General features: G+C 43.1%; 33 protein-coding genes and 1 pseudogene. 12 read left to right on the top strand and 22 right to left on the bottom strand.

Features of this window, described 5'->3' with window-relative positions; translation table 11 throughout:
- Window positions 1-117 precede the first annotated feature (117 nt).
- From AC4II3_RS08080 to uvrB, 10 genes and pseudogenes are all read right to left on the bottom strand, one after another.
- The gene (locus AC4II3_RS08080; RefSeq protein WP_488010516.1) at window positions 118-1608 is read right to left on the bottom strand and encodes a hybrid sensor histidine kinase/response regulator; all 1491 of its coding nucleotides are present in this window, start codon (window positions 1606-1608) and stop codon (window positions 118-120) included.
- A 312-nt stretch (window positions 1609-1920) separates the two neighbouring features.
- Window positions 1921-5292 carry a PAS domain S-box protein gene (locus tag AC4II3_RS08075; protein WP_488010517.1) on the bottom strand — a complete coding sequence of 1124 codons (3372 nt, stop codon included), beginning with the start codon at window positions 5290-5292 and terminating at the stop codon, window positions 1921-1923.
- A gap of 404 nt (window positions 5293-5696) precedes the next feature.
- A complete protein-coding gene (locus AC4II3_RS08070; RefSeq protein ID WP_488029147.1) occupies window positions 5697-8261 on the bottom strand; it encodes a response regulator in 2565 nt (854 codons plus the stop codon).
- Window positions 8262-8268: 7 nt separating this feature from the next.
- Window positions 8269-9132 carry a substrate-binding domain-containing protein gene (locus tag AC4II3_RS08065; RefSeq protein WP_488029146.1) on the bottom strand — a complete coding sequence of 288 codons (864 nt, stop codon included), beginning with the start codon at window positions 9130-9132 and terminating at the stop codon, window positions 8269-8271.
- 544 nt (window positions 9133-9676) lie between these two features.
- Window positions 9677-12019 (bottom strand): hybrid sensor histidine kinase/response regulator, encoded by a 2343-nt coding sequence (locus AC4II3_RS08060; RefSeq protein ID WP_488029145.1) that lies wholly within the window; start codon window positions 12017-12019, stop codon window positions 9677-9679.
- A 263-nt stretch (window positions 12020-12282) separates the two neighbouring features.
- Entirely contained in the window at window positions 12283-14511 is a 2229-nt protein-coding gene (locus AC4II3_RS08055) for a sensor histidine kinase (protein ID WP_488010525.1), read from the bottom strand.
- Between the two features lie 120 nt (window positions 14512-14631).
- Window positions 14632-17448 carry an ATP-binding protein gene (locus AC4II3_RS08050; RefSeq protein ID WP_488010527.1) on the bottom strand — a complete coding sequence of 939 codons (2817 nt, stop codon included), beginning with the start codon at window positions 17446-17448 and terminating at the stop codon, window positions 14632-14634.
- Window positions 17417-17611, bottom strand: a complete 195-nt coding sequence (locus tag AC4II3_RS08045; RefSeq protein WP_488010529.1) for a hypothetical protein — start codon at window positions 17609-17611, stop codon at window positions 17417-17419. Before AC4II3_RS08045 ends, AC4II3_RS08050 begins: the two co-directional genes overlap by 32 nt.
- A 488-nt stretch (window positions 17612-18099) precedes the next feature.
- Window positions 18100-18234, bottom strand: a pseudogene (locus AC4II3_RS08040) (MEKHLA domain-containing protein); the annotation flags it as partial.
- An 18-nt stretch (window positions 18235-18252) separates the two neighbouring features.
- Window positions 18253-20271 carry an excinuclease ABC subunit UvrB gene (gene uvrB, locus AC4II3_RS08035; protein WP_488010531.1) on the bottom strand — a complete coding sequence of 673 codons (2019 nt, stop codon included), beginning with the start codon at window positions 20269-20271 and terminating at the stop codon, window positions 18253-18255.
- A gap of 801 nt (window positions 20272-21072) precedes the next feature.
- On the opposite strand from uvrB, the gene AC4II3_RS08030 reads away from it, so the two are divergent.
- Window positions 21073-21522, top strand: coding sequence for a response regulator (locus tag AC4II3_RS08030; RefSeq protein ID WP_488010599.1), 450 nt, complete (start codon window positions 21073-21075; stop codon window positions 21520-21522).
- A gap of 175 nt (window positions 21523-21697) precedes the next feature.
- On the opposite strand, the gene AC4II3_RS08025 is transcribed toward AC4II3_RS08030, so the two are convergent.
- Complete coding sequence (locus tag AC4II3_RS08025) at window positions 21698-23920, bottom strand: APC family permease (protein ID WP_488010601.1); 2223 nt, start codon at window positions 23918-23920, stop codon at window positions 21698-21700.
- A 276-nt stretch (window positions 23921-24196) separates the two neighbouring features.
- On the opposite strand from AC4II3_RS08025, the gene AC4II3_RS08020 reads away from it, so the two are divergent.
- Window positions 24197-24346 carry a hypothetical protein gene (locus AC4II3_RS08020; RefSeq protein ID WP_158069476.1) on the top strand — a complete coding sequence of 50 codons (150 nt, stop codon included), beginning with the start codon at window positions 24197-24199 and terminating at the stop codon, window positions 24344-24346.
- Window positions 24347-24671: 325 nt separating this feature from the next.
- Window positions 24672-25040 carry a DUF6464 family protein gene (locus tag AC4II3_RS08015; RefSeq protein ID WP_488010623.1) on the top strand — a complete coding sequence of 123 codons (369 nt, stop codon included), beginning with the start codon at window positions 24672-24674 and terminating at the stop codon, window positions 25038-25040.
- On the opposite strand, the gene fmt is transcribed toward AC4II3_RS08015, so the two are convergent.
- Window positions 25041-26042: a methionyl-tRNA formyltransferase gene (gene fmt / locus AC4II3_RS08010; protein ID WP_488010603.1), complete on the bottom strand. Its 1002-nt coding sequence runs from the start codon at window positions 26040-26042 to the stop codon at window positions 25041-25043.
- 45 nt (window positions 26043-26087) lie between these two features.
- On the bottom strand, window positions 26088-26837 hold the full coding sequence (locus tag AC4II3_RS08005) for an OmpA family protein (protein WP_488010605.1): 750 nt from the start codon (window positions 26835-26837) through the stop codon (window positions 26088-26090).
- Window positions 26838-27500: 663 nt separating this feature from the next.
- On the opposite strand from AC4II3_RS08005, the gene AC4II3_RS08000 reads away from it, so the two are divergent.
- Entirely contained in the window at window positions 27501-28301 is an 801-nt protein-coding gene (locus tag AC4II3_RS08000) for a hypothetical protein (protein WP_488010607.1), read from the top strand.
- Between the two features lie 86 nt (window positions 28302-28387).
- On the opposite strand, the gene AC4II3_RS07995 is transcribed toward AC4II3_RS08000, so the two are convergent.
- The 3 genes from AC4II3_RS07995 to AC4II3_RS07985 form a co-directional block, all read right to left on the bottom strand.
- Entirely contained in the window at window positions 28388-28621 is a 234-nt protein-coding gene (locus AC4II3_RS07995) for a hypothetical protein (RefSeq protein WP_008182312.1), read from the bottom strand.
- A gap of 71 nt (window positions 28622-28692) precedes the next feature.
- Window positions 28693-29301, bottom strand: coding sequence for a hypothetical protein (locus tag AC4II3_RS07990; protein WP_293111874.1), 609 nt, complete (start codon window positions 29299-29301; stop codon window positions 28693-28695).
- A 161-nt stretch (window positions 29302-29462) separates the two neighbouring features.
- Window positions 29463-29993, bottom strand: coding sequence for a thylakoid membrane photosystem I accumulation factor (locus AC4II3_RS07985; protein ID WP_488010610.1), 531 nt, complete (start codon window positions 29991-29993; stop codon window positions 29463-29465).
- 694 nt (window positions 29994-30687) lie between these two features.
- On the opposite strand from AC4II3_RS07985, the gene rpmG reads away from it, so the two are divergent.
- From rpmG to AC4II3_RS07965, 4 genes are all read left to right on the top strand, one after another.
- Window positions 30688-30882 carry a 50S ribosomal protein L33 gene (gene rpmG, locus AC4II3_RS07980; protein ID WP_293020919.1) on the top strand — a complete coding sequence of 65 codons (195 nt, stop codon included), beginning with the start codon at window positions 30688-30690 and terminating at the stop codon, window positions 30880-30882.
- Between the two features lie 149 nt (window positions 30883-31031).
- Complete coding sequence (gene rpsR / locus AC4II3_RS07975) at window positions 31032-31247, top strand: 30S ribosomal protein S18 (RefSeq protein ID WP_008191262.1); 216 nt, start codon at window positions 31032-31034, stop codon at window positions 31245-31247.
- A gap of 384 nt (window positions 31248-31631) precedes the next feature.
- The gene (locus tag AC4II3_RS07970) at window positions 31632-33689 is read left to right on the top strand and encodes a ribonuclease catalytic domain-containing protein (protein ID WP_488010613.1); all 2058 of its coding nucleotides are present in this window, start codon (window positions 31632-31634) and stop codon (window positions 33687-33689) included.
- A 161-nt stretch (window positions 33690-33850) separates the two neighbouring features.
- Window positions 33851-35425, top strand: coding sequence for an ammonium transporter (locus tag AC4II3_RS07965; RefSeq protein WP_488010615.1), 1575 nt, complete (start codon window positions 33851-33853; stop codon window positions 35423-35425).
- Between the two features lie 211 nt (window positions 35426-35636).
- Here AC4II3_RS07965 and AC4II3_RS07960 read toward each other — a convergent pair whose 3' ends face one another.
- Together AC4II3_RS07960 and AC4II3_RS07955 are read right to left on the bottom strand one after the other, a co-directional pair.
- On the bottom strand, window positions 35637-36830 hold the full coding sequence (locus AC4II3_RS07960; RefSeq protein WP_488010617.1) for a hypothetical protein: 1194 nt from the start codon (window positions 36828-36830) through the stop codon (window positions 35637-35639).
- Between the two features lie 164 nt (window positions 36831-36994).
- Window positions 36995-37339: a hypothetical protein gene (locus AC4II3_RS07955; protein ID WP_075895743.1), complete on the bottom strand. Its 345-nt coding sequence runs from the start codon at window positions 37337-37339 to the stop codon at window positions 36995-36997.
- Window positions 37340-37524: 185 nt separating this feature from the next.
- Here AC4II3_RS07955 and AC4II3_RS07950 point away from each other — a divergent pair, with 185 nt between their 5' ends.
- Window positions 37525-37923 carry a hypothetical protein gene (locus AC4II3_RS07950; RefSeq protein WP_488010619.1) on the top strand — a complete coding sequence of 133 codons (399 nt, stop codon included), beginning with the start codon at window positions 37525-37527 and terminating at the stop codon, window positions 37921-37923.
- A gap of 228 nt (window positions 37924-38151) precedes the next feature.
- On the opposite strand, the gene AC4II3_RS07945 is transcribed toward AC4II3_RS07950, so the two are convergent.
- Window positions 38152-38346 (bottom strand): hypothetical protein, encoded by a 195-nt coding sequence (locus AC4II3_RS07945; protein WP_488010621.1) that lies wholly within the window; start codon window positions 38344-38346, stop codon window positions 38152-38154.
- A 652-nt stretch (window positions 38347-38998) separates the two neighbouring features.
- Between AC4II3_RS07945 and AC4II3_RS07940 the strand changes: the two genes are divergently transcribed.
- Window positions 38999-39331, top strand: coding sequence for an STAS domain-containing protein (locus AC4II3_RS07940; protein WP_075895737.1), 333 nt, complete (start codon window positions 38999-39001; stop codon window positions 39329-39331).
- A gap of 733 nt (window positions 39332-40064) precedes the next feature.
- On the opposite strand, the gene AC4II3_RS07935 is transcribed toward AC4II3_RS07940, so the two are convergent.
- Complete coding sequence (locus AC4II3_RS07935) at window positions 40065-41456, bottom strand: RNA-guided endonuclease InsQ/TnpB family protein (RefSeq protein ID WP_488017277.1); 1392 nt, start codon at window positions 41454-41456, stop codon at window positions 40065-40067.
- A gap of 58 nt (window positions 41457-41514) precedes the next feature.
- Between AC4II3_RS07935 and AC4II3_RS07930 the strand changes: the two genes are divergently transcribed.
- Complete coding sequence (locus tag AC4II3_RS07930) at window positions 41515-41712, top strand: hypothetical protein (protein ID WP_488017275.1); 198 nt, start codon at window positions 41515-41517, stop codon at window positions 41710-41712.
- A gap of 131 nt (window positions 41713-41843) precedes the next feature.
- Here AC4II3_RS07930 and AC4II3_RS07925 read toward each other — a convergent pair whose 3' ends face one another.
- Complete coding sequence (locus tag AC4II3_RS07925) at window positions 41844-42107, bottom strand: hypothetical protein (RefSeq protein WP_488029143.1); 264 nt, start codon at window positions 42105-42107, stop codon at window positions 41844-41846.
- Window positions 42108-42233: 126 nt separating this feature from the next.
- Here AC4II3_RS07925 and AC4II3_RS07920 point away from each other — a divergent pair, with 126 nt between their 5' ends.
- Window positions 42234-44969: a TIGR03960 family B12-binding radical SAM protein gene (locus AC4II3_RS07920; protein WP_488007616.1), complete on the top strand. Its 2736-nt coding sequence runs from the start codon at window positions 42234-42236 to the stop codon at window positions 44967-44969.
- A 73-nt stretch (window positions 44970-45042) separates the two neighbouring features.
- Here the strand turns inward: AC4II3_RS07920 and AC4II3_RS07915 are convergent, their stop codons facing one another.
- Window positions 45043-47745, bottom strand: coding sequence for an NHLP bacteriocin export ABC transporter permease/ATPase subunit (locus tag AC4II3_RS07915; RefSeq protein ID WP_488007614.1), 2703 nt, complete (start codon window positions 47743-47745; stop codon window positions 45043-45045).
- Between the last annotated feature and the right edge of the window lie 405 nt (window positions 47746-48150).

The following is a 48150-nucleotide window of genomic DNA, read 5'->3' as shown; positions in this document are numbered from 1 at the left end:
AGGGTAAGGGTTACAGAGATTGGCAGTAGGAAATTAATTCTGTGTAGGTGCTTAACTAGTTACACTTATAAAGTTCCCCAGCAATCCTGTCCAAATAACAGTTTCAGGTTGATTATCTCAATCTACCTCCTCAGCCATCGGCTGTGGCTGCTGAATCGGTAAGGAAACTGTAAAGGTAGTTTCACCAGGTACGGACTCCACCTCCATATGTCCGTGATGTTTCTCTACAATTTTCCTAACAATATCTAATCCCAAACCACTGCCTTCTCCAGCGGGTTTTGTGGTAAAGAACGGCTGAAAGATTTTCGGCTGAATTTCAGGAGGAATCCCCTTGCCAGTGTCAGTAATGCTGACCTTGATTTGGTCATCTTGCTGCCTCACATTAATGGTTAAAGTCCCCTTGTTCTCCATAGCTTGGAGAGCATTGTGAATCAGATTCGTCCAGACTTGATTGAGTTCATCAGCATAGCACCGGATAACTGGCAAAGAATCGTCATAGTTTCTGTAGACGTCTACGCCATGTTTGAGTTGGTTATGATAAAGAGTCAAGACCGTGTCAATGCCTTCAGTAATCTGTGCATCTATCTTTTCCCCACTAGAGTCATAACGAGCATAAGTTTTCAAGGCAAACACCACTTTTGTGGCTCGTTCCACGGCAGTGGTAATGTTGCGAGTACTCGTATAGAGGTTAGCTAACTGATAGGCAGTGGTTAAAATCGTTTCGTTGTCTGGGTCTTTCAGGAGAGGCAAAAACTCTTCAAAGTCCTCATAAACCCCAATTCCCGCCAATAAATTGGCTAGCTTCACTGCTTTCTCAATAGCGTAGGATTCCAGTTGGCTTCTCAACCTTCGTTTGAGTTGACGTTGCTCTCGGGTAGATAGAGGAGTAGTCTGTCGGCTGGAGTATTGGAGTAAGACCAACAAATCCGACTGACGTTCTGGTGAGAGTCCTTGAAAAAATGAGGGTAATTGGTGGAGGTGGTCGTTGAAGAAGTTAGACAGATTGCCCACACAGGAGCGAATTGCTCCCAGGGGAGTATTGATTTCGTGAGCGATTCCTGCAACTAGTTGTCCAAGAGCAGCGAGTTTTTCTTGGGCGATGATCTGGCTTTGGGCAGCTTCGAGCTGTTCTAGTGTGTTTTGCCACCTTGCTTCTGCTGACCTTCGCTGTTCAATTTCCTCTTTAAGAAGGGCATTTTGCTCCTTGAGGGCCTTTGCCTGACTTTGCAGTTGCAAATGGGTTCTAACTCTGGCTAATACTTCCTCTGACTGAATCGGTTTGGTCAGATAGTCCACTGCTCCGAGAGAAAAACCCTTGACCTTGTTCACGGTCTCACTCAGGGCTGTCATAAAAATCACAGGAATTTCACGGGTTAACGGATTTTCCTTCAGCCGATGGCACGTTTCAAATCCATCAATTCCTGGCATCATCACATCTAACACAATCAGATCCGGCGGTTTATAGTCAACCTGTTCAATCGCGCTTTCGCCATCAGTGGCAACTGCAACTTTGAAACCAGCACTGATCAATGTCGTGGATAGTACTTCTAAATTGGTGGCTATATCATCTACAATTAATATTAGTTGTTGATCCTGGCCATTGATCATTGTTACACCTTTTTCTAGAGTGGTTAAACCAAGTCAATAATTAATAAATCGTTGCTAAACGGTTCTAATAACTCCTAATATACCTAACCATAAAGCTATCAGCATTAAGTCGTAATAGTTAAGCCGTAAAACTAAGATTTTATTACTGTTAATTCCATTACCTCCTAAAACGTTGCTCTCATTATCAATGACTGTTTGCTTAGCCGAAAAGTAGGCTATTGGCTGATTCCTGGTAAGGGTAGCATGGGCTTATGGCGTTAACTGACGGCACCTCAAGTAGCACCATCTGTAGCGCATATCCTTACCTCTTAACTAATTACGTTCCAGGTATTGTTTGATGAAATCTTGGATTTTTTTAACCTGAAAGCCTTGAGCGAATTGGTGGATATGTTGGACAAAAATCGCAAATTTTTTATCGGATTTTTCCAGATTATCCACTTGTTCTAAAATTTCGCTGATTAAGCCTGTTCTGGCCAAATCATAGAGCTGAGCAAGTTTTTCAGCTGGGGGAGGGATAATCTCTGTAGTTTGACATGATATGTTTTCAGCCATCATCTTTTCTCCTTGTTCTTTTCCTTCATACACCCATTCCAGTCTCAGACGCATCCGTAATATCTCGAATAGTTTTTCTGAATCTACTGGCTTGGGCAGAAACTCGTCCGCCCCAGACTCAATACTCTTGTGTTGGTGAGTATCAAATACGCTGGCTGAGCAAGCAATCACCACTACTGACTGTAATTGGGGAGATTCTCGCACCTGTCGGATCAATTCCCAACCATTCATCCCTGGCATGAGCAAGTCGGTAATAATTAGGTCAGGCTGACACTGAGCTTTCTCCAAACCCTCTTGACCGTTGCTTGCCTCCACCAGTTCAAACCCAAGGGGGGCAAGCAGATTAACGAAAACCATGCGATTTTCCCATTTATCATCCACCACCAGGATTTTCCGCCCCTTGCCTTTGAAGCCAATGATCCCTGTTTGAGAAGCCATGGGGGCATGTAAGCTTTCTGTGGCTTCTGGCAACTCCAAATCAAACCAAAACACACTGCCAATCTCCGGCTGGCTCCTTACTTCTAAAGTAGAGTTCATCATACACAGGAGTTTCTGAGTAATGGCTAATCCCAATCCTGTCCCTTCTGCTTTGCGACAGGGATTTCCCACTTGCTCAAAGGGCAAAAAAATCTTTTGTAATTGCTCTGGGGTTATACCAATCCCAGTATCTTCTACTTGAAACCGGATTTTTGTCCTTTTTTCTTTGTTAAGCTCCCTTGTGAAGGAGGGTGATGGGGGGATATCCTTTTGCGTAGATTCAAGGACACTCACTTTCAAGGTTACTTCCCCAGAGTCAGTAAACTTGATGGCATTACTTAGGAGATTCATCAGTACTTGTCGTAGGCGTTTCTCATCCCCATAGATGCCATTGGGGAGTTGATTCTGGGGTTGGTAAGTAAATACAATGTCCTTCTGATGAGCGCGGATACGGCAGATGTCAACCAGGTTTTCCAGAAAGGAGGAAAAATGAAAATTTACAGGAACGAGTTCCATTTTCCTGGCTTCAATTTTGGATAGATCTAGAATGTCGTTAATCAGGGTTAACAGGTGTGAACCACACTGATGAATGATGTGGACGCCTTTGAGTTCCTCAGGAGCCATGGTTTTGGACTTTTTGAGGATTTGGGTGTAGCCGAGGATACCATTAAGGGGGGTTCTTAGTTCGTGGCTCATGTTAGCCAGGAATTCGCTTTTGGCACAATTGGCGACTTCCGCAGCCTCTTTAGCATCTTGCAGTGCGGCTTCCGCTTGGTTGCGAGCAGTGACATCAACCATAACCGCTAGAGACCGAACCACCTGACCTAACTCATCTTGTTCAGCAATAGTAGAAAGAAGCACGTCAATGATTTTTCCATTCTTGGAGATCACCTGATAGGGAACATCCAAACTAATTCCTGTCTGAAAATATTGAGGCAGAACCACCTGTTGGGCGTACTGGCGTGATTCTTCTGTTAAAAAATCAGTGGATGGTCTTCCAATAACTTCATTACGATCGTAGCCTAGCTTCTTTTGCCAGTAGTTACTGACACTGAGCAATTTACCATTGCTATCAATGGAATGCAGCATAACTGGTGTATTTTCATAGAGCGTGCGAAAGCGTTCTCTGCTCAGCCGCAGTTCCTCCTCGGCCTGTTTGCGATCGCTAATATCTTTATGGGTTCCTGCCATTCGTTTCGGGTTGCCGTTGAGATCATGAGCGACGACTTTACCGTAAATGGCAATCCATTTCCATTGACCGGATTTGGTTCTTACTCTATGGTCACAGCCCAAGAGAACCGAACTGTTCTTTAGACAAGCATTCAGCAACGACTTTACCAAGGGTTTATCCTCTGGATGTATCAGCTTTTCCCAACTGCTGAGGTATCCTGGTAGGTCATCCACATCATAGCCCAGCATTTCTAACCACCGGGGACTGTAATAAACCTCTCCAGTCGTGATGTTCCAGTCCCAGAGTCCATCACCGGATCCTTCTAAGGCTAGCTGCAAGCGTTCCTGACTCAGTCCCAGTTCCTCTTCTGCTTGCTGATGCTCTATCTTAGCCCGTGCTAGTATGCCAGAACCAATACCAATTAGCACCACTAAACTACCATAAAGCAGCCCTAGGGGCTTCCAGGAATCACGAGAGCGTTCTTTTATGAGTTTAGGGGAAATGTAGGTGACAATTTTCCAGGTATCGGAGTTAGCATCGATCCTAGTGGGATCAGAAAAACCCTTTTGTACAGCAGTTTTACCTGTTTGCATCTCGTAGAAAGGATGAACAGTGGTAAAGGTAAACTTACCGTTGGCAGTTTCAAACTGCCCGTGATCAGCCTTATCAATCCGTTGCCATGCTTTTGGAAAGGCTTTGGCAAAGGTACGGTCTGTGCGCTTAGGATACATGAATCCCCATTCATCCTCTGGCTTGGTTCCCTTCAACCAAAATCCCTCACCATTCAACAGCATCATTTCCCCTAATGACGTGTTATTTTCGGGTTCCAAACTATTGATGAAATGTTTAGGAAAATAGTTAATCATGACGATGCCCCGTTTCTTACCAGAACTGTCAAAAACAGGACTACCAACGCGAATCACTGGCTTCAGGGGGTGTTCAATTTTTCCATTTTCGACATTCAGGTCTAGAGGAGAGACAAACATTTCTCCCTTTGGCAAAGCTAAGGTTTTTTGAAACCAGTAACGATTTGCCTTGACTTGCAGTTGTTCCTCAGGCACAATAACAGGCTGACCCTGGTTAAAGTTGACTCTAACAATTTCTTTACCAGTTGTATCCAGAAAGCGAATTTGGTCATAAAGCCCTTTCTCTCGAACCAGGATCAGATATTCTTTAATAAGGGCCATGTGCCACCTTTCAGTTTCTTGGGGAGCATCACTGGTGCTATCTAACATTGCCCGTAACTCATTTTGATTGGCTAGGAATCTCAAATCTGATTCAATGACATGGAAATCACTAGCTGCTCGTTGAGCTGCCATCTCAACATTACGGATTTCATTAAGGTTGACTTCTGTTGTGTCAACCTTAACCTCGGTGCGATGCATGAGCACTAGAAAACTTCCTATCCCTATCGTTAAAGGGATAAAAATAGCTAGAAAGTAGTTTATTTCCGCTATAGGGCTAATTTTTTTGAGAGTTTTCATTGCTCAGATTAACTAATTAATTATTTTTCTACTTTTTAAAAAGTAGTCTGTTCACTGTTCCCCTTTAAGTGTTCCCTTTAATTTTAAAAAAACTGTAGTTTTTTAAAAAAAATACTATTAACTACTTCTTACACAACTATACACCTGTAGGATTAGTTATCAATCAATCCTATAGCAAAGGGAACAGGAAGCAGGGACTAGGGAGCAGGGACTAGGGAGCAGGGACTAGGGAATAGGTAACAAAATTTATCAAATTTTTTACACAAATTGCTATAGAAAATATAGAGTTTTATTTCTGGCTTTATTGGTTTATTTAATTAACAATTTTAACAATTAATTTATTTCTTTTATACCTGTTTATAGCCTAATTATTTCCACAGTATTTTTCCCCTTTGTTATAATAATTATGTCTCCCGATATTTCTGAATAAACTGTCGAATTTTCTTGAGTTTAAAGTCTTCGGCTAATTGACGGAGATGTTGACTGAATGGGATTAATTTATCATCAGATTTTTCCAGTATTTCCACTTGTTTTAAAATGTCGCTAATTAAGCCAGTCTTAGCCAGATCGTACAGGTGGTCTAGTGCTTCTTTTGAGGGCGGCACTATCGAGTGTTTAGTTTTGAGGGGGGATGGTGCTTTGGTCGTTACGTTTTTATCTTTATCTTCTTGTTCTTCATAAACCCATTCTAGTTTCAGATGTACCTGTAACTTCTCTAATAGCTTTTTTGACTCTACTGGCTTCGGCAAAAAATCATCTGCTCCAGCCTCACTACTTTGGTTCTGGTGATCATCAAACACACTGGCTGAACAAGCGATCACTGTCGCTGATGAGAATTGGGAGGATTCTCGCAACCGCCGAATCATCTCAAAACCATCCATCTGTGGCATCAACAAGTCAGTAATAATTAGATCCGGTTGGAAGTCTGTGGCTTTCTCTAAACCCTGTTCACCATTGCTCGCTTCTTCCATTTCAAAGCCAAGGGGAGCGAGCAGATTCACCAGTACCCAGCGATTTTCTGGTTTATCATCCACCACCAGAATTTTGCGGCCTTGGCCTGACAAACCAATGATTGTCTTGTCAGGAGCGATCGCATCAGTTACTTCTGTGGCTTCTGGCAACTCCAAATCGAACCAAAATACACTGCCCACACCGAGCTGGCTTTGCACTTCCAAAGTAGACCTCATCATCTCAAGTAGTTTCTGAGTAATGGCTAATCCCAATCCGGTGCCTTCGGCTCGACTTAAAGCATTCCCCACCTGCTCGAAGGGTAACACTATGCGTTCGATGTGTTCCGGACTCATACCAATACCGGTGTCTTCAATTTCAAACCGAATTGTTCTGATTAGTCGATGGTGGTTTGGCTTTGTGTCTTCCCCCTTTGTTAAGGGCTTTGACTCCAGAACATTTACCTTCAAGGTCACAAGTCCCGTGTCAGTAAACTTAATGGCATTACCCAGTAAGTTAATTAGTATTTGTCGCAGCCGTTTTTCATCACCATGAATGTGATTGGGCAGTTGAGTCTGGGGTTGGTAACTAAAGGAAATTTCCTTGTGATCAGCCCGGATACGGCAGATATCAACTAGATTTTCTAGAAAGGAGGGAAAATGAAAATTCTTTGGGTACAGTTCCATTTTCTTGGCCTCGATTTTAGAAATGTCTAAAATATCGTTAATCAGGGTCAGTAGGTGGTTGCCACATTGGTGGATGACACGGATGCCCTTGAGTTCTTCAGGGCTCATGATTTTAGAGCCTTGGAGGATTTGGGTATAACCGAGGATACCATTGAGGGGAGTGCGCAGTTCATGACTCATATTGGCCAGGAACTCACTTTTAGCACGGTTGGCAATTTCAGCGGTTTCTTTAGCTACTTGTAATTCTTGGCTGAGGAGCTGTTGACGTTCGACTTCTGCTTCTTTGGATGCCAAAAGATGCTTTACTTGTTTAATCAGATGATTCAGAGAAGTGCCTAAGACTCCTATTTCATCTTGGGATATGATCGGGGCTTGTAGAGTAAAATCATCATCTTTAGTGACGCGCTGGGCTACCTCTGTTACTTGTTTAATGTTACGGATAATCAACAACGTGACCCTGTTGGCAACTAGGGTGGTAATTGCGGACCCCAGCAAGAACAAAGCACTGATACTGAACCACAACTGTCCCTGCACCTGCTCAAGAGGTGCGGCGGAGTAAAGTAAAACCAGTTTGCCCGCCTTGCCATTGATCCCGGTGATCTTTACACTTTTGGCAATGTAGTTCTTCTCGGCAATAGTGACCCGCACTGGTAGGGATTGGACTGGCGGTGGCTCCCAAGGAGTGTTTTTAGCATCGGTTAAGGTAGAAGCAGTAACCTGAGAATCGTAGAAGGTAACCAGGTGATGGTGCCTATGGGGGCGTAATTGTTCAAGCCATTCATCGCTAATGGTAATGCCAACGATTATTCCCCCTAAGATTTCCTGGGCAGACTTGACCGAGGTTAGACCGACTAGAAGCGATGCTGCATTGTCTTCCGCTGGCACGAAATCGAACAAATCCATGCCAATGCTTGCCGCTTGCTTGACTCTCTCGTCGAGTAGCTGAACTTGGTTAAGGTCCGCCTGCCGCAGTTCCAGCAATACAGACCCGTTCTTGTCTACGAGTTTAAGGAGATCGAGCTGATAAGATAACTGTATCGGCAGTAAATACTGAAACAGCTTTTCCCGGTTCCCTGTGGCAACCAATGTGGAAACATCCTGTATCTCTGCTATCCACCTTGCTTTCAAAAATAGAGTTTCTTTTTCCTGTTCAAAGGCATGCAATTGTACGGATGAGAAGTTCTGGATCTTATTTTTCAGTTGCAGTTCTATACGCTTAGTGAAAAAATAGCCCAAACCAAAGGTTCCTACTATAGACATTCCCAGGAATACAGAGAGCATCGGCCATAGTATTTTTGCTCTGAGGGAAAGTTTCGAGTACATCTGTCGGAACATATCACTACTACTCCTGTTCCTGGCTAGATGGTATAAACCCTGATTCGAGCAGATGGTTGCCTCCTTCTTTGCTAAAGGCGAAGTCAATAAAGGTTTGGGCATTATCTGAGGGGGTCTGGGGGTAGACGATGCCAAGGCGACGCGCCATTGTATACTTACCTGACTGAATGTTTTCGGGGGTGGGTTCCACGCCATCGAGGCTGAGGCGGTTCACAGGTAGCTGATTAGCGATCGCATAGGCCAGGGAGAAAGCACCGATGCTGTAGGGTGTACTCTGAACCGCTGCAATTAAATCCGCTTCGTGGCGCAAAATCACTGCTTCTGGAGCATTCTTGAGGTCTGACCCAAGGTAATATTTCCGCAATAGTTTCTTGGCTGACTCATCCTCATGTCGATCCAGCACGATAATTGTTGCGTCTGGTCCCCCTAGCTTTTGCCAATTGGTCACCTTTCCGCTGTAGATGGCCTTGAGTTGTTCCGTTTGCAAATTGGTCACTCCTACGACACTAGGGTTAGTTGCTACTACTAAACCATCTTTAGCGATTTCCCGATATACTAAAGAGCCATCATCCTCCTCTGGTTTCAAGGTCCTGGTAACAGTACCAAGATCAACTAATTTGTCTTTAGCGCCAGCGATTCCACCAGGGGATTGACTTTTTGGCAAAAAGGTAATGACTGTGTTTTCTGTCTTGGCTTCATAGGCAGCAGCTAATACCTTCATGGCTGGATAGGGACTCCCTGCCCCAGTAATCTTAATTTCCTGCTGGGCTTGTTCGACATTGGTGGCTTTGTTGGTGGTGTTGGGAGTGCAGCTTACCAACATGGCTAGGCTCGTCCCTAGAGCGAGGGTAAACCAGGTATTTAACTTCATTAGACATCTCCAATAAACTATTAATTTTATCCTTGATAATCACGGGTTTTTGGTCACCCTTAGATATGCCTTGAGCAACTTAGGTTCTAGTGCCAGAGTCAATGGCATAAAGGTGCAAAACGACCCTTTCACCAACCAGACAAGGGAGCCTGTTAACGGTTGGGATGAGTTGGTTTAAACCGTCTTTGAGAATCACGATTCCGTGGTTAAGTCCGTTTTTAATTTAGTCGTAGAATATCCTCCTAAAGAGAGATGCATTAATTATCTTTTATTACTAAAACAATACTATTGTGAATAGTTTACAGTTGTGGGATTCTACAATAGCCATATTATAGAGTTCCCAGCTAATCTTACCCAAATAACAGTTTTAGGTTAATCTCTAGTTTATTTCATTGGTATGTGAAGCGTAAACATTTACTAATCAAAAATAGTCTTATGGATTAGTTATTAATAGTTAATTGTGATATAGCGTTTCTTATACTTATAAGCTACATTTAATTTGATTACCTATACTCCCGACTCCCTGCTCCCTTTGCTATAATAGTTAATTATCCCGATATTGCTGAATAAACTGTCGGATTTTCTTGAGTTTAAAGTCTTCGGCTAATTGACGGAGATGTTGGCTAAATGGGATTAACTTATCATCAGATTTTTCCAGGATTTCCACTTGTTTTAAAATCTCGCTAATTAAGCCAGTTTTAGCCAGATCGTACAGCTGGTCTAGTGCTTCTTTTGAGGGCGGCACTATCAAGTTGTCAGTTTTGAGGGAGGATGCTGCCTTGGTGGTTAGGTTTTTATCTTTATCTTTTGTATCTTTATCTTCTTGTTCTTCATAAACCCATTCTAGTTTCAGATATTTCCGTAACTTCTCTAATAGCTTTTTTGACTCTACTGGCTTGGGCAGAAAATCATCCGCTCCCGCCTCAATACTGTGATGCTGGTGATCATCAAACACACTGGCTGAACAAGCGATCAGTGGCACTGATGAGAATTGGGAGGATTCTCGCAACTGTCGGATCATCTCAAAACCATCCATCTGTGGCATCAACAAGTCCGTAATAATCAGATCCGGTTGGAACTGTTTAGCTTTCTCCAAACCTTCTTTACCATTGCTAGCTTCTTTTAGTTCAAAGCCCAGGGGAGCTAGCAGATTCACCAGTACCCAGCAATTTTCTTGTTTATCATCCACCACCAGAATTTTGCGGCCTTGGCCAAGGAAACCAATAATTGTCTGATCAGGAACAATCACATCAGTTACTTCTGTGGCTTCTGGCAACTCCAAATCGAACCAAAATACACTGCCCACACCGAGCTGGCTTTGCACTTCCAAAGTAGACCTCATCATCTCAAGTAGTTTCTGAGTAATGGCTAATCCCAATCCGGTGCCTTCGGCTCGACTTAAAGCATTCCCCACCTGCTCGAAGGGTAACACTATGCGTTCGATGTGTTCCGGACTCATACCAATACCGGTGTCTTCAATTTCAAACCGAATTGTTCTGATTAGTCGATGGTGGTTTGGCTTTGTGTCTTCCCCCTTTGTTAAGGGCTTTGACTCCAGAACATTTACCTTCAAGGTCACAAGTCCCGTGTCAGTAAACTTAATGGCATTACCCAGTAAGTTAATTAGTATTTGTCGCAGCCGTTTTTCATCACCATGAATGTGATTGGGCAGTTGAGTCTGGGGTTGGTAACTAAAGGAAATTTCCTTGTGATCAGCCCGGATACGGCAGATATCAACTAGATTTTCTAGAAAGGAGGGAAAATGAAAATTCTTTGGGTACAGTTCCATTTTCTTGGCCTCGATTTTAGAAATGTCTAAAATATCGTTAATCAGGGTCAGTAGGTGGTTGCCACATTGGTGGATGACACGGATGCCCTTGAGTTCTTCAGGGCTCATGATTTTAGAGCCTTGGAGGATTTGGGTATAACCGAGGATACCATTGAGGGGAGTGCGCAGTTCATGACTCATATTGGCCAGGAACTCACTTTTAGCACGGTTGGCAATTTCAGCGGTTTCTTTAGCTACTTGTAATTCTTGGCTGAGGAGTTGTTGACGTTGGATTTCTAAGTCTTGAGCTGCTAACAGTGTTTTACTTGTATAGAAGGCTAATAGGGCTGCGGTTGAAACTGATGCAATCATGCTAATCAAAATGATTCGAGTCCGAAGCCTTTCAGAAGCCTCTAGCACAGCTTTGGCATGTGGTCTTTCCTCCTCAACCTCCTCTATTAATTCCTCAAGATCATAGACGAAACTCCTGACGTTTAGCCCTAAAGAACTCTTGCTTAAGTCTAAAAACTTTTTTTGGGCTGCCTCGATGTCTTCTGGCTTCAAATTCGAGGGATCAATTTCCTGCAATAGTGCCTCTATCCGTTGGGTATATACTTGTATTATGCTGTCATAATTTTTGATAAGGTTATTGAAAAGTTCAACTTCCTCTTCTAGCTCATCCACATCTGGATTTTGGTAAGATTCTTTTAATGCCAACCAGTTTTTCTGGGCTAATCTGGCATGCTTTTGAAAACGAGAATACTCTTCCTGAAAAAGGTCTGGTTGCTGCAACAAAACAGCGAAGTATTGATGGTGTATTTGTACTTCCAGCAGGTAACGTTGCAAGTCTATGAGAAACTCACTTTCTTCTAAGGCATCTTCTCTTAAGTTCTTGGCATAGTTTTGGTAGTCATTGCCAATAAAGAGTCCAACGGTTGTTCCCAGGACAGCAATCCCAAGGGCAATACCATACCCATAGGCAATCTTTTGACTGATACTAAGGCGATTTAGCTGCTTTCTGAACCAGGCAAGGGGACCTATCAAAGGTTGGGATGAGTTGCTTAAAACCATATTTGACAATGAAGATTCGGTGGTTGGGTCTGTTTTTAACTTAGTCATATTATTTCTCCATATCCTCCTCAAGGGAGATGCAGGCATTGTTTTTTAGTACTATTGCAAAACTAGTGCGAGTTATTTAATAATAGTGGAGTTGTACATACAGGGGTTGTAAATACAGTTGTAAATAACGTGGTAAATACAATAGTTCTATTATAGAATTCCCAGCCAGTCCCACCCAAGTAACCGTTTCAGTATCTTATCAATTGCGCTTGCTTTCTTCCTTTGGCTTTTCTAGTGTTATCCACAAGGTTTATCTCATTACGTTACAGGTATTGTTTGATGAATTCTCGAATTTTTTTGATTTGAAATTTTTCGGATAATTGACGAATAGTTTGGGAAAATGGTATAAATATATCATCATTTTTTTCTAGTTCATTGAGTTCCTCTAAAAGGTCATTGATTAAGCCTGACATAGCGAGATCGTAAAGGTAGACTAGTTTTTCTTTTGGAGGACTAATAATTTCTGTTGGTTGAAGTGATCTGTTTTTATAAGTATGATTTTCTTTTTCTTTAAAATCAACGATTTTTGACTCATTTTTTTGGAATTTTATTTCATGGGATTCTGGATAAGTTTGTACGTCTAAATCTATAGTAAAAATACTACCTTTGCCTGGCTGACTATCGACATTAATCTCGCCACCCATGATCTGGAGAAGTTTCTTAGTAATTGCTAAACCGAGTCCAGTACCTTCCACATAAGCAGAGGGATTTTTGGGCTTTTCAAAAGGCAAAAATAGTTTAGATAATTGCTCACTATTCATCCCAATGCCGGTATCTGCAACTTCAAAGCGAATAGTGGTAATTTCTTCGAGTTTATTTGTTGTTTTATTTTTGGCATTTTTCCTTGATTCCAGCACACTAACCGTAAAGGCTACTCCTCCTATTTCAGTAAATTTAATGCCATTGTCGAGTAAGTTTATCAGCACTTGTTTCAAGCGTTTTTCGTCAACAGTAATTGCTGTAGGTAGTCGAGAAGTCGCTTGGTAACTATAGGAAATACCCTTTTGTTCTGCTTTCACCTGACAAATTTCTACGATGTCCTTCAAGAAGGTACCAAAATCAACGGTTTGGGAATGGAGTTCTAATTTATTAGCTTCAATTGTACAGAGGTCTAAAATTTCATTGATCAGGCTGAGCAGATCAGAGCCGCACTGCTCGATAATATCAATACCTTTCTTGTCGTTAGCAGTGAGACTAGTTGATTTTTTCAGGATTTGAGCGTAACCCAAAATACCGTTGAGGGGAGTACGGACTTCGTGGCTGATGTTGGCAAAAAATGTACTTTTAGCACGGTTAGCAGCTTCACTTTCCACTGCTGCCTGAACTGCGGCTTCTTTGGCTTTCTGGAGTTCCACTGTCCGTTGCTCAACTCGTTGTTCTAGCTGTCTTTCACTCTCCACCAGTGCTGCTACTGCTGAAATGCGATCGCTAATATAGATAGCCAGCAATATGGTCAGTAATAGTCCCCCTAAGGAAACAGTCCAGGGATACCAGCTTCTTCGACTCGCGATATATTCAGAATTGGGCTTAGACAAAATCAACCATTTCTGTCCTGAGACATCAAGAATTACAGTATGGTGTAACCCATTTCTAAGACTAGCAAAGTCTTTCTTATTCAAGTCCTTTGATGCTTTGGGTCTACTAGATGAATAGGTATAGAGCAATCGCTTCTCGGTTGGGGTAGATTCGTGAAACAGGTAAACCTCAATCCCCCTGGGTTGTCGATACTTTAAAGCCTTGTTTACGACATCTTCAATCAAAAAAGCACTTGAGGCAAAACCTTCCAGATTTTGGCGACGGGATATAATTGAATTAGTAGGTGTATTCTGTCGATAAATTGGCCATAAAATTAGGAATCCTAGTTTGTGCTGGGGGTTTTGACGCATTAATGTCATGGGTGCGGTGGCGATCGCTTTGCCACTATCTCGTGATAATTGCAAAGCTTCCAAACTGAGAGAATTCGAGGCTAGGTCAAATCCCAACACTGTCTCATTATCGTGGTATGGCTCAACAAAATAGACAGGAAAATAATCTGCTCTGGGTTTAGCCTTAATCAGCTTTCCCTGAGGATTCTGTTCTGTAATTTTAAAGTTAAGAAAACCCTCTTGTTTGGCAGCTTGTTCGTAAGCGGCTCGTTGGTCATGGGTTACCCAAGGAATCCACTGTAGGGCTTGGATATCTGAATGATTTGACAAGTAAGGATTTACAAAAGTCCGAAATTCCTGACGAGTAACTTTTGTGGAGGCAGCATAAACCCCAACAATCGATTCCAGTTGGTGTAGATTTTTTTCAAGGCTTCTTTGGAGCAAGGAAACAATATCGCTTGCATCTTGTTCAAACTCTTTTTCGATGTTTTTATTTTCCAAATTCCAAGTTCCCATGAACGTTAGTAGGGAAAACATAACCCCTGTAAAAATAGTCAGTGCTAGGGGCAGAGAATGGACTGGGTTTTTGAACGTTATTATAGGATTAATTAGTTTGGAATTGTTCATTAAATTACCTTGGTTTAGTCCCTGATATTAGAAAGTTTAATGGTTGTAATTAGTCAGTTATAAATATTAAAAATAGGCGACAAATAACTGATTTTTAAAGTAAACAGACATCTTCTGAATTCAATGAATATAGTCCTTAAGGAAAGAGCGTATTTTTGTTAACTGAAAATTTTGAGCTAATTCACGGATGTGTTGGGCAAAATCACTAGTGTTTGGCTCGGATTTTTCTAGGTTATCGATTTCTTTTAAAAGGTCATTGATTAAGCCTGCCCTAGCCAGATCGTAAAGTTGGGAAAGTTTCTCGACTGGAGGAGGCACCATCTCTATAATTTGAGATGAGATGTTTTTCTTTTTCCTACTTCCTCCTTTCTGCTTTGCTTGATAAATCCATTCCAGTTTCAGATGCACTTGTAACATCTCTAGTAGCTTTTCTGCCTCTACTGGTTTAGGCAGAAAATTATCGGCTCCAGCGTCACTACTCTTTTCCTTGTCGGTGTCAAATACACTAGCCGAAGACGCAATCACTACTTTTGAGTGCAATTGGGGGGATTGTCGCAACTGTCGGATCATCTCAAAGCCATCCATCTGTGGCATCAACAAGTCAGTGATAATCAGGTCTGGTGGAAATGCTGTGGCTTCCTCTAAAGCCTCTTGACCATTGCTAGCCTCCATCAGTTCAAATCCCAGGGGAGCTAGCAGATTCACAATCACCCAGCGATTTTCCTGTTTATCATCCACCACCAGAATTGTGGGTGGCTGACCTTTGAAGCCAATAATCCCTGTGTTAGGAGTCATGGGTTTGGATACAGCTGTGGTTTCTTTTAAGTGCAAATCGAACCAAAATACAGTGCCAATGCCCAACTGGCTGCTTACTTCTAACTTAGACCCCATCATCTGAACCAGTTTCTGAGTAATGGCTAATCCCAATCCCGTCCCTTGTGCTTTATTTAAGGGATTCCCCACCTGCTCAAAAGGCAAAAATATTCGTTCGATTTGTTCCGGACTCATGCCAATACCGGTGTCTTCAATTTGAAATCGAATTGTTGTTAACAGTTCTTGGTTATGGGTGATGTGTCCATTCTCATTCTCCGTGGGTTTAAGGACACTTACTGTAAACTTAACTTCTCCTGTGTCAGTAAACTTAATCCCATTACCCAGTAAGTTTATCAGCACTTGTCGCAGGCGTTTTTCATCAGCATGGATGCCGTTTGGAAGTGCAGAAAGGGGTTGGTAATTAAATAAAATGTCCTTATTTTGAACTCGGATTTTGCAAATGTCAATCAGGTTCTGAAGAAAAGACGGAAAATGAAAATATGTCCGGTAGAGTTCCATTTTACCAGCTTCAATTTTGGACAGGTCTAAAATGTCATTAATCAGGGTGAGCAGATGACTACCACATTGATGGATAATGTCAATCCCCTTGAGAGACTCAGGAGTTAAGCTTTTGCAGCGTTTCAGGATTTGGGTGTAACCGAGGATGCCATTGAGAGGGGTGCGCAGTTCATGGCTTATATTGGCGAGAAATTCGCTTTTGGCACGGTTGGCCACTGCGCTTTGGGCCGCAGCGCGAATGGCTGCTTCTTTTGCCTGTTTTAGGTCTTCCTCAGCTTGTTTGCGTCCGCTAATATCGGTTCTGATCGCCAAATACTGATAAGGTTTGTTCCTATCATCCAAGAAAGGTACGATGGTAGTATCGACCCAGTAATAGGTGCCATCTTTGGCTTGATTCTTAATTTCTCCCCGCCAAACTTGACCATTGACAATAATTGACCAGAGGTTTCGGAAGAATTCCTTGGGGTGATAATTGGAATTGATCAGTATATGGGTTTTTCCAATCAGTTCTTCCCTAGAATATTGAGAGAGCTGACAAAAGCGATTATTGACATCAGTAATTACCCCTTTTTTATCAGTAATAGCTAGGATTGATACTTGTTCTAAAGCATACTTATAATCTGATAATTCTTTGATTATTTTTTGCAGATTAACCTCTGATTGTTGTTGTTTGTCAATTTCTACTATCAAACGTTTATTGACCTGTTCTAGTCTAGAATAGGTACGCTGATAATCTAGTATTAATCCTACTAGGGGGATAAGGTAGGCAATAATTTTGAGGAAATGGGCGATCTGGAAATGACTGTCAAACAGTGCTTGTGAACCAAAAGCCATGTGGAGTTGGACTACTGTATCCGGAATAGTACTCACAATTAAGGAGTAAGATAACAGACTGGGATACCGTTGGTGAAAGCTTGGGTAAATAAAAATGCCAGCAGCAATAAACAGAAGCAATGGCAAGATATCCCATGGTCGGGTGATAATGGAGTTGGGAAATGTTGTTTCCGGCAGAATCTCGCTGGTTGCACAGATGTGAATTATGCCATAGGCAATCAACCCAAACCCCAAGCTGACAATAATGACAAAACCCAAGCTCCTGGTTTGGTTTTTTTCTACCCAGCTTCTCCTTGAGCAAAGGCTAGTTCCTACAATCAGGATTAGTGCATTGAAAAGCCGACAGAGTGCCCAGGTAAATGGAATTAAATTCTGATTATCGGCGACAACATCAATTAAGCGGTCAACAGCCAGAGTATGAAAGGCATCCATCACACCAGCAAAAAAAAGTGATACGCCCATGATAGGAACGATTGGGTCTTTGGTGATGCTGTATTTCGCGAAGGCTAAGCAAACCGTAAAAAACGCTGTACAGACAGCACTCCACTCCAGAAGTGTGTATACAAAACTTCCGGAAAGGACGGAGTAAATAGCATCATTAAGTTCATGGGGTTCCCATTCAGAGGCTGCTGAGAGGTCAAACAGTTCTTGATGGGTACTAAAATCAACTCCTAATTGATGCAGAAGATAGGGTAAAATGCAGATAGAAATCACTGTCCAAACCATTGGTTTGGGGAATCTAGTGTTGCCGACAAGCCTGGCGTTTATCATAGTTTTCATTCCCAATATGGCTTTCGGTTTGATGAGTGATCAAGATCAGGAAGGTCTTTAGGTAAGACTTGGCTAAATCATGGCAGCAATAAGCAATGCCCAGTAGGGTTCTAGTGCCAGAGTCGATTGAGTCAGTGATGGAATAGCCTGGAGCTGTAATCATTTAGGGTTAGACTCATTGAACAACATGGACTTCTGTGATGCCAGTTAGATATACCAGTTACATATAGAGTTCCCGACTAGTCCGACCCAAATAACGGCTTTGTACTTGTAGGGGGATGATTTATGGAGATCGGGAAGAAACGGGAAGTGGGGAAAGATACTGCAAGAAGGGGAAGTAACCTGTGAGGCATCTTATCTGAATTAGCACTATGAATTAGCACTATGAATTAGCACTATGAATTAGCACTATGAATGCTACAAATGATTTCTCTGCCTGCCCCTGAGGCTCCAAAGCTATTCTGCTGCTATCGGTAGCAAAGGTAAAACCATTTGATATAATAGACATCTGGGAAAAAGATTCACCGAACTCTAGTCAAGCTTAATCTGAAACCTAATTTCCATCAGATGTCTAATTGATCTATCTAATTGATATAATTTATAGATTGAATCGGCTTACTCAAAAATCGACAATTTAAGTGGGCGACATCGTCAATTAAGCGGTATCCACTGGGAAAACGTAGCCCCTTGACCACAATAGTTATTTTCCTCATCAATGAGATTCCAGACGATAAAATCTAAAATCTGGAACCGTTTACCAGTGCTAGAAATGCGGACACCTTTTCTTAGTTTAAAAAATCTTAGTTAACTTCGATTACCTAGCAGTTTATCCCGCAGCTGCTTAATGCGATCGCGTAACTTGGCTGCCGTTTCAAATTCCAACGTCTTCGCTGCTTCCTTCATCTGTTCTTCTAACTGATTAATCAACTCCGGAATCTTCTCCAAAGGTACATCATCCACCTGTTTAAACACCGATTCAAACTGTTGGGAATTCAAGCGTCGGGAGACATCCAAAAATGTCAAAATCGGATTATTTGCGGTTTTACGAATCGGCTGTGGTATAATATTATTTTGGATGTTATATTCACTTTGAATCTTACGACGGCGATTAGTCTCATCAATCGCTTTTCTCATGCTTTTTGTAAGGGTATCCGCATACATAATGGCTTGCCCTCGGACATGACGTGCTGCTCTGCCTATAGTTTGAATAAGCGATCGCTCTGCCCTAAGGAACCCTTCCTTATCTGCATCCAAAATTGCTACCAGAGAGACTTCCGGCAAATCCAACCCTTCTCGCAACAAGTTAACCCCAACCAAGACATCAAATTCACCCTGGCGCAACGCCTGCAAGATTTCAATCCGTTCAATAGAGTTAATATCCGAGTGTAAGTAGCTGATCCGAATATCCCGTTCTTGCAGATACTCTGTCAAATCCTCAGCCATGCGCTTGGTTAATGTTGTTACCAGCACCCTTTCCTGAAAATCCACCCGCTGCTTAATCTCAGCCAACAAATCATCGACTTGACCTACTGTAGGACGGACAAAGATTTCTGGGTCAAGCACTCCGGTAGGACGAATGATCTGTTCCACGACTCGCCCTTGAGATTCTTCCATCTCCCAATCCCCAGGAGTAGCAGAGACAAAAATACACTGATTCACCTTTGCCCAGAATTCCTCTGCCTTCAGGGGTCGATTATCTGCTGCACTGGGTAAGCGAAAGCCATGGTCAATCAACACTTGCTTTCGAGCGCGATCGCCATTGTACATTCCCCGAATTTGCGGCACCGTAACATGGGATTCATCCACTACCAAAAGCCAATCTTCGGGAAAATAATCAATCAAACACTCTGGTGGTTCCCCAAGCTGGCGTCCAGCCAAGTGACGAGAATAGTTTTCCACACCATTGCAGTAACCAATTTCGAGCAACATTTCCAAATCATAGCGGGTACGCTGTTCCAACCGTTGGGCTTCTAACAAGTTCCCAGCTTGCTCCAATTGAGCCAAACGTTCCTCAAGTTCTGCTTTTATAGCATTACAAGCTTCTTCCAACCGTTCATCCGGAGTAACAAAGTGACGAGCAGGGTAAATATTTACGCCCTCTACACTTTGGAAAATCCCACCGGTAACTGGGTCAACGTAGTGAATAGCATCAATTTCATCTCCGAAGAATTCTACCCGAATAATTCGGTCTTCATAAGCCGGGCCAATTTCTAATACATCCCCCTTGACCCGGAACCGTCCGCGTCCCAATTCTAAATCATTCCGGGAATACTGTACTGAGACTAAATCCCGTAAGAGTTGGCGTTGGTCAACTTCGGTATTCACCCGCAGAGGAATCGAGGCTTTTAAATATTCTGAGGGGATACCCAAGCCATAGATACAGCTAATGGAAGCCACCACTATTACATCCCGCCGTTCAAAAAGCGATCGCGTAGCTGAGTGCCTCAGCATATCAATTTCATCATTAATTGACGCGGTTTTCTCGATGTACGTGTCAGTGACCGGGATATAAGCTTCCGGCTGGTAGTAATCATAGTAGGAAATGAAATACTCCACCGCGTTATGGGGAAAAAACCCCCGTAATTCGTTACATAACTGGGCCGCCAAGGTTTTGTTGTGGGCAAGTACTAGGGTAGGTTTGCCGACTTTTTCAATTACCGATGCCACGGAGAAAGTCTTACCTGTTCCCGTAGCACCCAGTAGAGTTTGGATACGGTTGCCAGCCTTGAGGTAAGTGGTGAGTTGGGAAATCGCTTGGGGTTGGTCCCCTGTTGCTTGAAAAGGGGCTTCGAGGTTAAATAGTATCTTAGACGTTTCTGGCACAGTAAAAAAAAATCCGTAAAAATACTCTCTATAATTTCATCATAATTTTTATACATTTATAGGTACTGATGGATAGATTATTACCCAAAGTCATTGTCTTGATGCAATAGCGAGTGGTTTGAAGTTACCGTAAGATAGTGGAGCCTTATTAAAAAATATTTAACCCTTTTCTGCATAACCTGCTAACTATAAAGGCTCCACTATCTAAGGTTTCGTCTCCGGGGGAAACCCCCTTTGGCGGCGCTGCATCGCTAGAGAGTTTTAAGACTTGCCCAAAATCCGGAGGGGAGGATGACAACTATCTGCTTAACTGCTAATTGCTTAAACCCTGATCCTTACCTATAAAAAATATAGGTGGTGGGTAATAAGTAACGGGGAATTTTAACAAATTTATAACCATCACCATTTCTCATTTACCATCGACTTTCCTGTCCTTTAAATGGAGAGCATTTTTAGCTTTTTAATAATCAACTAAGTTTTGGTTATTGACTTACTTATTAATTGAGTCTTAAATTGAGGATTACATCCTGATACTAAAGAATAATTATATCTAATTTCAAAAAATAAACCCTATAAAATACTTGTTAATTTTGGTAATAATTAATCGGTGTCTTGATGCACTCGCTCATGGAGTAAACCCCCAAGACCCTGCTGCATCGATAATTGCGAGGAATATAACTATTACCGATTATACCTCACAACGCCCGAATTAATAAAAAATTGTATGTAGTCAAAAACAAACCAAGTATAAACTCCATAAAATTTAATTTTTTTCATCTCAAACTAAAAAAATTATTAACTATGAACTATAGAAATGCTATTCAGCGGATTGAAATCTTGTTAGTCGAAGACAATCCTGGGGACTTAGATCTGACCAAAGCTACTTTAAAAAATAGCAATATTCGCAACAATCTGCAGACGTTTAGCAATGGTAAGGAAGCTATGGCATTTCTACGTCGAGAGTCCCCTTATACTAAGGCACCCCGTCCCGACGTAATTTTGCTGGATTTGAATCTACCAGTGATGGATGGTCGTGAAGTGTTAGCACAGATTAAATCTGATCCAAAATTGAGTCTGATTCCAGTGATTATTCTCACGTCCTCAGATTCTGAGCAGGACATCATTACAAGCTACAAGCTAAACGCCAATGCCTACGTCACTAAGCCCTTTGAATTAGAGCAGTTTGTCAAAGTATTGAAGTCAATTGAAAACTTCTGGCTAAGTATTGTTAAACTGCCACCCAAAAATTAACCATTGCCAATTACTGAACTGGATTGGGTAATAGGTAATGGATAATTGGTAGTTGACGATTACCTATTATCCATTACCCATTACCAAAAATCCCGAGACTATTTCATAAATGATTAACCGGACTTGATCCTAATAGTCAATTGGCAATTAAAAATTTTTAATTGCTGTTGGTATACTACAAATCTTCACTGAGAACTTCATGGAAAGCAAACCCAGGGGCAGCCAGTACAAAGACAATGGTAGGAAGACCAGCAGTTTTTAGCTGTAAACTTTCGTAATATTGAGTAAACTTATCGTCTGGTGTAGCCATACCCATAAAGATTAAGTCAGCATCAGTCGATGACTCATGAAGAATAGTATTAAAAGAACGCCCTTGGGAAACCAGCACCTGACAAATAACCCCAATCCGCAACTGTTTCACCCAATTACTTAGGTTTGCCCGTGCTGCTTGAGCTGCTATTTCATTAGGAAGCACCAACTTGAGGTAAATCTCAGCATTTTGCCACTTCAGGTCGCTGCGCAATAGATAAGCGAGGAGCAACATCAGGCTACCATTGGCTTGCTTACCGCCCCACCAAACATCAATCCGTTGACGACTACCGAAACCCTGCTCCCGATTTTCCCGCAGAATCACTACATTACGCTTTGCCTGGTGTATGTGAGTAATCAAGCGACAGTAAGGCTGGCGACGGTTAAGGGTTTCGTTATCCCCGAGTAAAACTGTATTGGGAACTAGTGGTCCTATACCGTAAGTTTCCACCAGTTGCCGGGCTCCGGTAAAGAGATCCGGTGCTGTTACCAAGCGCACTAGAGCTTGTACACTGCGCCGTTCGAGATACTCACTGATGGTTTGTTCTAACTGTGCCTGCTTAGCAACACTATGGGAACTACTGGGTAAAATACTCGAAACGGTCACTAAACCGCGATTATGGGTCAGAGCATCGGCTAACTCTATCAAAGACCATCGTTTAGTGGGAGCTCCCGACAGCACCAAGATGTGGGGTCGCCAGTTTTTCGGATCAGGATGATGACTAATCTGAAAAATACCAGTGCGCAACAGTGCCATCCAAATGCCCCGGCGTACATCTCCCCAAGCCGTGCGCAGTTCCCGCTGCTGTAGCCAAAGGTAAACCCCCAAGACAATAACAGCTGCTGCCACTGTGGCAAAGGCATTGATCAAAAACATCACGATCAGGCAACCCAATGCCCCTAACAGTGACAGGAACCAGTTAACTTTAAAGGAGGGTCGGAACGAAGGACTTTGCAAAAAGCCCTCAATGGCAGCTGCTACATTCAACACCAGATAGGTGGTCAGAAAGAACATACTTAGCACTGGTGCAATGATATCTAATTGACCAAGGCAAACTGCAGCAGTAGCTATTCCCAACGTTACAGCGGTACCAATCCGTGGTTCATCATCTCGTCCACTACCCGTACCTAGGAATCGCATCCAACGGGGTAATACCCCATCTCTAGCTAGTGCCTGTAAAATCCGGGGAGCACCCAGAATACTCCCTAAGGCACTGCTGAGAGTAGCACCCCATACCCCGAGTAGGATTGACGGACCCCAAAATGCCATCTGCCTCATAATCAGAGGATTGGCAATTAGGGCATCTCCCCCTATCCGCATCGATAGAATAATTGGTACGATCATATAAACGGCATATCCTGTGCCTACTGCTGCCAGAGTACCGATGGGAATGGCGCGGATCGGGTTGCGTAGATCACCAGACATATTCACCCCAGCCATGATACCGGTCACGGCAGGGAAGAAGACAGCAAAGACACCCCAGAAGGATTCTTTGGAGGTCACCCACAGCTCAACATTAGCTAGATCATAAGGGTAATCATGGTTACCGACGAATAGAGCAATCAGGGATAGCACTATCGCAGCCATAATAAAGTATTGAATGCGGATGGCGAGGCTAGCGGAAGTCCAAGCCAGTATTGCCACTAAAATAGTAGTAATTAGCGCTACATAAAGCTGGTTGAGGTGGGGAAAGGTCTGAACTACGCTCTCGGCAAAACCAATAGTGTATAAGGCGACTGAGAGAGCTTGGGCAAAGTAAAGGGGAATTCCTACGGCACCGCCAGTTTCAATTCCTAGGGAACGGCTAATCATGTAATAGGCACCACCAGCCCTAACAATGCGGTCAGTTGCGATCGCAGAAATAGACAGAGCCGTCAAAAAGGTAATACTGGTGGAGAGGGTAACAATGATTAGGGTACCCACTAAACCAACATTACCAAGTACCCAACCAAAGCGCAGGTACATAATAACCCCCAGGATGGTGAGAATCGACGGAGTATAGACCCCACCGAATGTTCCCAAACCTGAAGTTTTTTCCTGAGTAGGCTCGACAACAGGAGATGAGCGGCGACCAAAGAACAACTTCATATGTCTAAAACACGAATATAGTGCATTAAGCTAATCTGACTATAGGGAATAGGGAATAGGGAACAGAGATTTTCATTCCTTTGGTGTGGGCGAAACGCCCATGGATTTCTGACTTGAAAAAGCCGTCGAGGCAAGCAAGTGCGAAGCGTCCTCGGTGAAATACCAGAGATGTTCATACTTTGTTCTTTGTTGTAAATTCATTGTTGATGGGGGTATAGCTGGAAAATTTTTCAAGTCCTTGGCAGACAATGTCAGTTGGTGAATTGATCATGGTCCATGAACAACTCCACCAGTTCTACCCCCAAGCCACCGACATTGCAACTCAAGGATGTTACAACGTTGGTAGCCTGGGCTTTTGGTTCAACATTGGATGAATTTCACACCACAGGACTAACTGCTGTCATGGGGTTTTGGGCAAACAAGTAAAAACTGCTAATGGAACGAAGAGAACAGAAACGACAGTCTTTTAATCTGACAGTCTTTTAAGCTGACGACAGAATTAACTTGCTAAATTCCCAACTTTATGCACCCCAATCACGAATTTAAGACATTTTTTGCTCAATGACCAATAATTACCCATATTGGGTAATATCAACTCCCGTTAATCACTTCGTTGATCAATCCAGTCTTCAAGAAGAGCGCCAGTGTGTTGTACTTAACCGGACAATTCTATGTAGAATTCTGTTGGGCTAGATAGTCAGCCCACAGCCTGCGATACCATTCAACTGTAGCGTGAATGACAATAAGCACTATGGAGCCTGATTCTCTACCGACAGAGTTAATTTTGACCCACCCACCTCAGACCATTGGCAATGTTCAACTGGATTGGATACCTCAACCCGGTAACTATCTCGACTTTAAAGGTAAAACCTACACAGTTTTAGAGCGCCACCACCGCTACTGTCTTAAGTCAGGGCGCTATCGTTTGCATAAAATTTCTCTGTATGTGCAGTCTTCTCGACACCCTAGTGAAAAAAGCCTGCTCCAGGGGCGTTGGGTGATTGGGGATGCCACCTGCTATTTCAATGCTCACTCTGAATTGATTCGTTGTGCTGTCAATCCAGACGGACCCTGTGATTCTTGCCGCTTTTACAAACCGTTGAAAACCGGAACTCACTAACTAACCATTACCTAGAACTTCTCCTACCTCTAAACGCATACCATTGGCAAAATCCCAAGCCGATTGAGCACGTTTGCCAGCTAATTGCACTTGCTGCAACAACAACACTCCCTTTCCAGTTTGAATAATTGGACCGATTGCCTTGGCAATCTTGACAACTTCTCCAGGACGACCTGAACCAACATCAAGAGTAGACCACTCCTGCGATCGCATTTTTAACTGTGAAGGCAACTCGGATAAGTAAGCCGAATCTAAGGGAGCAGTGGCACTGATTTTCAGAGATTTACCCCGAAATGAGGTGACGCAGTTTGGGAAAAATCCCCGAATCTGATTGTGTAACTCCAAGTTAGAGCGTGACCAATCTAGAGAATAATCTGACTTTTGAATCAGTGGTGCATAGTTGGCCTCAGAGTCATCTTGAGGAATTGGTTGGATTTCCTGTAACTCTTGCTTCAGGAGAGTTTCAATCAACAAATCAGCTCCCAAATTGCTCAGAGTTTGTGCCAAATCCTCGGCAGTATCCAATAGTCTGATTGGTGTATATGCTTTCAAGAGCATTGCTCCAGTATCCATTCCAGCATCCATCAACATCGTTGTGATGCCAGTTTGGGCTTCTCCATTATATAGACACCACTGGATCGGAGCTGCTCCCCTATACTTAGGCAAAATTGAGCCATGTACATTGATACAACCTACCGTAGGCATATCCAGAATCTCTTGGGAGAGAATCTGCCCATAGGCAACCACCACAAAAACATCAGCCTTTACCTGCCTTAGCTGAGTTAGGGTTTCCCTATGCTTTTTCAGGCGCTGCGGTTGCCAAACTGGTAGTTGATGTGCTAGTGCTATTGATTTTACTGGGGAAGGAATCAGCTGGTTACCACGTCCTCGACGCTTATCTGGCTGAGTCACCACACCCACCACCTCAAATTCAGGATGGTTCAACAAACCTTCCAAACAAGGTAGAGCAAATTGGGGAGTACCAAAGAATACAACTCGCATCTAGAAATTACCAATGACTAATGACTAATGACTAATAACTAATGACTAATCCACAGCAATTTCCACCCGACGATTACGTTGCTGATTAACCTCAGTATCATTAGCGACCAGAGGACGAGTTTCTCCGTAGCCAATAATCAGCCAACGGTATGGATCCTCTAAAGCACTACTAAGATACTGCTGAACTGCTTTGGCACGCTTAAATGAAAGGTTTCGATTCTCTTCGGCTTCGCGGGGGTTGTCGGTGTGGATAGCAATCCTGATTGTACTGCCGGGATAGGCTTGCAAATCTGTGACAATTTTGTCTAGGATCAAACCTGCTTCTGGACGTAAGGTACTGTTACTTTTCTGAAATAAAATATCACTGGGCAACGTGACTTTCAACTTGTCAGCAGCCGAGGCAGCTAGTCGATTACCATTGCTATTACCAACTAATGGAGCATCGCTACTTGGAGTCGATGGTTCCTTCAGGAGCAAAGTGATCCCTTGGATGCGCCTTTCGAGAGATTCATTCCCTCCCGAGGTTCCCAATTGAGTTTCCAACATTGTCACGTCCTCACTCAATCTCTTCAGTCGCTTGTCTAACTCACTTAGCTGAGCTTTGACCTGGACTCTTTGAACCGGTGTCAATTGTTTTAGTAGATTGGCTTCCGTTGGTTCCCGAATTGAACTAAAATTGAAAAACCTTGATTCTCCCTTGTTATCCAGATGCTCCAGAAATTTTAAGATCAGGGGTTTTTCTGGATTCGGGTTAGGGTAAGCATTGGCAACAACAATGCCAAATATCAAGGCCAAGCCACTCCCTACGCCTAGCAGTAGTAGCCTGAAAATTAAGATCAGTAGGCAGTTCAGTATACTTATTGAGGTTTCAGGTCTGGTATTGGTGTTGGAAGTAGCGGGTTGAGTCACACCGAATTTTGTTAGATCTCCTTCAACATAATGAGGCAGGATTCTCCAATTGTAATCCGTTAGGGGTCAAGGGCGGGTATTTAACATTATATAAGAATTCAAGAAAACAAGGTTTAATTAAAAATGACAATCATAACACTAAAACCTCCAAACCAACAAGTTAATTCCAATTCCAAGCCTAACAACTTTTGTGTGAGGGCTACCCAGTTCAGCCAAGACCTCTTAGGGGAACGAAAGAGTGTTAATTGTTAATTTTTCCCTGGCTTATTTTCTTTGTCTGCCTTCGGTAGGTTCATAGTGGACGGTTTAGGTAACTGACTGAGTAGAAGTGTAAGAAACCCCGTCCGTAATGCAGGGTCGGTAGGGCGAGTTGATCACTTTTTAACCTTTTACACCTAAAGTTAAGGAACTATAGTCTAGTTTCTTGGGGTTGCTCCTCTAACTAGAAACGCTAATTAGTAACTGAAAGACCAATCAATGTTGAAAAGGCAATTGAGTTTAGCAGGATGGCTTAAAAATCAACCACTAGGACTCTTGTTAGCAACTTTGATGTTGATAACATCTAGCCTATCTGCCGAGAAAGCCAAGGCTAATGAATCCTTAGTAGCCAGTCAATCATCGGTGCTATCTTCCCAGCCTTTAAGGGAAGTAACAGAAGCTATCAAACCTGATCTAACCGAATCATACGTTCAGAGTGACCCACTCAAGAGTCCTTATCCTATTCCTTGGAATTGGGTCTTGGAAACCCACGCTGAACTGGTTGCTAATCAGAGTTTTGGGTTTAGGTACTATCGCAGCCAATCACTAGTGTCTCCCGATGGCAAGTATGCTGCCTATAGTCGGATTCAACTACAAGGACAGCCGGAACTGTACCGCAGCCGCATCAGTAGTGTGATGTTTCTAGAAAATTTGCAGACTGGGGATTTGCGCATCATAACTGCATCTTCTCCCTTAGCTAACCATATTAATGATGATAAATTAAGCGGCGCGATCGCTATTCTGATTCCCGTGTCTTGGACAGAGTCAAGCGATCGCCTTCTAGGGCGACAATTTGAAGGTTTTTTTAATACCTCAGATGGTTCTGATTACGCAGTAATTTGGGATCGGAACCAAAATACCGTGACCACCTTGGCTCCTAAGCGCATTCATTATACTAATGCACTGTTGCTAGGCTGGAGTCAAGCTAATCCAAATCAAGTTCTATTTCAGGCTGGTGAGTTGGGCAATGAGTATTGGCCAATGTGGTCTGTTGAACCCAATGGTTACACTGCTCTTACCTTTGAGGATGAACCTATGGTTTATGGTGAATCAGTAGAACACATTTGGTCTGGTTCCCAGGCACGCTGGTAATGCCCAAGTATTAAGGATAAGGATGAAGGATGAAGGATAAATTTTCATAATTCATCCTTCATCCTTCACACTTCATAGTTTACCAATTATCTTTGGTGTTGTGCTACCAATTTTTTTAGGTAAGAGTAAGCTTCTTCTGGTGAAAGAGTGAAGATTTGACCTTTGCATAGGATTTCGTACCTTCCTAAGTAATAACCATGTCCACCAATTAAACCCATTTTTGCGGCTTGATTGCCAAGCTTGGTTAATTCCTGTCGAATTGAATAGTCCAATTCTTCTATTTGTTGATCAATAACTTGATTAATAGTTTGTTCTTTCATATTTGACCGCTCCTAGTATAGTTATAATACTGCTTTATGCACCCCACAACCCATCGACCTAGCGATAGCGGTCAACAAATTGGGCACTTGCCTGGATTAACTGCATGAATGTACTCACTTCCTGATGTCGGCCATCCCCGTTTATAGGATGCTTCTTCAGGTTTCCCCCAACCTAGCTGCAATATAATTTCCCAAAAGTTGTAATTCTTATATTCATAGAGATTTGCCCATTCCGTTTTTTGGGCGACCTCTTTTACATCATTGGGCATAATTTTTTGATAGTCTTTACCAAAATTAATACTTAGGTATAAGTCCATACCTTGGATGCCTGTATACCAAAACTCTAAGAGGTCAGCTTTGGCAGCTTTAAGGATTTTCAGGTCACTGTCTAGGGCGGCTAACTGCTCGTCAATAGCAGGATAACGTAGAGTCTTTCCTTTCATAGTCAGTTCGCGCCAAATAATGCCTGAAACTTGGTGTTGCCGTTGGTAGCTGTGAACTGCGGCTTTAAAGTCGTTATAAGCACTGAATTTTTGAATTCCCTCCGGTTTCAGAAAGCGATCAATCACAGGGTTACCAGACACCGAAGCTGCCAGATTAAGACGTTGCCCATTCATGCACGAACGACGTTCTTGAGCCAAAATTTCGATTAGCTCCTGTGTGCTGTAAACCTTGGACATCAGCACTGATGTTAACTGTACTTACAAATAGCTTAACCCGTAAACGTGACAAAAAAATAGGGTAAACGCCAATGGCAGTTCACTCATGAGTAAAACAATTTTGTTCATGTTACGTTGTGGGAGTTTCATTGGATGGAGGTCTAAGCACTAAGCCAATTAAATCACTCTGATGTTAACTGAGCATTTATATCATTGACAGTGCGCAGCTTTAACTCTACAGATTCTGAACGGGGCAGTAAGTTAAACACTTCCCGAAACACATCATCTATCTGTTCATAAGGAACTTGTCCAATTTGGTTGAGTACTACCTCTGCATTTTGGTCAATCAGTACTGTCTGGGGAATTAAATCTTGGTAGTAGTATCCCGCTTCTGTGGGTGTATAGGTAGCATCGGGTAACAAAGTGTCGATGTTGACTGGAATAAAACTCGCTGCCCTACCATAAGGCTCCTGTAACTTAGAGATAGTCACAGAATATAGCTTGCAATCCCTACTGTCATCTACGTAGAACACCAACAAAGCTGGCTTTTCCCTGCGCAAAGAATCTTCTAAGGTAATTCGTGGTGGGACTATAGAGCCATTACCAGCATACAGAGCAAAAATATTACCATCAAAGCTGTCATCATCGAAACTTGCTAATGCTGATGGTGTTCCCAGTAGATACCAGCAGCTCAGTAAGCCGACAAGAATCAATAGGCATTTGGAAACAAATCTGCGCCTTACACAGGAACTATATGTAATAGTCCTGTATCGGAATCCTGCTAAACCTTCTATCATACGGAATTATTAGCCCTGATCTCAAATCCGAGGTGAATCCAAGTCCAAGGGTTTCAAAAATCGCAATAATCACTATAGCAATTGTAATTCAGTTGTGAACCCTAGTGGAGGCATATTGGCTGCACTACCAGCATAACTAGACTTAGGCTGGTCAGCTCACTGCTTAGAACAGATCCTCTTGGCTTTCATCTGTTCGGTGATGCTTATCTTCCTGTTCGTCTGGCTAGTTACGGGAGTCGTGGTACTATACACCAATCAGGCTCAGAGTTTAGGGTAGTTGGTTTTCGGTTACCTTGATTATTGAGGTTAGATTCCTTACCCTTGCACCGGTTACTGACTCTAACAAAATCCTAGGGCATGGTTGGCTTCGCTGCAAAGCAAGCGCTTCGGATTGGCTTAAACATTGGTCTATGTAAAGGCATATCAAGTATACTGCTGTGGGCTCCCCTTGTAACTGACGAGATTGCGCTGCACGATGATGGTGCCAACAAGGGGTGAGGTTTTTCCCGAGACTTGAGCAATTTTGCATATACTTGATAGACTGGGGGATCCCATGAGATAATAGTAAATTGTGTTTAATTGTAATATTTGAGTTCTTAGAAAAAAAACTATGGCAAGTAAGAAAGGTGTCCGAATCGTTATTACTCTAGAATGTACGGAATGTCGCAGTAACTCCAATAAGCGTTCCGCTGGTGTTTCCCGCTATACCACTAGGAAGAATCGCCGTAACACAACATCACGTCTGGAACTGAAGAAATTTTGCCCCAATTGCAACAGGCACACAATTCACAAAGAAATCAAGTAGATTTGGTCCTTGGTCATTTGTGAATTGAATTTTTTAATTGAAAATGGACTATTGACAAAAAACAAGGACCAAAGAACAAATGACTATAATCAGTAACCAGTAACCTAAATAACCAATAACCAATCACCAATCACCAATCACAACCAATCATGACTTACTTTCGTAAACGTCTCTCTCCGATCAAACCCGATGAACCGATCGACTATAAAGATGTTGAGTTGCTGCGCAAGTTCATCACTGAACGGGGAAAAATCCTACCCCGCCGCATTACTAATCTAACGACTCAACAACAACGAAAGCTAACCACAGCCATTAAGCGAGCAAGGTTCTTGGCTTTGCTACCCTATATTAATAAAGAAGGTTAAGGTGAACAATCACGGTCTTCCTCTGGGATATTTCCCGTGTGAAGAATGAAATAAGGATGAAGGATGAAATGGGGTGATCGATGGCTGAGGCGCGGGATGCAGTGGCCTCACGGGGAGGTAGTTGCTCATGGGGGGAACCCCAATGATCAACTGCCGTGATTTCCCCCACTCGCGCTCTGCATGGCTGAGATGGTTAACTAAAAACTTGCGACTCAACCAGGAGTTACACTGACCACTGACCACTGAGCGCTGACCACTGACAAGTTCAGACTTCACACTTCACACTTCAGACTTGACCCCCTCTGCTAAGTTGGGCATCTCAACAACACAGGATAGACTGGGGGGAGGTGGATTTGGTAAACGCTACCCGGGTTATCAGAACTGGTGGAAAAGGGAACACTAATCGAATTTCGCTTACAAGGAGAACGCCATCTCGCCGTTGTCGATCGTCCAGAAGGCAAGAACCACTTGATTGCTTTGGATCAACGGGGGAAACTGCACAAGCTCCATCCTCGACAAGTCACCTACGCAGTGGCCGATTCTACTTATAAGCCATCAGAAATACCAGAGTTTCTCGCTCGAGTACAACCCTATCTAGACCCAGATAGCTTAGAATTAGCCTGGGAATTACTGGTGGAAGAAGGAGAGGCGGTTACCTGTGCTGACATGGCACAGTTATTATTTTCTGAGCAAAGTCCACCCCAGTGCTATGCCGCACACTGTATTCTATTTGAAGACAAAATCTATTTTAAACACAAAGCACAAACCTATGAACCCCGCTCCGCTAGCATGGTGGCTGAAATCAAGCATCAACTGGCAGCGGCTAAATCAAAGCACCAGGAACAAGAAGAATTTTTGAAGCGAGTACAACAAAAGCTAGGGGGTGAGGAAGTAGAGTGGCTTGATAGCGATCGCACTCGCTTTGATGCTCTAGAACGGTTCGTTAGTGAACCAGATAAACCCTCTCGTGCAGTTCAGGAAACTCTGGAAGCACTAAAACGCCATCAAAACCCAGAAAATGCCTTCAATTTGTTGGTAAATCTGGGTTTGTGGCATCCTCACCAAAAGTACTTGCTGCGTCATAAAATCCCAACTCAATTTCGTCGTGAGGTACTCGAATTGACCCAGCAATACCTGGCAAATCCTCCTACTGACCCAGATTCAGATCGCTTGGATTTAACTCATCTGAAACTCTACACCATAGATGATGAAAGTACCCAAGAAATAGATGATGGGTTGAGTATAGAAGATCTAGAGGATGGCACTCAGCGTCTGTGGATTCACATCGCTGACCCAACCCGCTTGGTAATGCCAGGGGATAACCTTGACCTAGAAGCACGACGGCGTAGTACCACCATATATCTACCCACGGGCATGATTCCCATGTTCCCATCGGAACTGGCAACTGGTCCGATGAGTTTAGTTCAAGGTCAAGTCTGTGGGGCACTCAGTTTTGGCGTGATCTTGGATGAAGATGGTGCCATCTATGACTATCAGATTCACCCCACCCTGATTAAACCTACCTATCGCCTGACTTATGAAGATGTAGATGAAATGTTGCAGTTAGGGGTACAGGCAGAAACAGAACTGTTTGCGATCGCTAACTCGGCTGTGCGTCGGCAAAAGTGGCGCAAGTCTCAGGGGGCGATTAGCATCCATATGCCAGAGTCGGTAATCAAGGTGGGAAATGATGACCAAATTACCATTGAGGTGTTAGAAGATTCACCATCACGGCAAATGGTGGCAGAAATGATGATTCTGGCAGGTGAAGTGGCTGGACGCTATGGTCAACTGCATCAAATTCCCCTACCATTCCGAGGACAACCCCAGCCAGAACTTCCTTCCCAAGAAGAACTGCTGCTATTGCCAGCGGGTCCAGTGCGGTTCTGTGCCATGCGTCGGTGTATGCCTAGAAGTGAAATGAGCATTACCCCAACACGCCACGCTAGTTTGGCTTTGGAAACTTACACCCAGGTAACCTCTCCGATCCGCCGCTACACTGACTTAATGACTCATTTCCAGCTGAAAGCTCATCTACGGGGTGACCCCCTACCGTTTGAAGCTGAACATTTGCTCGAAACGATGCAGAGTGTAACCAGAACAGCTAAGGACGCTAGTGAAGTAGAACGTGATACCAACAAATATTGGGGATTGGAATATTTACGGCGTAACCCCGATCAGGTTTGGCAAGTATTAGTACTCAGTTGGTGGCGAGAAAACGAGAATAAGGGCAACATTCTCCTAGAAGAGTTAGGTCTAGAATTGCCCATGCGTTTCCAGCGTTCGGTTCAATTAGGCGATCGCTTACACGTCAAAGTCAGTCACGCTGATCCCCGTAAAGAAGTTATTCATTTTCAAGAACTAGCGAATTCAGAGGCTCAGCTTGCTTTTAACTCCAAGCTAGAAGATGGATCAGCTTCTGCTGTCAACAGGTTCGCCTAAATGCCTTTCCTTGTATAAGGCTTAGATGTCAGCAGTTAATGATGTGACGAAACATCATATAGTGTTATTTAACAATGTTATTGAATAGTGTTATTTAATTATGTCCACCTACTTACCACTTGGAAATTCACTCCGATTGTAAAACTAGAAAGCTTGCTTTGATGTCTCGACATAAGTACAAGAGATTAAAACACCAAATCACCTCGGTACCCAGCCGTTGGTACTTCTGCCTATCTTTGGCTATTACCATCCTGCTGGGATGGGTTGGTGTAGCAGCAGCACAAGATAGTAACACGAATAATTTCACTAACCTGTCTACTATCTGGTTGTTAGTTTCATCTTTTCTAGTCTTTTTTATGAATGCTGGCTTTGCCATGTTAGAAGCCGGGTTATGTAGACGGAGAAATGCGACTAATGTCTTGGCTAAAAATTTGATAGTTTTCTGTATATCAGCCTTAGCCTTTTGGCTAGTTGGCTTTGGCTTAATGTTTGGTGATGGCATCACTTACAGTTGTGTTCCAGGAGAAAATGCTAGTTTAAGTTTAGTGGGTCAAAAGGGGTTGTTTTTTAATCTTCCTTTTCCCCAATTTGGAAATCTAGGTTTTCCAGAATCAGGATTTAATTGTCTCAATAAAGATTGGTCTAATCACTCCTTTGCTGCTCTATTTTTATTTCAGTTAGTCTTTGCTGGAACTGCAGCCACTATTGTTTCAGGAGCTGTTGCTGAACGGGTTAAATTCTGGGCATTTCTGCTATTTAGTTTTTTCCTGGTTGGTTTTATCTATCCCCTAACAGGTCACTGGGTTTGGGGACACTATGGTTGGCTAGCCAAGGCGCTAAAATTTCATGATTTTGCCGGTTCAACTGTAGTCCATAGTGTTGGTGGTATGGCTGGCTTGGTAGGGGCTTGGCTACTAAAGCCACGACAAGGTCGTTTTGGCTACAATTTAAGAACAGATAGATATGAAGGTCTCGAAACTGAAAAGTTCTCTTCCGATAATCTGGGTTTAGCAACCTTAGGCTGCTTAATTCTCTGGCTGGGCTGGTTTGGTTTTAATGGTGGCTCAGCAAAGGATCTCGATTATGTAGCCAATACAATCACAACTACCATGATGGCAGCAGCAGCTGGTGGAATATCTAGCGTATTTTTTAGTCCAATTATCCTGGGAAAACCTAGTCTAGCCTCAATTATCAATGGCATTTTAGGTGGGTTGGTGGGAATTACAGCTTCAGCTGCTTTTGTAGATATCAGAAGTGCATTTATAATTGGCTCAATCAGCGGTATTTTTGTCCTTTTAGGGGAATATTTCCTACAAGTTTGGAAAATTGATGACCCCGTTGGTTCGGTTCCTGTTCACCTTTTCTGTGGATTTTGGGGAACGATTGCCTTAGGAATCTTTAGTAGCAATAGTTCTCTGTTGTACTCACAACTTGATGTATATGACGATCCATTATTACAAGTGTTGTGTCAGTTCTTAGGCTGGCTGATTATTATCATTGTAACAGCTCTATTGAGTTTAGTAGGTTGGCTATTAGTTAGCCTAATTTTATATTATGCAAGCCAGATCAATGAGCGGATTAGCGGCAAACAACGTCATAGTCAACAATTCCGTCAAACCCAATATTTTCAATTGGGAGAATTTATCTTAACTATTTTTGAAATTGCTCGTCGAGGGATTAGGGTATCTTTGGAAGAAGAAATCAGTGGTAGCGATGGGGTTTTTTACAATCCTTAAACTCTGGATTATCAGTTCAGTAAGTAAGTAAATAGCTAACTCTTAAAAAGTAGGAAATAAAAAAATATATAATCTTAATTTCTATTAATTAGTTAGCTAGTTAAATTATTGCTATTGCTAAAAATCAACACATTTCCTGTTCCCTGTTCCCTGTTCCCTGTTCCCTGTTGCCACAACTACTGATTTAACAATTTAACAATTTAACAATTGATTACCCCAAATACTTAGCAGCGGGACAATCATATTTTATTAGATAGTTTTTCAACCAATTAGCATAATTTTCATTATTCCGACCCCATCGACGGAAAGAACGTTGAAGAGGTTTTTGTTTAAACTGGTAGTAACCCTGTGATACTTGACAAAGATTTATAGTAGCTTGTTTTAATTCACCTTGACTAGCTAGCTCTTCTATAGCATAAGAAAACTGCAATTTATCTAACATTAACTGACATAGCTTGGGAAAAGTATTATTTTGACTCTTGATCTTTCTAAGTTGCTCTATTTGTTCTTTTCTGTTAGTAAATTGACGTCTGCATATTTCCTCAGAAGCAAGGTTTTTTAGTTGATCGTCTGCTCTTCTAGCACTAGTACACTGAAATACACCAAAGGTAATGACTAGAAACAAGGCGATCAAGCCACCCCAAAAACTAATGGGTGATGGGATTCTGCTAGCTGATGGGGTAGCCGAGGTGGTGGCTTGGTCTGGCTCTAAAGGTACTACAGTTAATCCGTTGGGCTCGTCAGTTGTTGGATCTCGGTGTTTGGAATCGTCAGTTGTTGGATCTCGGTGTTTGGGCTCGTCAGTTGTTAGATCTTGGTCTTGAGTAACTGGGGTAATTGGTAGGTTAGGAAAAGCCATAGCGATGGCTTCATCAGTAGCGTCTGTGGTCAGCTCAGATGCCAGCCAAAAGTCTGTAGTGGTCAACTGTGCTAACTCTTGAGCTACCCAGCTGTGATTAAAAACAGCCTCATAAATACGGTTAGAAACTTTTAAATTTCCCTCCTGGTTAATCACCACACCGGAGTTGAGCAACACTTTTTGTTCCCAACTGTCATTTGCAATGATGACTCCTTGCAAAATCTTCTGATACAGCCGCAGGAATTGTTCTTCGAGCAAGAAACTACGAATATCTTGCAGAAGTTCAGCGGCTTCCTGAGTTTCCCAATTTTCAACGAAGTGAGTTTTGACGAGTTCTTCGACTTTAAGAGCTTCCTCACCAACAGGGATGGGAGATTTAGAGTCAAGGATAACTTGACAAAGCTTCTGGGTCAAAAAAGGCTGAGAGCCAGTCCATGCCAGTACCTCGTCTATCACAACATCAGGGTTGCTCAGATGCTCAGCCAATGCGGGTTTGAATGGTTCGAGGATTTTAGCCACCTCAGGTTTATCCTGCTCAGACGTCATTGAATTCCTTGTGTATTCCAGACTATTTTTCCTTCAAACATATTTTGTGATAGTCTTAAATTTTCGATCAAGATTAACAAGGAATTTCTATGACCTACAAGCCAGGTTATCGGTAAGACATGGGGTGTCCACTACATATCCACTACATATCCACTACATATCCACTACATGTCCATTACATCCAACCCCTCTGATGGCATAACCTTTCCCCCATAGGACTTAACTACATCTTCAAACAAGGGCATATCATCCTGTGGAATTCCCACTACTACTACCATTTGGGCATATTCCTCTGCTCCTTCTTCCTTGTATTCTATTTGCTCGAAGGGCAGGTCTGTTGTCCAATCGTCTGAATTGCTATTAATCATAGGGACGTTGGGCAAGAGTTCTTCAACTGGGATAGCGCGAGGTTTAAAAGGTAGATCCACGCAAAATCGAGGCAGTGCCTGATGAGAAAAATTCACGAAATCCACGGGATTGGTAAAAACGACCGATACTTGGACTTTCATAATCTATGCTATGGTATTCAATCTATTGAGACTAAGTTGAATTAATACATGATAGCAAAGATGAGCAGTGATACAGCCTCTGAAATGCAGTAATCCCAAATCTGGGTCTAATACCCCCGTTAACCAAACTGGTAATATGAACAGTATGTTGTATCGTAACGACTCAATTTAGGAATTGATGCCTGGTGAATAAAGATGTATCAAGGGGTGTGGTTTACGAGTTCCAGCCTCATCAGATTATTTGCTTAGAGCATGACAATACTCGTTTATACGCTGAAGTCATCGAATTTGTGTCATCCCGACAAATGTGTTGGGTGCGTTCTATGATATTGGTGACCTTAGAGGATAGTCAAGAGCCTTTGGCAGTGGGAACCTCTGAATACCTCAGTCTTTACGATCTACGCTCTGGACCGGATTTACTTTGGCCAGCGAGTTTATTACGACTAGCCTTAGATACTGAAGTAATTCCTCTGTTGATTTGGTTAGATGACCCAGACGTCAATGTAGAAAATGACCCTGATGCTCGCCAAGAACTAAGTTATTTTATCTGTGCAGTTTGGCAAGCTTATCCGGACAAGTTTTAAGTTTTGTTAATGGTTAATCGGTAATAGGACAATGCCCACCTCCATAGTGATCTCATCACGACTTAAGCAGTAGCAAGTCAGACACCTTAGGAGAGTAAACTAAAGTTGTAGCGGTTTTGCCATATGTAGCTGTCAGAGTTTGCCCCAACTCTAAAAGTTATGCCTAAAAGTCATGGACTAGTTACCAAGGCTGTGATCTTGTCTAACTTTAGTTTATAACCATTGTTTCTAGTGACTCGGAACGACCTGTACACGACCAGCATCCATCTCAGACATTAATAATTCCAATGCTTCGTAATCCACATCAGAGATGTAACCGGTTTGAGTTAGTTCGTAGTTAATTGCATTTTCTATATCAGGAGTCAATTTCCTAATATAGAGGGCTTTTTCTACTAGTTGGCGAATAACAAATGTAGTTTTCACAATGAATTACCCACAATTCCATATAATTTTATTGTCTTCTGAAACTACTAACCACTATAGTGATTTTTATCGTATTGGTATGTGATCTAAATCACTGATGAGGTGGATTTGTACTCTCTCACATATATAGTATAAGCCTTTTTGACTTAACTCAGAAAGCTTAACCTGAACCTAACAAGCTATGGCGTTTGAAGGCTTAGAGGTATTGAAGTTTAGGCAGTTATAACCAAATACTGCTTAGTACTACTTGCTTCTACACCCTAGTTAACGTTATACTTCCCTAAAGCTAAACATTATTTGGCTCAAGCCTATAAAAAAAAGTATTATATTTTTATGTCAGGGCAGCTCTATTGATTTAACGCAACAAAAATTATTAAAATTTAATCTATACTTATAGGCATGAACTGAGCCATGCTCATAGCAACTTAGACCATCGGAAATGAAAAATAAATAAATTACTTAACGTTCAAGAAAGTAATTTATGATACATTTTGATGGTAAGTTTTATGAAGATTTCAAAAACCATTAGCCATCTGTAAAGATTCGGCAAAGTCTCTCAGAAGTGGTATGGAATTAGCAAAATTCCATACTATCTTCAATATATTCTCTAAAAAATTTTATTGGATTGGACCAAGTGAGGAGTCTACTCATTATGACACAGGCGACCCTAAGTGCAAAATTAAGAATTATTCAACCTTCCGGTCATATTAACGCCTCCAATGCAGTTGAGTTTAAAAGTCAGTTGACAGAAGCTGTGGTGGCTGGTGAGGATTCGGCTTTGTTGGTTGATATGCATCAGTTAGAGTCTCTCGACAGTGCTGGCTTAATGGCCTTAATTCATGGTCTGAAGCTAGCAAGACGTCTAGAGAGGCCCTTTGGTCTTTGCTCAGTAGCTCCTTCAATTCGCATTATGCTGGAGCTAACTAAATTAGATGGGGTATTTGAGATTTTTGACAGCCATGATGCTTTTGCTACAGCCCTGTAGGGGATTTGAGTAGCTTGGGAAGCTATCTCAATGGCTATGAATGCAGCAAAATCCTAGGAAATCTAAGGAAGATTAAGTGCGTGAAGTACCCCAACCTGTTTCACTGAGGTTGGGGCTTCCAATTCTCAGATCCATCAGGGACGGTCTTATTCGTCTTTGGGATTTCCCGGTTCATCCGCCGACGCCTCAAAGGCGCGCTTTCCAATGACGAATTAAATTACGGGGTCGCGCCTCAAGCTGATGTTGGTCTTACTCAGCGTCCACAGGCACACATCCGCCTTCTATCGATGTATAACTTTTCGACAGACTCACCTTGGAATTACGACTCTGTGGTCAACCAGCCGGGGCAAGTCTCTTCCCGGAGACGAAACCTTAGTAGAGTGGAGCCTTTATGGTTGGTCGGCTATGAATAAAAGAGGTGCGACCCGTGGCGAATTAAATTCGCCTACGGAAAGCGCACCTTTGGTTAAAACTGTCTGATTAAGGCTCCACTCTACTTACGGTAACTTCAAACCCTGAGCTCTGAAGCGTACTTTGTACACCTAATGGTCTAAAAACTAACAGGATATTAGACCGTTTGTAAGCTAGCCTTTTAGTCAGTCAGGCGGGTCAGCAACCATATTTATTATAATTATAATAAATATGATTTGTCATCATAAGTTGTCGTCTGGCTATGTTAAAGCGATGACGATGGGAGGAGTTGACATCTCCCCCGGCTGAAGCACGGGGGATTCTATAAGATTGTTACACCGCAGCGGTTTTCCCGTGCGGTTTCACTACTTATTCGGTATGATTTTTTAAGAGATTTAAAAATGTCATAACGATGTGGGAGTGTCAATGCTCCCCTACCCATCTTGGTTAGATCAAGATCTAACTGTTTGGCTACTTTCCTGGCAATATTTGCAGCTCCATTTGAGTCAGCATTAACCAGGTATCCTTTTTTAGTCCTGTAGAGACCACGTCTCACCCTTTTTCCCGAAGGTTGCCACCCACTGGGTTTTTCACCGTGTTTTGGTAGTGGATCCTCGTCTAAGTAAGACGCTTTACTCGTATAAGACTCCTCAGTTACTGTCAATTTTATACCATACTCAGGGCACATTTGTTTTAATCTTTCAATTAGTCTTTTTGTCGGGATTACGACAAAATTTTGATTGCCCCTTCGGCCTATGTTTATTGAGTTTTTCTGCCGCTCGTTCCATCCAATTACAATATTGCCAATGCGTTCGCTAAGACAGCGGTTGACAATAAAACGGGCAGCTTTATTAACTGCATCCCGCATCTGGTTGTTCCGCTTGCGTTGAACTTTATCCAAGTTCGCATCCCAATAAAACTCGGGTTTACCGGCTTTGTATTTTGCTACCAGGCGAGCATACCCCTGGTTCATTGATTTCAGTTTTCGACCGTCAAGAATTAGGCTTTTCCCATGGGTCGAGACACCGGTCAACCAATTATCGCCACCATGGTCAAAGCTCCATGCTTGAGAGTAGTCAAGATTGGGGTTGGTATCTATTGGCTGCTTCCCGTCGTCGATAACCCAGTCAATCCACAACTGACCTAGATATGGTCGGATAGTTACCTCTTTGACCCAATCTGGGTCTATGAAATCTGGAGGAGACAGTGTTATATCGCAAAGTAATTCAGGCTTAGACTCTTTGCTAATTGACGGCCAGAATAATCCTTGCTTGTAGGTAAGGGCTTGTCTTGGGAAAGTAACCGCCGCTAATCCTCCCTTTTTGCGATACCTAGGAAGTCTCGGCCTATCAACTTCTCCTTTGTAATATTTCCCAACCAATTGGTTGTAGCTTTTTAAAGATTCCCCCACTGACTTCAAGGTTTGCTGAGCTGATTGGGCAGCCATAGCCTTGTAGTGTGGACTCATATTAAGAGCCTTATCTATTTCTGGATACCTTACTGCGCATTTATATGTTTTCCAGCCAAACCTGAGGGTATCACTACGCCAGTAGGTAGTATAAGCTTCGACTTGTTCGCGAAGCCAGTCATAGTGCTTCTTCTTCGCGTAATAAATTGCACAGTTCGTCAAGTTATTTGCTTGTTCGCATTGAAACACCCAGAAAGCATTTTCTTCATCATAAAAAGTAGATTTTACTGGTACTGTTCTATACACTTGCTGTCGTGTTATTGCTTTGATATAGTACTATTAGTATACTTTAGAGTTCTAATTTATGTCAAGCCTTAAAGAAAAGAAATCAAAGAAACGGATGAGAGGGGTACCAGTTTATTATGATGAGTTGAAAAAGCAACATGGCATATTATTGACTGATACTGCTTGGAAGTGGTTGCAGCTTTCAGCTAAAGAGTCCGGAATCAGTATTGGTGAATTCCTTGAACGCTGGATTAGAAGTGAAATAGACAAAACATAAGACGGACACGGCGGGGTAAACCCCGTCGCGTCCGTTTCATCCCGGAGACGAAACCTTAGAATAAGGCAGCCTTAATCATGGAGGCGCGCTTGACCCGTAATTAAATTCGCCATGGGTCGCGCCTCAAAGTTTTAACCCTTTACCCATAACCGACCAACCATAAAGGCTGCCTTATTCTTGCGGTAACTTCTGACCCGGTCTAAAGACCCAGGGTTCTCACGTTCCCGATGCTGCTGGCGAATTCCTGAAACCCTTATTATGCCGTAATCCGCTCCCCTGTACCAAGGTTGGGAGAGGGGCTGGGGGTGAGGGCTGATGGGGCTTCTTGCTTTGTTAAGAAATATTTCGCCAACAGCATCCGTTCCCGGATGGCTTGATAGGGAAATACTAGTCAAGAAATCTGGTGGTTCTCTACTCCCTCACTTCATCACCTTTATCCCCCTATGTCTACCCTGAGTACTGATAAAATGAAAGGTGGATCAGGGCTAACTGCATTGAAAGCAGTAATAAAGTAAGTTTCTATGGCAATCACTGTAGAGGAAATATTAACACCAGACATCAACAGACCAGCCCGTTACTTAGGTAACGAGTTGGGAGCAGTCCATAAACCTTGGGAAAAAGCTGAGGTACGCTGGGTATTGACTTATCCAGAAGTCTATGAAGTGGGCGCTTCTAACTTAGGGCATATCATCCTCTACAATATATTGAATTCTCAACCTAGGCAATTATGCGATCGCGCCTATCTACCTGCCCCAGACTTGGCAGCTAAATTACGTTCCACTCAAACCCCTCTGTTTGCTGTCGAGAATCGGCGACCTCTGAAAGATTTTGATATTATTGGCTTTAGCCTTAGCTATGAATTAGGGGCAACCAACATCTTGGAAATGTTGGATTTGGCAGGAATTCCCCTGACCTGGCAAGACCGTGCTGAGTTTGATATATCGGAAATCCCTCTAATTTTTGCAGGTGGACAAACGGCGACATCGAATCCTGAACCCTATGCTGATTTCTTAGATTTTGTTGATCTTGGCGATGGGGAAGAATTGTTGCCAGAGATTGGCTTAGTAATCGAAGAAGGCAAAGCAGCTGGCTTAAGTCGAGAAGCGTTACTCCTGGATTTGGCTCAGATACCAGGGGTGTATGTCCCCCAATTCTATGATATGACTGAGGATGGCTCAGTTAAACCCAACCGCCCTGATGTGCCGAAGCGGATTTTACGGCGTGTGGCTACACCGATGCCTGCCTATGCTATTGGACTAGTACCCTATATCCAAACGGTTCATGACCGACTCAAGATCGAAGTGCGACGGGGCTGTACTCGGGGTTGTCGCTTCTGCCAACCTGGGATGCTGACTCGACCAGCGCGGGATGTGGAACCGGAAAAAGTGGTGGAAGCTATTGAAGAAGGGATGCGTGCTACAGGGTATAACGAGTTTTCCCTTTTATCCCTGAGTTGTTCGGATTATCTGGCTCTACCAGCGGTGGGGATGGAAATCAAAAATCGTCTTAAGGATCAGAACATTTCCCTGTCCCTACCGAGTCAGCGGGTAGACCGGTTTGATGAAAATATTGCCAATATCCTAGGGGGAAATCGCCAGAGTGGCTTGACCTTTGCCCCAGAAGCAGGAACTCAGCGGATGCGGGATATTATTAATAAGGGACTGACTAATGAAGAATTGCTCAGGGGAGTAAAGACGGCATTTGACCAAGGCTGGGAAAAAGTCAAGCTCTATTTTATGATTGGTTTGCCTGGTGAAACGGATGCGGATGTGTTGGGGATTGCGGAAACGGTGCGTTGGTTGCAGCAGGAGTGCCGTGCCAAAGGCAGAAAAACCCTTAAGTTTAACATAACTGTTTCTAATTTTACCCCAAAACCTCACACCCCATTCCAGTGGCATTCCGTATCGACTTCGGAGTTTAAACGCAAGCAGGAATTGCTCAAACAAGAATTTGGTCAGATCAGGGGGGTGAAGGTTAATTACACCGATGTTCGGATTTCGGCCATGGAAGATTTCGTAGGACGGGGTGACAGACGCTTAAGTGCAGTGGTGCGCCGTGCTTGGGAATTGGGGGCAGGGATGGATGCCTGGATGGAAAGCTTGGATCGGGCATTTGCTGCTTGGGAAAATGCGATCGCTTCATCAGGTCTGACCTGGAAATATCGCCAAGTAGAAAGTGGCGAATGGAACGTGATGGCCGGTGTAGAAGAGTTGCAAGTTGAAAGGTTAAAGGTTGAAAGTTCAGAGCAACCAGATAACCAACAACCAGCTAACCAACAACCAACTAACCAACAATCTTGGCCAAAAGGCCACCCTACGGGAACAACCCTTGATGCCCTTGATGCTCCCTTGCCTTGGGATCATATTGATACGGGAATTGATAAAAATTGGCTCAAGGAAGATTTACAACGGGCGTTAGATGCAGCAACGGTACCGGATTGTTCCTTTGATGGGTGTTCTCACTGTGGTGTATGTGGGATTGATTTTGGTCATAATGTGGTGATTGACCCGCCACAGATTCCGCAATTTGCTGGTCACTTTAAACCCAATACTAATAAGGATCAGCGGCTGCGGGTTTGGTTTGGTAAGTTGGGGGATATGACCTTGTTGGGTCATCTGGATTTGGCAAGTCTGTTTGAGAGAGCAGTAAGACGGGCGTCACTACCAATTCGCTATAGTGGGGGGTTTCGGGCTAATGCTCGGATTATGATTGCTAATGCATTGCCCTTGGGAGCGTCTAGTAGTGGGGAAATTGTGGAGTTTGAGTTAACTGAGAAAATGCCAGTTGAGGAGTTTAGGGAAAGGCTGGTGTCTCAGTTGCCTGAAGAGATTCCGGTGTATGGGGTTGAAGCAGTGGATTTGAAGGAACCTGCTGGAACTCAGCTGTTGGAAAAGGCTGAGTATTTGATTCGAGTTGAGGTAATGTCATCGGCCTCTTGGGAAGAGTGGCAGGGTTGGATTGAAGCAATTAAGGGTAGTAAGGAAATTTGGTGGGAGCGGTTTACGAAGTCGGGTAAGAAGCAGTGGGTGAATTTATGCGATCGCTTATTTGACTTCGAGGTCATGGAATCCCAAAAACCCAAAGATGGTGAAGAGGAGGTTGCGGAGTCTGGGGTAGTTTTGCGGTATGTGGGGAGTTGTTTGAATGATGGCACCATGTTGCGACCAGAGCATATTATTTATATGTTGGACCAGGTGGCGCAGCAGGAGTTTCGTTTGTTACATGTTCATCGGCAACAGTTGATTCTGCGCAATTGAGACATTTGGTGTTGCTGAATTCAGGTATGATTTGTCCCAAAAGCGATAGTTCATGGGTTAATCATTGATCCTTCTAAGCCATTTGCCGAGCCATCAGATTGGCAAATAACCCTTCCTGATTAAGCAGTTCCTCAAAGGTTCCCTGCTGTACCACTCTCCCAGCCTCCAGCACATAAATACGGTCTGCGTTGCGGATAGTGCTGAGGCGGTGGGCAATTACGATCCGAGTCACTCGCAATTCGTCAATACTTTCACTAACAATGCTTTGGGTGCGGTTATCTAAAGCACTGGTAGCTTCATCGAATATCAATAGTCTTGGTTTTAAGACTAAGGCACGGGCAATTAATAGCCGTTGTCGCTGTCCACCAGAAAGATTGGTACCGCCTTCAGAAATAACGGTGTGCATCCCCATGGGCATGGCTTCAATATCATCAGCAAACCCTGCCATGTTTGCAGCTTCCCAGGCTTCATCCATGGTAACTAAAGCACCACTGGCAATGTTATCGAACATAGAAGCACTATTAATTCGACCGTTTTGTAGCACTACTCCTAGTTGCCGACGCACAGCTGATATATCTAGTCCAGATAAGTCTTGACCATCGTAGTAAATGGTGCCATTTTCAGAGGTTTCAAACCCCAACAGTAATCGGATAATCGTGGATTTACCACTACCAGATGGACCGACTAAAGCAATAAATTCTCCAGAGTTTGCCTGAATAGTAATATTATCTAAAATCAAAGGACCATCCTGTCGGTAGCGGAAACTGACATGATCTAATTTAAGTTGCCCCGAAAGCCGTCCTGGATCCGCTTTGCTTAAGTCTAGTTCCGGTGTAGCTTCTAAAATCGGTTGAGTTCGTTCCCATAAAATACCTATTTCTAAGATATTAATTAGGGTATTGCTTAAATCAGTTGCGCCAGTGATAAAGGTTCCAAAAGCAGTATTAAAGGCTAGAAACGTACCAGTAGATAAACCTTGCCCAGATTGGGATTTGGTAATGGATTGGACAGCCACGACGAAGATAATCATTTGGCTGAGGGTAGGGAGTATAGTATTAAATACGTTCAGTAAGTCTTCCATTAACTGGGTACTTAGCACCAGCTTAATTTGCTGAGTATAGTATTTAGCCCAGTAGGCAAATGCCCGATTTTCTGCCCCTGCTACCCGGAGTTTAGAAACACCACCAATTAGCTGCACCGTCAGTCCAAAGATTTCTCCTGCTAGGTGTTGCAAGGGTCTTAGTTTGCGCCTGGTTAAAATACCAGAGGTAGTGGTCACAATCATCGCAGTTAATGCCACTCCCAACGGGACTAAGGCTAATTGGGCATCGTAGATGAAGAGCAAACCCAAATTTAAGAGAGAGAAAAAACTGGTGAATAGGGTTTGCATCACTGTACCACTCAGTCGGTTACGGATCTCAGAAATTGCTGAAGCCCGGGATATTAGGTCTCCGGTGGAATATTGCTGAAAAAAAGAAATTCTTAGGTTTAATAATCGGTCCCAAACAGCGGCTTGGCTGGTAGCTTCGCTAATCGTTTGTAATCTCAAGGTGGCAAGCCCTTGAGCCACTTGAAAGATGGCACTGCCAAAGCTAGCTGCTAACAGTCCTAACCCTACCTGTCCTAATAATCCCCGGTCAGCATCGGGAATAGCATTGTCAATCAGAATGGCAGTGGCTTGGGGAGTGACCATTCCCAAAACAGCAGCGGCGACTCCCGTCAACATCAGGGTGATTAACTCTTTGCTACGACCTCTAAGGGTAAACTGGAGTAAGTCTAGGGCTTTAATGGCTTGATCGGGGAATGACCGATAAAACATATAAGCCATGGGAGCAACGAAACTAGCATTATTGCCATTGACTGGGACACGCTTTCCCGATTCTGGGTCTAGTACCTCATACTGACCCACCCCCATTGGTAGCAGTGCCACAGGTCGATTATCCTCTCGGGTGTAGGCTAATAGAGGCCCATTGTCCTTTTTCCACCAGTAGTCACGCAGAATCACTCGCCGGATCCGAATGCGGGAAGCACGGGCGATCGCTTCTATGGGTTCTCTGACTCGATTCAGGTCTTCTGACTGGGCGGGGGGGTTAATTTGAATCCCAATCGCCCGTCCTACAGCACCAGCGGCAATTAACAGGGGGGTTCCCTGTTGAAAACTCTCTTTTAACTGGGGCTTGATCACAGATGCTAGTTCTGCAATCGCTTCCGTAGTAACTTGATGATTGAGGCGTTCCCGTTCTTGGAACTGAGTCAGTTTTTGAGCTGATTCTGTCTGTTCGAGTTTAGCTAGGTAGTGGTAGAGGTTACTGTATAGCTGATCCAGATGGGACTGTAGGGACTCCCAACTGTAAACTGCTGAGGTATCCAATACCGTAGACGGAGTAACTACACCAGGGAAGATGGAAAATCCCTCAATCCATTTCTCGGTTAACGTAATGATACCCTGGGAAATTTGGGTGGCTGCTTTACCCTTACTATTCCCTTCTAGTTCTATTTGGCTAGTGCTTAACTGACAAACTGTTGCTTCTTCAATTGCCACAGCTAGCATGGTGTAAGGCTTGTCTTGGGCATTCGCCCCCATCCCAAACAAAGCCTCACCCACTCCCAGGCTGAATAGATAACGGTGTCGCCCCTCTAGAACACCATCGTTACGGTCAACAGCAAATATAGCAATAGAACCGGACTTAATCAGCCAAATCTTCTTTAGCTCATCCAACAGTAGGGGACGATTCCCTTTCACTACCAATTGAGGATTACCGGTTACAGAATCCACGAATCTCTCTTCTATTTATGGGATCCCATGACCAAGGGGTAAATCTAAGCCAAAGGATGCGATCGCACTAGTCAAAGGATGCGATCCCACTCACCGAGTCTAACACTATTAGCCTAAGACCTAACACCCAAAACCTAACACTTATCAAGGGTGATATCTAATTGACAAAAGCGAGAATAAAAATACGATAGAGATAAACAGGAGTAGTGGGATGGAGCTAGGTAAAAAAGCACAACTAGAAGCCAAAGGTTGGAAAGTTGGCACAGTAATCTAATTTTTATACTTAACCCCAGAATAAGCGACATTAATAGAAATCCAATTAGCCCTTGAGATGTGATCCCACTCAGTGATACCTAAAACCTAAAACCTAAAACCTAAAACCTAAAACCTAAAACCTAAAACCTA

Source organism: Moorena sp., assembly GCF_982860115.1.
Note: the sequence above shows the minus strand (reverse complement) of the source record. Positions and strands in the feature narration are given on the sequence as shown.

Bases quoted from the DNA above. Each gene is read 5' to 3' on its own strand.
- AC4II3_RS08055 (WP_488010525.1), bottom strand. From the start codon at position 14,511: ATGAACAATTCCAAACTAATTAATCCTATAATAACGTTCAAAAACCCA.
- AC4II3_RS07960 (WP_488010617.1), bottom strand. From the start codon at position 36,830: ATGACGTCTGAGCAGGATAAACCTGAGGTGGCTAAAATCCTCGAACCA.
- AC4II3_RS08050 (WP_488010527.1), bottom strand. From the start codon at position 17,448: ATGATAAACGCCAGGCTTGTCGGCAACACTAGATTCCCCAAACCAATG.
- AC4II3_RS08075 (WP_488010517.1), bottom strand. From the start codon at position 5,292: ATGAAAACTCTCAAAAAAATTAGCCCTATAGCGGAAATAAACTACTTT.
- AC4II3_RS07930 (WP_488017275.1), top strand. From the start codon at position 41,515: ATGTCAAGCCTTAAAGAAAAGAAATCAAAGAAACGGATGAGAGGGGTA.
- AC4II3_RS08070 (WP_488029147.1), bottom strand. From the start codon at position 8,261: ATGTTCCGACAGATGTACTCGAAACTTTCCCTCAGAGCAAAAATACTA.
- AC4II3_RS07940 (WP_075895737.1), top strand. From the start codon at position 38,999: ATGACACAGGCGACCCTAAGTGCAAAATTAAGAATTATTCAACCTTCC.
- AC4II3_RS07920 (WP_488007616.1), top strand. From the start codon at position 42,234: ATGGCAATCACTGTAGAGGAAATATTAACACCAGACATCAACAGACCA.
- rpmG (WP_293020919.1), top strand. From the start codon at position 30,688: ATGGCAAGTAAGAAAGGTGTCCGAATCGTTATTACTCTAGAATGTACG.
- AC4II3_RS08030 (WP_488010599.1), top strand. From the start codon at position 21,073: ATGAACTATAGAAATGCTATTCAGCGGATTGAAATCTTGTTAGTCGAA.
- fmt (WP_488010603.1), bottom strand. From the start codon at position 26,042: ATGCGAGTTGTATTCTTTGGTACTCCCCAATTTGCTCTACCTTGTTTG.
- AC4II3_RS08045 (WP_488010529.1), bottom strand. From the start codon at position 17,611: ATGATTACAGCTCCAGGCTATTCCATCACTGACTCAATCGACTCTGGC.
- AC4II3_RS08020 (WP_158069476.1), top strand. From the start codon at position 24,197: ATGAACAACTCCACCAGTTCTACCCCCAAGCCACCGACATTGCAACTC.
- AC4II3_RS08000 (WP_488010607.1), top strand. From the start codon at position 27,501: ATGTTGATAACATCTAGCCTATCTGCCGAGAAAGCCAAGGCTAATGAA.
- AC4II3_RS07955 (WP_075895743.1), bottom strand. From the start codon at position 37,339: ATGAAAGTCCAAGTATCGGTCGTTTTTACCAATCCCGTGGATTTCGTG.
- rpsR (WP_008191262.1), top strand. From the start codon at position 31,032: ATGACTTACTTTCGTAAACGTCTCTCTCCGATCAAACCCGATGAACCG.
- AC4II3_RS07990 (WP_293111874.1), bottom strand. From the start codon at position 29,301: ATGTCCAAGGTTTACAGCACACAGGAGCTAATCGAAATTTTGGCTCAA.
- AC4II3_RS08015 (WP_488010623.1), top strand. From the start codon at position 24,672: ATGGAGCCTGATTCTCTACCGACAGAGTTAATTTTGACCCACCCACCT.
- AC4II3_RS08065 (WP_488029146.1), bottom strand. From the start codon at position 9,132: ATGAAGTTAAATACCTGGTTTACCCTCGCTCTAGGGACGAGCCTAGCC.
- AC4II3_RS07965 (WP_488010615.1), top strand. From the start codon at position 33,851: ATGTCTCGACATAAGTACAAGAGATTAAAACACCAAATCACCTCGGTA.
- AC4II3_RS08025 (WP_488010601.1), bottom strand. From the start codon at position 23,920: ATGAAGTTGTTCTTTGGTCGCCGCTCATCTCCTGTTGTCGAGCCTACT.
- AC4II3_RS08080 (WP_488010516.1), bottom strand. From the start codon at position 1,608: ATGATCAATGGCCAGGATCAACAACTAATATTAATTGTAGATGATATA.
- AC4II3_RS07995 (WP_008182312.1), bottom strand. From the start codon at position 28,621: ATGAAAGAACAAACTATTAATCAAGTTATTGATCAACAAATAGAAGAA.
- AC4II3_RS08060 (WP_488029145.1), bottom strand. From the start codon at position 12,019: ATGACTAAGTTAAAAACAGACCCAACCACCGAATCTTCATTGTCAAAT.